Here is a 57,671-nt window from a genome sequence, read left to right as displayed (position 1 = left end):
CCGGTTGACCAAGGTGCCGGCAATGGAGGAACTCGAGGAATTCGCGCTGGACGGCGTGACCTACGAGGCTTTCAACACGTCTGGCGGGCTCGGCACACTGTGCGAGACGCTAGACGGCAAGGTGCGCACGCTGAACTACCGCACCATCCGCTATCCCGGCCATGCCACCATCATGAAGGCGCTGCTCAACGACCTTGACCTGCGCCATCGCCGAGACGTGCTGAAGGACATTCTGGAAAAGGCCCTGCCTTCGACTAACCAGGACGTCGTGGTCATCTTTGTCACCGTCACCGGCCACAAGGACGGACGCCTCGTGCAGGAGACCTACGCCAACAAGGTCTACAGCGAGGTCATTTCCGGCAGGCTCTACAGCGCCATCCAGATCACCACGGCGGCCAGCATCTGTGCGGTTCTCGACATGCTCGCCGACGGAAAGCTGCGCGACCGCGGTTTTGTCCGGCAGGAGGAGATCTCGCTCGACAGCTTCCTCGCCAACCGGTTCGGGCGATACTACGCCACCCAGCCGCGCCTGCGCGCCGCTGGCTGAAAGCTCTGGGGAGCGCCTAGTTGCGAGGGGGAAGGGAGTAAGGGCGCCCGAGAGCGCTCGGTCATTGCTTTCTACGCGATGACATCCCCTTCCCCCTTGCACGGTGGCCGCAAGCCGAAGACAGCAGACAGCCGGCCGTGCCTGGCCGATCCGGCAGGTAGGCCTTCGGACCGTAGTCCGATCAGCTACCGAAGCTGAGACGGGCGACGGCGAATGCGCCGAGATTGATCGTCCCGCCGGCGAACGGCGTGCCTTTGGACATGAAATCCAGGTCGCTGGCTGCCCCCTCGAAGCCCGCTTCGTCGAGGACGGCTAACGTTGCGCTGCCAGACGTGCCCTGCACCGACACATCGACGATGCCATCCGACGTGTTGGCAAGCCAGAGATGCGTGACGCCCGCATCCTTCCACGCCACGGCCCGGATGCGGTCAGTATCGCCCGACGAGACCTCGGTGCGCGGCCTGCCGGCGCCGGCGGCGATACCGGCAATCACGTGATACAATGGATAGACCTGTGGGGAGGCGGCTTCGTCGAACCAGGGCTGGGCGTGCGCCAACTTGCGATAGGCGATGCCGAACTCACCGGCGGGCGATGCGACAGTCGCAGCCTCGACACCCCCATTCGCTGCCTGCGACAAGAAGCCCAGATGCCACGCCGCGCCGAACAGGCCGCGATGCCTCGGCTCGACACGCGCCATGGTGACGCGGCCATTATCCGGGTTGGGCGTCACTCGCGAGCCATAGGGGTTAAAGCTGTTGCCGATGTGCGAAGGACCGATCCGGTAGGGCTCGCCGCCGGTGAGCTTTTTGGTGGAGTGAACAATATGGCCGATCGATTCGAGCGTCTCCATCACCGAACGGTCGTCGGCGGCATGCACCACGCTCGACGTGGCGTGGGTGATGAAATCGAAGACGCCGCGCGGCGGGCGCTTGCGGTTGAGTTCGGTGAAATTGGAGAGCATGCCGCCGCCGATGCGCGCGCCGGGAAATGCCGCGCGCGCGGCTGCAGCGACCGCCTCGAAGCTCGGAATGCCTGCCGGAAAGGGACGTCCCGGCGGATAGGAGACGAGGTCTGCCGCTGGCGTGACCACAACCGCCGCGGGGGACAGGCCGGCCTCGCGGATGGCAGCCGCCACCGGCGCCAATTCGACGGCCGGCTCCGGGTCTCCTCGAAGGATGATCTCAAGCGCCAGCTTCGCGCCGGTAACGTCGGCTAGCCTGCGGTAGTGCACCAGCGGCTCCTGCCATGCGGCCGAGCGTAGGTCGAGCCGGCAGTTGAGATGCGATACCGAGGCCTGCTTGACCAGCGCCGACGCGCTCGCCGCAAGCTCCGCATCTTCCGGCAGTACGCTGATGCCGATCTCCGGCATCGCGCCTGCCTCGTTGCCAAGGTTTACGGCCACAGGGCCGGCTTGGGCGGGTTTTGCCGGAAGCTTGCCGGAAAAGCGCAAGCTGACCGACTGGGAAACCTCCTCGCCCCCGGGGATCGTGTAAGGCCAGGGAAGAAAAAGCGGCCTGCTATAGGTCTTCAGCGAAGCGTCGGTCCAGTTGCGGTGATCTTCCGTCTCCCAGCTATCGCCCTCCATGCGGATCGTCGCCCTGACGCCCGGCAGCGGCGAATGCGTCATCGCGCGGACGAGCAGATAGGGCTGGTCCGGAACGATCTCCGCCGGCACCACCGCCTCCTCGATCGAACCGTCGACATGCTCGACGGTCATTGGCTCGCCGACGACGCCGCGCAGCGGATGCAGGATGACGAAACCGGTGCGGCAGGTGACGAAATCCTTTTCAGGCCGACCCTTGCCGACCAGGGTCAGCGAGCCGTCGGCCTCGCCGCGATAGGAGCCGTGCCAGACGAAGTCGCCATCGATGGTCGGGCAGCGTGCGTCGAATTCGAGCGAGAAACCGTTTTCACCTTGATCGAGCTTCAGATTGTCGATCTGCGGGATCGCGGTGCTCCAGTTGCGGTCGCGGATGAGGAACGAGATTGCGCGAATCACCTCGACCCCGCCGAGCCTGATCCACCGCAACTGGCCCGCATCAAACGTCGCGGTTACAGGTCCTGCCTTGAGTTCAAAAGTCTCCGGAAGAGGTTCGGTGGTTCCGTATAGAAGCACGTTGCGGTCGACCATGGTCCGAGCCCCCTCCCCGACGGCGCGTTCAGCGTGACGCCGCGCATAAAACAGCGTTGGAAAGCCGCCTGCAAGGCGTCGGAATGGAGAATGGCCGGTTGCGGCCGTTTTTCCAGCAGATGACGCGGCAAGGCCGCGAAGGATTTCAGCCCTCGCGGCCTTGTGGCCAATCAATCAGATCGGGCCTGCGGAAAAGACGATCAGCCGGCGGCAACGGCTTGCAGCGTCTCTACCACCGTATCGACATCCTCATCCTTCATGTCAGGATAGAGAGGCAGTGACAGGCAGCGGGCATAGTAGCGGTCGGCGCCCGGCAGTTCCGGTGAAGCGGAAGCTTCGACATAATAAGGCTGGCGGTGGATCGGGATATAGTGAACCTGCGTGCCGACGCCCTTCTCACGAAGCTTGTTCATAAACTTTGCGCGGCTTGTGCCAATGCCCTCGAAATCGACCAGCGCGACCATCAGATGCAGTGCGGAATTGCTGCCCTTCGGAGCCTCGACCAGACGCAGCGTGTCGCTGTTCAGCCTGGCGAAGGCTTCGCGATAGCGGGCAGTGAGCGCACGCCGGCGTTCGAGGAATTCAGGCAGGCGGCCGAGCTGGGAAAGGCCGAGCGCGGCCTGGAAGTCGGTCAGGCGGTAATTGAAGCCGAGCGTGCGCAGCTCGTGGTACCAAGGGTTGGTCGCACCGTCGGTGTCGAAGGCGAGCGCGGCATTGCCGAACCCTTCCCGCTCGCGCTCCAAGCCATGGTTGCGTTCCAGACGCAACTGGCGCGCCATCTTGTCGTCATTGGTGGTGATCGCGCCACCTTCGCCGGTGGTGATGGTCTTGACCGGGTGAAAGGAGAAGACGGCCATGTCGGAATAGGTGCAGTCGCCGACATTCCACGGCTGGTCGGCGGTGGATTCGGTGCCAAGCGCATGGCAGGCGTCCTCAACGATCTTCAGGCCGTGAGCGCGCGCTATCTTAGAGATCTCGGCCATCGGCACCGGGTTGCCGCCCATGTGGACGACGAACACCGCCTTCAGCCGCTTCGGATCGGCGCGGGAAATCGCTTCCTCCAGAGCGGCAGGCGTAATCAGCGCCGTATCGGGATCGACGTCAGCGAAAATTACGTCGGCGCCGACATAGCGCGGTCCGTTCGCGGTCGCGACGAAGGAGATCGAGGGGACGATGACTTGGTCGCCGGGCTTCAGGCCGAGCGCCATGCTTGCAAGATGCAGCGCAGCCGTACCGTTTGCGCAGGCAATGGCATGTTTTACGCCGATGAATTTCGCCAGCGCTTCCTCAAATACGCCGACGGCTGGGCCGGTGGTGAGGAAATCGCCCCGCAGGACATTGACGACCGCCTGGATGTCATCCTCGCTGATAGACTGCCGGCCATAAGGTAACATTCAAAAGACTCCGCCGTAGGTGGGGCAAACTGTTTTGTTGGCTTCAGAAGTGTCGAGAGGAATCGCCCCGACCAATCCGACAAGGAGATGAGCGTTTGGCCGGAATTGTGGCACGCCCCAAAAGCGGCCGGACTATTGCCGCACTATCGGCGCGCGTCAAGCTGCTCCGGGAGGCACAAAAGACGGTCATCGCGGGGAAGTTGCACGCCGGGGTTTCCAACTTTCATCTTCTGCAACGCAACATATTGACTTTGGCTGCCGCCCGCTGTTGAACGGCGCCATTCGTCTCTTCGGGTTTTGGGGCACCCTTAATCAACGTTCAGAATCGGAGCAAGCGGACTGCGAAAACGCCGACGCTTGCCGAACCAGCGAGATAGAGAATGCAACTTGTAGACCTGAATAGCCGGAACATCCTTGTGACCGGAGGTACCGGTTCTTTCGGCAGGGCCTTCATCAACAGGGTCCTCTCCACCAGCACCCCCGACCGGATCGTCGTTTATTCGCGTGACGAACTGAAGCAGTATGAGATGCAGCAGGCGCTGCGCCAGAAGTTCCCCGCCGAGAAGCTGCACTCGCTGCGCTTCTTCATCGGCGACGTCCGCGACCAGGACCGCCTGCGCATGGCCATGCGCAACATGGACTATGTCGTCCACGCAGCCGCGCTGAAGCAGGTGCCGGCCGCCGAATACAATCCGATGGAGTGCATCAAGACCAACATCATGGGCGCCGAGAATGTTATCGCCGCTGCCCTGGACAATGATGTGGAAAAGGTCGTCGCGCTCTCCACCGACAAGGCCTGCAACCCGATCAACCTCTACGGCGCTACCAAGCTGGCTTCCGACAAGTCGTTCGTGGCCGCCAACAACCTGGTCGGCCGCAACCGCCGGACCCGCTTCGCTGTCGTGCGCTACGGCAACGTCATCGGTTCGCGCGGCTCGGTCGTGCCGTTCTTCGCCGCGCTCGCCAAGCAGAACGCCGACATTCCGATCACCGACGAGCGCATGACCCGTTTCTGGATCACGCTGGAGCAGGGCGTCGACTTCGTGCTCTCCAGCTTCCCGATCATGCAGGGCGGCGAGATCTTCGTGCCGAAGATTCCGAGCGTGAACATCATGCAGCTCGCCAATGTGATCGCGCCGAACTGCAAGACCCACACCGTCGGCATCCGTCCGGGCGAGAAGCTGCACGAAGTGATGATCTCGGTCGACGACGCCTACATCACCGTCGACCTCGGCAGCCGATATGCGATCGAGCCGGCGTTCGACGATTTCGCGCGCAAGTCGCTGAAGGAGACAATGGGCGCGACCGCTGTGGCGGATCGCTTCACCTATTCCAGTGACACCAACCCCGACGTGCTGGACGACAACGGGCTGCGCAAACTGCTCGCCGAAGCCGGCTACTGATTCGCACAAAGCATCGCTTTTTCGAAGGCCGTCCGGTTTCCGGGCGGCCTTTTTGCTTGCCTGCGATGATTGGACGCAGAACGCCGGCGGGCATGAAAAAACCCAGCGGCACGATGCCGCCGGGTCATTTTTCAGTTCGGTTTTTCGGCTGGCTTTGAAAGCCTCAACCCAGAAGATCCCAGCTTACCGGCGTGCCCTTCTTGACCGGCTTGGAGACACGGCGGCCGAGCAGCGTATCGTAGAATTTCGGCGCCAGGCCAAGGCCCGGCCGGATGCTACGGATGTTGTCGGCGGAAATCTCGCCTCCGGCCTCGATGTCCTTGGTCACGTAAAGCGAGCGGCGGCGCGTGCGGCCCTTCTGCTCCGATTCCGTGGCGCCGTAGAAGATCGAGCCGAGTGCGGCCTGCGCGACCTTCACACCATCGACAAGCGCCGTGAACTCCTGCGGCTCCAGCGAGAAGGCCGAATCGACGCCGCCCTCGGCGCGCGACATGATGAAGTGCTTTTCGATCACCCCTGCCCCCAGCGCGGTGGCGGCAACGGCGGCGCCGATGCCCAGCGTATGGTCGGACAGCCCGGCCTCGCAGTCGAACAGCTTTGCCAGGTGCGGGATGGTCCGCAGGTTGGAGTTTTCCGGCGAGGCCGGATAGGAGCTGGTGCACTTCAACAGCACGAGATGTTTGCAGCCGGCGCCGCGCGCCGCCGTCACCGCGTCGTCGATCTCGGCGATGGTGGCCATGCCGGTGGAGATGATCATCGGCTTGCCGGTGGACGCCACCTTCTTGATCAGCGGGATGTCGACGCATTCGAACGACGCCACCTTGTAGCAGGGCACGTCCAGCGTCTCCAAGAAATCCACCGACGTGTCGTCGAAGGCCGAGCTGAAGGCCAGCATACCGTGGCTCTTGGCGCGGTCGAAGATCGGCTTGTGCCATTCCCAGGGAGTGTGGGCTTCCTTGTAGAGGTTGTAGAGGTCGCGGCCCGCCCACAGCGAGGACGGATTGTTGATGACGAACTCGCCCTCCTTGACGTCGAGCGTCATGGTGTCGGGCGTGTAGGTCTGCAGCTTCAGCGCATCGGCGCCCGACGCGGCCGCGGCATCGACGATCGCCAGCGCCTTGTCCAGCGAGGCGTTATGGTTGCCGGACATTTCGGCGATGATGAAGGGCGACTGGTCGTTCGCCCTTTCGGTACCGGCAAACAGAAGTTCTTTCAGACGGGCCATGATCTCTGTCTCTAATCGGGGGTTTTGGGGCGGAGGGAGACCGCCCATTCGGTCGGCGTCACCTATCGCAGGCTTTTTCGCGTGTCGCAAGAAAGTCGGCGAGCCCCTCGGCAAGGCCGTAACGCGGCCGCCAGCCGAGAACAGCAGCCGCGTGCGCAATGTCCATGCGATTCTTGCGCACCGGCGCCTCATGCGAATTCTCGGTGACGAGATTGCCGGCATTGCCGAAGACGGCATTCACAGTCTCGGCCATCTGCACCACGCTGTAGGCGTCGCCGCAGCCGATGTTGAAGGTGCCCCCGGCATTCTTGTCGTCAAGCGCGGCGAGCACCGCGCCCACCGCGTCACGCACGTAAAGCTGGTCGATGCTGATCAGCCGGTTGCCCTGCAGTGTCAGTGTGCGTTTTTCCGTGGCCTCGTTTATGAAGCGCATCAACGCTGGCGTGCCTTTCTCACCATGGCCGTAGACGGCGGCGAAGCGCAGGTTGGTGAGCACGACGCCGGCCGTAGGCGCGTAGAGGTTGGCGTATTGCTCGGCCATGAGCTTGGAGAGGCCGTAGGCGTTGAGCGTCAGCGGCACCTCGGTCTCGCGATAAGGCACCTCGTTTTTTGCCGAATAGACAGCGATGGTCGAAGCGATCACCACCTTGCCGACGCCGGCCGCCTTCGCAGCACGCATCAGGTTTTCCGTCGCCAGCACGTTCGGTTCCATGAATGGCGCCAACCGGTTGGGCTCGTCCTCGCGGGTCATTCGCCTCCCGGCCAGGTGCACGATGGCCTGGACCCCAGCAAACGCCGCCTTCAGGCTTTCCTCGGAATAGTCGGTCTTGAGCGCCGTCAGTCCGCCCCGGGCGGACTTGTCAGAATTAGCGCGGCCGAGAGCGACCACTTGGTGCCCGTCGCCGATCAGCGTCTCGACCAGATAGCGGCCGATGAAGCCGGACGCGCCCGTCACCGCAACCTTCATTGTCGCCTCCGATCATCTACCTGGACAGAAAGCCGCCCGGGCAGGCGCAACAACCGCCGAAGAAAGGCGATTTTTCGACCGCCTTAGCGTTTCCTGACGTAGTAGCCGACTACTTCCAGCCGTCCGTTCACCGGCACGACCGGCTGGCCTTGCTGGTAACGGTATTCGTGATAGAGCGCGTCTTCCGGAATCGGGAACTCGGTCTTGTCGAAAGGCTTTCCGGGCGGCATCTGCTGGAACATCAATTCGTAGACGGCGCCCGGATCGTTGCGGCCGTTCTGCCTGGCCACCGATTCGCCCGTCAGCCGCCGCACCGCCCCGTCGAGGAAATCGATGTCGCGCGCCGCCTTGATCAGCCGCCAGACATGGCAACCGTCGAGTCGCGGCGCGATCTCGACGATGCGCGGTCCCTCGGGCGTGACGATCATCTGGTAATAAAGCGTGCCGTCCTTGATGCCCAGCGCCCGAGTGACATCCTCGACGAGCTTGCCGGCCTCCTTGACGAAATGCTCCGGCACATGGACGATCGGGATCAGATGGCCGGTCGGGATGCCGAAATTGGCGCCGGTGTGGACGAGGCGTTCGGAGAGCTCGGAGACGACAAGCTCGCCGTCGCTGACAAGCACGTTGCAGGAGATCTCGACACCTTCGAGAAAGGCCTCGATGATGGCGCTCTTCGGCTCCTTGCAGGCGTCGATCGCGATCTCGATTGCTTCGGCAAGATGGGCCTTTTCGAACACTTTCTGGACGCCGCGCTGGCCCTGCGCGTCGGTCGGCTTGACCACGCAGGGGAACACCGACCAGTCGCTCGCCTGGTCCGCCGAGGTCACTTCCGCGAAGGCGACGGGGCTCAGATTGCGGCTGTTCAAGAATTCCCGCAGCAGCGGCTTCTTGTTGAAGATATCGACCAAGCCACTGTCGAAGAAATGTGGCAGGCCAAGCTTTTCCGATACCTCGGTGGCAGCAGTGATGGCAACGTCGGACGAGATCGAATAGACGATCTCCGCCTTCTTCTCGCGCGCCAGCGCGGAGACGGCGTCGACATCCCTGATGTCGAGCTTGACGAAGCTGTCCGCCAGCGTCTCGCCGGGGTCGCCGACCTGCCTGCCGGACACGGCGGTCACGTTCCAGCCGCGCTCCTTCAGGTAGCGGATCAGATCCGCCTGGCCGGCATTGGCGCCAAGCACGATGGCCGCGTTGTTCGTCATTTCTTTCGGTCCTTCAGCAAATGCTCGGCAAGCCGCCGGGCTCCCTGACCATCGACGGCATTCCTGCCGACCCGTGTCATTTGGGCACGGCGCGGTCGGTCTGCGATCAAAGAGACGACGCGGTCGCCGAGCAGTTCCGGGGTGAGATCGGAGACACGTCCGAGGAAGATCGCCGCGCCGAGCTTTTCCCAGGCATCGCACTGGCGAAGCTGGTTGTCGGCAAGCGCCGTCACCACCATTGGCAGCCCGCAGGCAGCCGCCTCGTAGATGCTGATGCCGCCGCCGAGGATCGCCAGGTCGCAACTGGCGAACAGGCCGGCGATATCCTTCGGCTCGACATGCAGCGTGACGCGATCCCCGGCATGTTCGTCGATCCAAGCCTGGATGACCGGGATATTGGGGTTGCGTGACCCCGACATGACGGCGAAGCGGATATTTTGCGCCGTCCGGCCGATCAGCGCCTTAAGCGTCAGCAGGACGGCGCCCTGATCATTGCCGCCGCCGAAGGAGACAAGGATCGTCCTGACCTCTCTGTCATCCGGCTGGAGTTCGAGCGGCGGGAATTCCGGCCGCAGCACCGAAAAGCTCGGGCCGAACAGCATTTCGGAGTGGGGATTGAGCAAATGGGGCCGCCAACGCTCCGCGGTTTCCGAAGGGCTGCCGTGGACGATCATGTCCGCCCAGAAGCGGTTCGGCTTGCTCGCATCGAAATGCTGCATCCAGATCAGCCCTTCGTCCCTGAGCACTTCCTGAAAGCGCTCGTCCGTCCGGTAGTCGTCGAGTACCGCGCGGCGCGCGCCATGCGAGCGTGCGATTTCGACGAAGTTCCGAGCGTCGCTCGTGCCGGATTGCCAATCCAGGACCGGCACCCAATCGTCGAACAGGACCTTGTCATTTTCGTTGCAGTAGTCGAGCGACGGCCCGACCATGACGCATGTCTGACCGGCGTCGCACAGCGCTCCGGCAAAAGTGCGCGAGCGCATCAGATGGCCGATGCCGATCGCCGGACTGACGTCGCAGCGGAATATGACCGAGGGCCGGTCCGTCACGCCGCCGCTCCCTTGCCGAGCGCGGAAAACATCATCTCGGCGCGCTTCCAGTCGTCCTCGTTGTCGATGTCGTGGACCCGCCAGTTGGGGATCATGACCGGCGCCGCCTGCGGGCCGAACATCGGCTCTTCGCTGAGGAAGGCGTCACGCCTGCCCCAATAAAACTGTCCGGCGTCGTGAAACACCTCTTCCAGGTCCTGGGTGCGGGTCAGGCGATGCTCCGGCTGGCACATCTCGACGCCGCCACCCGCGGCGCGCCTCAAGGCACGCTGGATCGGATAGGCATAGGCCGTCGCGGAGAATGCGAACTGACGCCCGTCGGCGGTCAGCCGCTGGAGCCCCTGACGGAGATCGTCCGGTTCAACAAAGGCGGCTGTCGCATAGATGCAGCAGACCGCTTCAACGAGGCCGAACGCGCGCTCGGCCTCGCTTATCGCATGCTGGATGACTTTTCGGGTGCCGGTGTGGTCGTCTGACAGTTCCGCCGGTCGCAGGAACGGCGCCTCGGCGCCAGCGGCCACGGCAACGTCGCGAATCTCCACATCGTCGGTCGAAACGAGGATGTGGTCGAAGACCCCGGAATCAGCCGCAGCCTTGATCGCCCATGCGATCATCGGCTTGCCGGCAAAAACCCTGACATTCTTGCGCGGCACCCGCTTGCTGCCGCCGCGCGCCGGAATGACAGCAACTCTCAAAGGCCAAGTCTCCTGCCTGCTGGACGCCCTGCTGGATCGAGCGCGGGAAGCCGTCGCGGACTGTCGTGAGCGCCGGGAAGCACCGGTCGCAACGGCGGCGCAGTCATAGTCCGGGCATGTTCGAGCCGTCAAGTTCCGCATCGAATGCTTGGCTAACGGTAGCCGCCAAGGGTCGAGACCCACTTTTCAGTATTCATCAGGACGAATGGTCCTGATCGCCACGTTTGACATTCGGCAGGATATGACTAAGCACTCGCCGTTGGGACGCGGGATCGTTATAATGGTTGGCAGTCGACCGAACCGCGCCTGTGGCCTGAAGCCTGCTGTCACAAGCGGGCAGCCGGAATCGAATATGTAGTCGTGAGACCTGAGATCGCAGCGACTGAAAGCAACCCAGCTCGATGGAAAGAGGGAGATCGGGCATACGCGAGACGCATGAAAGCGGCTTTGCGGCAGTTGCGCGCATCAGGCGGAGCACCCGATGGTAGCCATTGACGGCAAGGCCAAGCCCAGCAGGGTGCGGAGCGACTGGCACGCCCAGTTCATCGCAGCCAGGAACCGGATGCTGATCGAACTCGGCATCGAGAACCATGCACTGACGGTCTATGACGGATGGCGCTCGATGCATGAGCATGTCATCCAGCGGCTTGCAAAACGCGCGCATTCACGTCCCAGCATCCAGTCCGCAGTCCGTATCTCGCTCGGCCTCCTTCCGTTCGCGCGCACGCGCAAACTCTACAAGGCAAGCCTGGCGGCGATTCGCGCCCTGGACGCCAACGGCGATGGCCTGCCGGAATTGCTGACGGCAATGGCCGAGTTCGAGACCATTGCCCGCGCGGCGCCGTTTTCGGCCGGGAGCCGGATTCTGGAATTGCTTTCGTCGGAAGGAGGCCGAGCGCAACTGATCGTGGCCTCGGAGCAGGCACTGTCCAAACATCCAGACAGTCCCTTTCTCATCTACGTGCACAGCGCTTCCGTGGCGAAAAACGGCAATATCCCCGAGGCCCATGATTTCGTCATGGCGGCAATCCGACGCTGCCAGGAAGATGCCGCGTCCGGCCTGCTGACAGAGCGGAACAGACGGCGCTACAAGCAGTTGGACAAGGTGTGGCGGGTCATCGATACCATCTCGCGGGACGCAGCCACCTGGTCGGACGGCAGCGGCGGCGACACACCGGCCTGGGCAAAGTCCGAGGCTTCCCCAGCGGACCTACAGACATCCGATGGCGCATCGGCCGATCATGGCGACGACCAGCAACTGGTATTCTCGGAGCGATACCTCCAAGGCCGCCAGTACGACCGCTATCTCGACATCTGCAAGCGCAAATTCGACAAGGCAAAGCGGCTGCACGAAAAGTTCGGCGCCTTGCGGGACATGCTGCGCGAAGGATTGAGGCGGATCGCCGACTATCACGCGCCCTACAATCTTGCCTCGGCCTGCTTCGAGGAGATCGGACCTGAATGGCGGAAGCTGGCTGAACCCTCCTACATCGATAGCCGCAAAAGCTGGACGGCGATGCGGGCCACGGCAAAATTGCTCGCCGAAGCGCTGCAACTCGCCAGGCAATTGCGCCGAATTGAAGATGCCGCCCTGCTTGAAAGGTCCCTGCTCTACCTCGCAAACAAGCCAGCCGCCGCGACAGCCATATGGACTGCCTGCCATGCGCTCGTCGGCGAAAAATCCGACGCCTTTGTCGATGAGACGATTGCGATCATAACGAAGTCCCAACGCCACCCGGAAGGCGACGCGGATATCCGCGAATTCTTCATCTGGGCACGCAGGGTTCAGCGCTTCGATCTGGCGCATGCCATCTACGATCGGCTGCCGTCGTGGTGGAAAGCCTCGATCGGTGTCCCGCAATATGCGGCTATTCTTCAGCAAGAGGGACAATTCGCGCGTGCCGCGGAGCTGGTACGAACGGTGAATGCCAACATGTTACGGCAGCCGGGCACACTCGACGCCAACTACAGTTGGTCGCAAATCCGCCGCGCGGGCGAACTCGAATTCGCGGCCGAGACGGCGGAGCGCTACGGCAGCATTCCGCAACCCAGGTCCCCACAGGGGGTGATTTTCCTGGCGGCGCGCGGCCTCGTGCAGATGCGACTGTATCCGCTTGTCGTATTGATGGAGATGAAGAAGAGGGGCTGGGCGGTTGTCCCGCTTACGAAAGGCGCCCTTCCGCTCGAACCGACTGGGGTGGCCGAGATCGACCGTTTCCTGGGATGCATGACCCTGGAGGGGCAGATCGACCGCAAAGTTGCCGATCATTTTCCCGCGGTCTCTGGTTTCGAAGCCGACATCCTCCATGGAAAATTGCGCTGGAATGCGCTCGATCTCGACCATGTCCTTTGGGAAGACGCGGCAATCAACCGGCGCCGCTACACTGTCGACTACACCTGCCCCTCATTGCGCGGCGTTCTCGAGCGCCTTACTCGCTGGACCAAAACCTATTGCTCGGTGCTGGAGGCCGCCAAGGATACGCTGGTCGCGCATGGCACACGCTGCGGCTTCGTGGTCCTTCAACAATCGCGGCTGCCGGACGCCATCGTCCGGTTCCGATTGCAGGAGATTGCGGATCCTGACAATTTCTTCTGCGTGCATTCGTCCAACGGCTACGAAAATTATTTCGTGAACTTCAAGTCGGCCGTTTCGACCAGGACCGCGTTGCGCAATCTGACCCGTCACCCGCAGATGCGTACAGCAAGTTTCCCAGTCCCGGTCGAGTTTGAAGCATTTTACCACGCCAATAGGGCGCGTGCGCCCGAGATGCTGCGTTCCGTGCAGGACATCACGAGAATGCGCCGCTCGACGGCCGGGCTCGCCGAACGCCTGCCGGAGGCGGAAGCCTGCATGAAGCGTATCCTCTCGTGGCGGGAAGCCGGCGGCAAGGTCGCCTGCCTGTTCGGCAAGGTCGTTTGCGATTCAGGCGTCCCTTTTGACGGCGGGCCCGCCCATTCGAGCATGAAAGACTGGCTGAACCATTCAATCGAGTCGGTGCGCGGGAGCGGCACGCTGCTGCTCATCAAGCCCCATCCCCATGAGATGCGCAACGAGATCGGCGTTTTCCTGACGGAATGGTTTTCCGATCTCATTGAAGGGGACCTGCCCGACAACGTCATCCTTCTCGGCCATCGCTGGTTCGATCTGCACGATCTGGACGGACTGATCGACCTTGGCGTGATTTACAACGGCACCAGCGCGGCCGAACTGGGCGTGCTCGGCATTCCCTCGGTGCTCGCCAATCATTTCGCGCCGATCGACTATCCGATCGGCCACGCGGTACCGACGAGCAGGCCGCATTTCCGGGATCTGCTGCGCTTCGAACAAAGGGCGCTGGTCGCGCCGGATTTGAGGGAACGTGCTGCCGCATGGCTTACGCTGATGAGCAGCGGCGGCGCGTCTCGGGACTATCGATACCACGCCCGGCCGATCACCAACAAAATCGTGTATCCGCCTTGGTGGTTTCCGGAAGATATCGAGCGTTATGAATTGCAGGGCGACCGCAATGTGGAATTGCTCACCGAGGAGATCGTGGCGAAAGGCAGCGGCAATCCAGATCTGAAAGCGGCCGAGTAAGAGACGTTGGATTCAGGCGTGAATTCTGAGACCATTGGGCTGTCCGATTCGGCCGCTGAAATTACGGACGCTGAATCCGCGCGATCTGATCAAACCTCGTTTTCGCCACGCATGAGCGTCCGCGACCGTCCGACGATCGGACTTGCCTCGCGCCGTCTGACGCGGTTGTCCCGGATATCCGAATTCCTCGACGCCGACACCGTTCATCTCAAGCGTTTCAGTACCCCGCTCTGGCGCCGAAACGTGGAGACGTGCGACCAGATCGCCGGATGGGGCAGAAAGCCGACTTCCGTGAGGGCGCGGCGAGCCGCGGCCGCGGCAGGCCTGCCGTTCCTGTGCCTGGAGGACGGGTTCCTGCGCTCTGTCGGCTCAGGCCACAAGGAGCCGCCTCTGTCCGTCGTGGTCGACGACACCGGCATCTATTTCGATGCGTCCGGTCCTTCGGCACTGGAGCGGCTGATCGCGACGCCATTGTCCCAGGACCAGTCCGAACGGGCGCGAGGGCTGATAGCCGCCTGGCGGGAGGCCCGCGTCTCCAAATACAACAAGGCGCGCGATTATTCCGGCACGCTGCCGGAGCGCTTCGTGCTGGTGGTCGACCAGACTTTCAAGGACGATTCGATCCGCTACGGGCTTGCCGACATATCCAGCTTTCGCCGGATGCTCGACGCCGCGATCCGCGAGAACCCGGACAGCACGATCATGGTGAAGACTCATCCCGACGCCCTCACGCGCCGCCGGAAAGGGCATTTTGACCTGCAGGATATTGCACGGCTGCCACGCGTCCAGGTGTTGTCCGCCGACTGCCATGCCGCGTCGATCCTCGAAAAGGCGGAGGCCGTCTACACCGTAACCTCGCAGATGGGATTCGAGGCCCTTATCTGGGGTCGGCCCGTCCGCTGCTTCGGCGTCCCTTTCTATGCCGGCTGGGGTCTTACCAAGGACGAGGCGCCGACCCCGGAGCGACGCAACGGTGCAAGCCTCGAGCAGTTGGTGTATGCCGCTCTTATCGCCTATCCACGCTACATCGACCCGGAAGCCGGGAGACGCTGCGAGGTCGAGACCGTTCTCGACCATCTCGCGTTGCAGCGCCGGATGCGGTCGCGCTTTCCTCCAACCGTACATGCGTTTGGGTTCTCATACTGGAAGAGGCCGGCACTGCATGATTTCATCGCCGGATCGAAGCTTCATTTTTCCGACCGTGCGGCGTCGATCCCGCCCGGAGCGACCGTTGCCATCTGGGGAAACGTTCCCGACGAGGAATTGCCTGATGGCACACCGCTCATCCGTGTCGAGGATGGCTTCCTGCGTTCCATCGGTCTCGGCGCGGAGTTGCGGCGCCCGCTTTCGCTGGCGCTCGATCCTGTTGGAATCTACTACGATTCAAGCGTTGCCTCGACGCTTGAGACGATCCTCGCATCAACGCACTTCGACACCGCCCTGCTGCGAAGAGCCGCCGCGCTGCGCGATCGGCTCGTCGCCGAACAACTCAGCAAATACAATTTGCGCGCCGAGCGCTGGAAGAGGCCCGACACGCCGCGCCAGGTCGTCCTCGTACCAGGACAGGTCGAAAACGACGCCTCGATCCGCTTTGGCGCACCCGGCGTCCGGCGCAACATCGATCTTTTGCACGCCGTCCGCCGGATGCTGCCAGACGCCTATATCGTCTACAAACCACATCCCGACGTGGTGGCGGGTCTCCGCGATCCTGGCATCGACGAGGCGCGCGCGGCCGAAATCTCCAACGAAGTGGTGACCGACGCTTCGATCGTGCAGATGCTTTCGAGCGTCGATGAGGTGCATGTGCTGACCTCGCTCGCCGGTTTCGAAGCGCTTATCCGCGGCAAGCGGGTGACCTGTCACGGACAACCGTTCTTTTCAGGCTGGGGCCTGACGACCGACATGCTGCCGCTCGCCAGGCGCACACGCCGTCTTGCCCTCGACGAACTCGTGGCCGGCAGCCTGATCCTCTACCCGACCTATGTCAGCCGGACCACCGGCCGCTTCATCACCGCGGAGCAGGCTGTGGAGGATCTCGTCATGTGGCGGGAGAAAGGCGACATACACGAGACGCCCACCGCCAAGGCGTGGAGACTGGCCGTCAAAGTCGAAACGTTTGTGAAAACAGCCTTGTCGCGCTTCCGGTAACGACCAGCGAGATCGAGCGCGTCATTCCGCCATCACTTCGGTAGCCGCCGCTGCCCTCGGGTCGTGTTTGATCGTACCGGAGGATTCGTAATATTTGATCGCCTTATTAAGACTGGAGAATTCGAGGAGCCGGCCGTTTTCGAGCACGAGACCGTGCTGGCAGTATTCCTTCATGATCGAGGCGCTGTGCGAGATCAACAGGACAGTCGCATTCTTCAGCCTCTCCGTCAGCACGAGTTTGCTCTTGCGCTTGAATGAAGGATCGCCGACCGCGATGACCTCGTCGATCAGGTAATAGTCGAACTGGATGGCCATTGAGATGCCGAATGCCACGCGCGCCCTCATCCCGCTGGAATAAGTCTTGACCGGCTGCTTCATCGCATTGCCGATCTCGGCGAAATCCTCGACGAAATCCAGCAGTTCCGAATAGTTGCGGCCGTAGATGCGGGAAACGAAGGCAAGGTTTTCGCGGCCGGTCAACGACCCATGCAGGCCGCCGTTGAAGCCTAGCGGCCATGAGACGCGCGACGACCGCTCGACCGTGCCGGAATCCGGCATTTCGGCACCGGACAGCAGGCGCATCAGCGTCGACTTGCCCGCCCCGTTGCTGCCCATGATGGCCGTGTTCTTGCCTGGCAGGAAGTCGGCCGTGATGCCTTTGATCACGGTCTTGCGTCCCCTCCAGAAAGGATAGGATTTTACGACGTTGTTCAGTCGGATCATGAATTCACAGCTTCAGTTCGATCCTGTCGGACCAAGGCATCGACCAACGCAAGGAAACCGCGATCACACCGTGTGATCGCGGATTGCCTGGGCAATGAGGTATCCGATCAGCCAGATGACGCAGAGCGCGGCGAAGGCTATCAGCGTGTTCATCATACGCAGCGGATGGAGCGCTATCTCCGGAACATTCGGCTCGACAGCAATTGCGAAATAGCGATCCTGCCTGCGCGCCTCGGCCTGCGAGGTCTCCAGGGAGGCCAGCGCGGTCGTATAGGCCTTTTCCGCGAATTCCTGTTCAAGTGCCAGCGCGTTGTACTCGGTGAGCTTGGTCGTCAAGGTGCGACCGTCGCCACTTTTCGCAGCGCCACCGGATCCGATCACTTGGCGCTTAGCCTCCAATTGGGCGGTAAGCGCTTCGATCTGACGATCCAGAACCCGTACCGATGGCGAGTCGGCAGCGCCTGTCGAAAGCAGGGCCGCCCGGCGCGACTTGGCTTCGATGATCTGCTGTTCCAACCCCTGGATGAGGGCGAGTTCGAGTCCCGCCTGAGCCGCAGGGTCCGTGATCTGCGTGCTGTCTCGGAACGATGCCACCGCTTGCCGGGCCGCGACGAGCCGATTCTCGGTCCGGGTCACTTCATTCTGAGCGTTGGAAATCAACTGAAGCCTCGCCGTCGTCGACAGGTCGTTGACCAGTTCGGTCGAGACTTTCAGCACGGCATCGGCTATCGCCGCGGCATCTGGACCGTTGAAGGCGGTGACCTCGAAAGTTGTGATCGACGTGGTCGAGTTATAGCTCGCATCGACCATCCAGCGCCAGTAATTGATAAACTTTTCCAAGGGCATGTTCGGATCGATGCGGTACGCGAAGTCGATGTCCGGCTTGGAAAAGAACTGGCGGAGATCGATGCCGAGCTTCTGCTGGATATCGAGAATGACCTGCTTCGAGTGAATGTAGTCGATGACGATATAGGCGTCGCCCGCCTGCTCGGTCGCGCCTGGGATCGCACTGAGCCCAAGGTTTTCAAGAGTCGAGCGCTCAGTGCCGCGCACGGCAAAGCGCATCTCGGACCGATATTGGTCCGACGAGAGGAAAAGATAATAGAGCCCGATCAGCAAGACCGGCACGAGTACCACAGCGATGAAAGAAAACTGCGCCCCGCTGACCTTTTTGCGAAGGCGCGCCAGCAGTCCGAGAGGACTTGTTTCTTCCAGCGCAGGCACAAGCGGAGGGATGATCGGCGTCGGCAACACGGGCGCAGGCGCCTTGGCGACGTCAGGCGCGGGAGCCTTGGCGACAGCGGGCGCGGGCACCTTAGCAACGGCAGGCGCGGGAGCCTTGGCGACAGCGGGCGAAGCAGTCGTGGCGACGGCGGGTGCTGGCACCGCCGTGGGCCGCGTACGGTCCGCAGCCGGTGCTGGCGCCTTGCTGACTGCCGGCATTGCTGACGCCGTTGTCGAAGCTGATCTTATGGGGATTACGGAGGCCGACCGAAACGGAGCCGACTGAGTATCGGCCCCGACAGGCGTCACCGGCTCAGCGGCAATGCTCGGCGCCACCACTGAAGGCTTTGCTGCCACGATCTCCTTCAACGCGATTTTGGCGCGTTTCCATGTCACTTCAGCCTTCCTTACGGCGATTTCCGCGCGTCTGACCGATTTGGGATCGGATTTCCCACTTGTGGCTTTTATTTTCTCGGTGTCGGCGCGGGCCTTCTTCAACGCCATCCGGGTTTCTTCCACCGCACGCTCGGCCTTCGCCTCAGCCGCGGGATCGAATACACCCTCAGACGTTGGCTTCGAAGATATGCGTGACGTTCCGCTGTCCGGTACGACCACGTCAATTTTCGCAGGCGTGCGCAGCGTTGGAGCCGGTAGTCCCTGCGTCGTTTCTGATCGCGCTGGGGTCGCAACTGGCGCCGCCGGCATCCGAGCGGCAGCCCTGGCCGCGGCAACCTCGGCCGCGATACTTGCAAGCCGCGAAACGCTGGCGGCGGTCCGCGATGTGTCGGCCACGGCAGGCGGAACGGTCGCGGACGGCGTTGACGGCGCCTCACGCCTTTCGAGTGCTTTGGCTTGATCCATGGTTCTCTCCAAGACTGGCCTTGTCGGCGCCAGTGTCGGCCTCTCGACCGCCGTCGTACGTGCTGGTGGTGCCGCGACATCCCCCGATTGAGCAATCCCGGCAGCTGGCTGAGACTGCGGCCGTACGGAAAACGCCGTCGGCATAGGCGAGAACCTGTCTCCGGGAAGTGGCGATTTCGTGACCGCACCCTCTGGCAGCGGCCGCATCGGCACCGGCCGGTCTGCCGCCGGGCGAAGAATTTCGTTCGTCTGCAGGCTTTGTTCGACCCGAGGGGGAGCACTGGGAGAAGCTCCCGGTCGCGGCTCCGCCAAGCTGTTTGCGGGCGTCGGCATGGGATCGCGGACGACTGTCGGCGCCACGGGCCTCGGCGGAACAAGACCAAGCGCCTGCCTTTGCACTGGGATACCCTGAGGCTGGGACGGGACACCTTGCGGGGCTTGGGGACGCTCGATGGTCGGCGGCACCTGCGTTGGCGTCCTGACAGGCCATGCAGGCCGCGGCGGCGACGTCACCGGCGAGGCTGGCGAATCGGCCCGTCTTGCGGCGGGCGGAACGGCCGACGATCGCCCGGCAAACAGCTCCGATACCGGTTTCTGTAGGACAGGTTGCGGTGCGGGGGAGATCGGGTCGGGACCGACCAAGCCAACCGTCCCCAAGCGCGGACCTGCATCGACCGCCGGCGCGCGCGCCGGCGCGAACGCCTCGCCGAAATCTGGATCGAGCCGCAATGCTTCCACAATCGCGTTGATGGTGTCGTTCTCGTTCACGTGCCCACCCACCTGTTGGACTTCATATAGAATGCCGTTTGCACGGCAGCCCATGACTGCCGAGTTTGTCAAAATCCCGACAGTTAAAGCACAGAACCGATGCGACCGCCACTTTGGCGGTGCAACACGGCAAATCGTTCGGTCGACATATACGCCGAAACGCTAACGGAATCATCCCATCGCCCCGTCGTCAAACGCCATGCGTCACGGAGGCTTCGTCGATCCCAAATTGCCGCGGAACATCTCGAAAAAGCACGCTCGACTGCCCGCATCCGTCGAAATTGCGTGGCGTTCTTTGCATACACTCAAAATCGTTCGGTCAAAATGGCAGAAAAAGCCACAGTGTTTAATTGACAATCTGCTCGCACCTGACTGAAAGTGCAGGGATCGACGGCGGTTGCTTCTCGCCATGAGCGAGGCGGCGGGGAACTCGCAGTCCAAGAAAACAATAGAGGGTGAACAGGAGACTCGAAATGTTTCGTGAGAAGCGCGTGACCAGATCCGTTGCGAAAGCGCTGACGCTTTCCGCCGCACTGTGTCTTTCCTTTGCCGGTACTACTATTGCCCAGGAATCGACCGATCCGATCAAGCTGACGCTGCACGACTGGACGGGGCAGTTGATCACCACCGAGATCATGGGCGAGGTTTTGAAGAAGGCCGGCTACAGCGTCGAATATGTGCAGGCCGACTATCTCGCCCAGTTCGCCGGGCTGGAAACCGGCGACCTGCACGTCGCCATGGAAATGTGGGAAACGACCGGCCGCGATGCGATGGACGCCTCCACCGCCACCGGCAAGACCGAAGTTTTCGGCCCGACCGGCATGCAGGCTAAGGAAGAGTGGTGGTTTCCCGAATACATGAAGGAAAAATGCCCGGGTCTGCCCAACTGGGAAGCGCTCAAGGACGAAAAATGCGCCGAGGCCTTCTCGACAGCCGAGACCGCGCCAAAAGGCCGCTATCTCGGCGGGCCCGTGACCTGGGGCGGCTTCGACGACGAGCGAGTCGAAGCGCTTGGTCTGCCCTTCGAGGTGGTGCATGCGGGCACCGACGCGGCCCTCTTCGCCGAACTGGAATCGGCTTACCAGCGCAAGGCGCCGATCATGCTGTGGATTTACGCGCCTCACTGGGCGCCGGCCAAATACAAGGGCGAGTGGGTGGCTTTTCCGGAATATACCAAGGAGTGCTATTCAGACCCGAAATGGGGCTCCAATCCCGATATGGCCTATGACTGCGGCAAGCCGCACGGCGAGATCTGGAAGGTCGGCTGGGCCGGCGTGAAGGACAAGTGGCCGGGCGCTTACAAGGCGATCAAGGCGTTTTCGCTCAACAACGACGAGATGGGTCAGATGATCACCGAGGTCGACCTCAACGGCAAGAAGGTCGGCGAGGTCGTGACCGAATGGATGGGGCAGAATGAGCCTCGCTGGTCGGAGTGGATCAAGAAGTAGGATGACGGCGGGCAATCCCTCCCCCTTGAGGGGAGGGTGGCCGCCCGCAGGGCGGTCGGGTGGGGTCCTCGCCGATGAACAGCATCTATCCACGACCATGACGAACACACGGGTCACTCCCGAGCTTCGCGACAAGGCGCGATCGCTGAGACACAGCCTGACCAAGGCCGAGGTCTTGCTGTGGCTCGAGTTTCGCGCGTTGAAGCGCGACGGATTGCGCTTTCGCAAGCAGTCGCCGATCGGTCCATACATCGTCGATTTTGTCTGCTTCGGCTCGAAGCTGATCGTTGAGATCGATGGCGACTTGCACGAAACCTTGGAAGGAAAGCGCCACGACAGGAACCGGGATCAATATTTGCGTTCCCTTGGCTATGAGGTCGTTCGATTTGACCATCCGGACGTCATGGCCAGCGTCTGGCACATAGGCCAAGAAATAAGAAGGGCTGCACTTGGCCGAAACGACCCCACCCGGCCGCTTCGCGGCCACCCTCCCCTCAAGGGGGAGGGATGAGCGTGCCCAAACTTGTCTGCCGCAATGTCTGGAAGCTGTTCGGCTCCGGCGCGGTGGAGTTTTTCGCCGGCGGCCGCAAGAGCGCGTCGCCAGAGGAGATAGCGGCTGCGCGCCTCTTCGCGGCGGTGCGCGCCGTCGACCTCGAGGTCCATGAGGGCGAAATTTTTGTCATCATGGGCCTGTCCGGCTCGGGAAAATCGACCCTGGTGCGCTGCTTGTCGCGGCTGGTCGAGCCGACAGCCGGTGAAATCCTGTTCAACGGCGAGAACCTGCTCGCCGCCAGCGACAAGCGCATGGTGGAAATCCGCCGCCACCAGATGGGCATGGTTTTCCAGAATTTCGCCCTGCTGCCGCATCTCACCGTACTCGCCAATGTCGCCTTCCCACTGGAAGTCCAAGGCATGGAGAGAGCCGCGCGCGAGACCCGCGCGAAAAAAATGGTCGAACTGGTCGGGCTTTCCGGCAAGGAGGCGTTCTTTCCGCGCGAACTCTCCGGCGGCCAGCAGCAGCGCGTCGGCATCGCCCGCTCGCTCGCCGTCGAGCCGGAACTCTGGTTCCTCGACGAGCCGTTTTCCGCCCTCGACCCGCTGATCCGCCGCGAAATGCAGGACGAGTTCATGCGCCTGCAATCGGTGCTGAAGAAGACCATCGTCTTCATCACCCACGATTTCGACGAAGCGATTCGGCTGGCCGATCGCATCGCCATCATGAAGGACGGCGCGATCGTCCAGGCTGGCACGCCGGAGGATCTTGTGCTCAATCCGGCGACACCCTACGTCGCCGAATTCACCCGCAACGTGCCGCGCGCCAAGGTGGTCAAGGTCGGATCGGTGATGAAGCCGGCGCCCGCCGGCCTGAACGGCGCCGCCATTCCTGCCCGCGCGACCGTTGCGGAGGCAGCGCCGCGCTTCGGCGCCGGGGTCGACCTGCTTCGGGTCGAGGACGGCGAGGGCCGCACCGCTGGCGCGCTGCACCGTGCCGACGTCATCGACATCATGATGCGGGGGTGACAATGTTAGTGCTCCTTCGCACCCCCTTCTGTCCTGCCGGACATCTCCCCTTCAGGGGGGGAGATCTGCAGTTCCGCGCGCGCGCCGTCTCCTGGAACGTTGTTGATCGGCGAAACCTAAGCGGCGGGTCAATCTCCCCCCTTGAGGGGGAGATGTCCGGCAGGACAGAGGGGGGTGTGACGGAGCACCCACGGTCCCCGCGCAAATCAGCCGGTACGCCGCCATGAGCGCTCCCGGCATCGCTACCGCTCCTAGTGCTTCGCCGCGAATCGACGGCGGCATGCTGTCCCTTCCGTGGCTGGCGGCGCTCGCCGTCTTCGTCGCGTTCTGGCAGTTCGGCGAACCGATCGCGAAATGGGCGTTCGACTATCCGAAAGCCTGGCAGGTCCCGGCACAGCGCTGGATCGGCGACGCCATGAAGTGGCTGCTCAACGACGCGAGCTTCGGCCTGTTCAGTTTTACGGAACTGACGCGGTTCATCGCGGCGATCATCGACGTGCCCTACCGCGCGGTGCTCAGCCTGCTCGCCACCGGCTTCCTCTCCGGCCAGGGGTCGAGCGCCGTGCAGATCGTGCCGCCGCTGTCGTGGATCGCGGTGGTCGGCATCGTCGCCTTGATGGGTTTTTATGCCGGCGGGCGAAGACTGGCGCTGCTTGCCGGCGGCTGTTTTTTGTTCCTTGCCGTGTTCGGGCAATGGACGAGCGCCATGGTGACGCTGGCTTCCATCCTCGTCGCTGTGCCGATCGGCGTCGCGGGCGGGCTGGCGCTGGGACTCGCCGCCTATCGCTGGCCGCGTTTCGAGACGGCTCTGACGCCGCTCCTCGACCTGATGCAGACCATCCCCGTCTTCGCCTATCTCGTGCCGATCCTGTTCCTGTTCGGCTTCGGACCGACGGCGGCGATCGTCGCCACCCTGATCTACGCCATGCCCCCGATGACCCGCATAACGATGCTCGCGCTGCGATCGATCCCATCGGAAATCCACGATCTCGGCCGCATGATCGGCTGCACGCGCCGGCAGATGACGTGGCGGGTGCTGGTGCCCTCGGCCAAGGACAGCCTGATGGTCGGCGTCAACCAGGTGATCATGCTGTCGCTCAACATGGTCATCATCGCCTCGATGATCGGCGCCGGCGGGCTCGGCTTCGATGTGCTCGCCGCGTTGCGCCGCCTCGACATCGGCGCCGGCCTGGAAGCCGGCCTGGCGATCGTCGCGCTGGCGGTGGCGCTCGACCGGCTGAGCCAGGCCTTCGCAGCCAAGGCCGGAACGGCCGCGCATGCGGAACGTCCGGCAAACCTGGTGGCGCGCGCGCCCTATACAGTCGCCGCCCTGGCGCTCGTCGCCGTGACCTTCGTCATAGGGCTGGCGCTGCCCGCCGTGCAGACCTATCCGGAAGCCCTCCAGATTTCGACCGGCACCTTCTTCTCGCAGGTCGTCGGGTGGATCAACGTCAATTTCTTCGACGCCTTCGAGGCGCTGAAGAATGCCGTTCTGCTCAACATCCTCGTACCGTTCAAGCGGCTTCTGGCCGGCCTGCCCTGGCTCGGCGTGGTCGCCATGCTGGCCTTCGCAGGCTGGCGGCTGGGCGGCAAGCGCCTCGCCGCGCTGGTGGGTGCCCTCGCCTTCCTGATCGCCGCCACCGGGCAGTGGGAAAAGGCGATGGTCACCGTCTATCTCTGCGGCATCTCGGTCGTTATCGCATCGCTGATCGGCATCCCGATCGCCATCCTCGTCGCCGAGCGCGAGAAACTGTGGCAGTGGGTGCAGGCGATCATCGACACGCTGCAGACGCTGCCGTCCTTCGTCTATCTCATGCCGGCGGTGATGCTGTTCCGCGTCGGCGACTTCACGGCGATGATCGCCATCGTCGCCTACGCCATCGCGCCGGCCATCCGCTACACCGTGCTCGGCCTGCAAAAAGTCGATCCGAGGGTCATCGAGGCCGGCCGCGCCATGGGCTGCACGCCGTGGCAGCTTCTTACCAAGATCCGGCTGAAGCTGGCGCTGCCGGAAATCATGCTCGGCCTCAACCAGACGATCATGTTTGCGCTGTCGATGCTGGTGATCACCGCGCTGGTCGGCACCCGGGACCTCGGCCAAGAAGTCTACATCGCGCTCACCAAGGCGGATACCGGACGCGGCCTCGTGGCCGGGCTCGCCGTCGCCTTCATCGCCATCATAGCCGACCGCCTTATTGCCGCCGGCGCCACGCGGACTCGCGCCCGATTGGGCCTTGCCTGAGGCGCCGAACCAATGACCGACAACAAGAAGAATCCGAACGGGATGAAACACCTATGACTTTCCCCACGCAGGCCCAGATCGTCGTCATCGGCGGGGGCATCATCGGCTGCTCGACGACCTATCACCTCGCCCGCGACCACAAGGCCGACGTCGTGCTGCTGGAACAAGGCAAGCTGACCTCCGGCTCGACCTGGCATGCCGCCGGGCTGGTCGGCCAGTTGCGTTCGTCCGCCTCGATTACCCGGGTGCTGAAATATTCGGTCGATCTCTACAAGACCCTCAAGGACGAGACCGGGCTGGAAACCGGCTGGAAGATGACCGGCTGCCTGCGGCTGGCCACCAACCAGGACCGCTGGACGGAATTCCGCCGGCTGGCGACGACGGCAAAAAGCTTCGGCATGGACATGCACCTGCTTGATGCCGCCGAGGTCAAAAGGATGTGGCCTCTGATGGAGGTCTCGGACCTCGTCGGCGCCTCATGGCTGCCGACCGACGGCCAAGCCAGCCCCTCCGACATCACCCAGTCGCTCGCCAAGGGCGCGCGTATGCATGGCGCGAAACTGTTCGAGGAGGTGCGCGTCACCGGCTTCGACATCACCGACGGCCGCATTACCACCGTCAAGACCACGAAGGGCGACATAGCCTGCGAGAAGGTAGTGAACTGCGCCGGCCAGTGGGCGCGGCAGGTCGGCGCCATGGCCGGCATCGATGTGCCGCTGCAGCCGGTCAAGCACCAGTACATCATCACCGAGAAGATCGACGGGTTGGCCGCCGACGCGCCGACGATCCGAGACCCGGACCGCCGCACCTATTTCAAGGAAGAGGTCGGCGGACTCGTCATGGGCGGCTACGAGCCGAACCCACTGGCCTGGGACACCGGGCTCAGCGGCGGCGACGTGCCGGACGATTGGGAATTCCGGCTGTTCGACGACGATTTCGACCATTTCGAGCAGCATATGACGCAGGCGATCGCGCGCGTCCCGGCCCTGGAGCACATCGGCGTCAAGCAGATGATCAACGGGCCGGAAAGTTTTACGCCGGACGGCAATTTCATCCTCGGCTCAGCGCCGGAGTGCAAGAACATGTTCGTCGGCGCCGGCTTCAACGCCTTCGGCATCGCATCCGGCGGCGGCGCCGGCTGGGTGCTGGCGCAATGGGTTGTCGACGGCGAGGCGCCGCTCGACCTGTGGGTCGTCGATATCAGGCGCTTTTCCGGCCTGCATCGCGACCGGCGATGGGTCTGCGACCGCACGCTGGAGGCCTACGGAAAACACTACACGATCGGCTTCCCCCACGAGGAGTACCTTTCCGGCCGTCCGGCGATCGTCTCGCCGCTGTATGACCGGCTCAACTCACATGGCGCGGTATTCGGCTCGAAGCTCGGCTGGGAGCGCCCGAACTGGTTCGCGCCCGATGGTACCGAGCCGAAGGACATCTATTCCATGGGCCGGCAGAACTGGTTCGCTCCGGTCGGCGACGAGCACCGGCACGTGCGCGAGCATGTCGGCATTTTCGACCAGTCTTCCTTCGCCAAATATGAAGTGAGCGGCCCGGACGCTGCGCGCGCGCTGGACTGGATCTGCGCCAACGACGTGTCCAAGCCCGCCGGCCGGCTGACCTACACGCAACTGCTCAACACGCGCGGCGGCATAGAGGCCGATCTTACGGTCGCACGGCTCTCGGACGATCTTTTTTATGTCGTGACTGGAACCGGTTTCCGTACCCACGACCGCGCCTGGATCGCCGACCACATCCCCGACAATTTCGACGTATCGATCGAGGACATCACCGAGACATACGGTACGCTGTCGCTGATGGGGCCGAACGCCCGAAAAGTGCTGGCCGCCGTCACCGAGGCCGACGTCTCCAACGCCGCCTTCCCGTTCGGCCATGTGCGCGAGATCGGCATCGCCGGGGCAACGGTGCGGGCGCTGCGCGTGACCTATGTCGGCGAACTCGGCTGGGAACTGCACATCCCGATCGAAGCGACTGGAAAGGTGTTCGACGCGCTGATGGCGTCGGGCACGCCGCACGGCATCCGCCCCGTCGGATATCGCGCGCTCGAATCGCTGCGTCTGGAAAAGGGCTATCGAGCCTGGGGCTCCGACATCACGCCCAACGACACGCCGTTCGAGGCCGGGCTTGGCTGGGCTGTGAAACTGCGCAAGAACACCGACTTCGTCGGCCGCCGCGCGCTGGAGAAGATCAACGGCGCGCCGCTGAAGAAGCGTTTTGCCGGCTTCACCGTCGACGATCCGGACATCGTGCTGGTCGGGCGCGAGACCATCCTGCGCAACGGCGAACCGGTCGGCTATCTGTCGTCCGGCGGCTACGGCTACACGGTCGGCAAGAACATCGGCTACGGCTATGTGCGCAACGCCGACGGCGTCGACGACGATTTCCTTGGCTCCGGCGACTACGAACTGGTCGTGGCGATGGAAAAGACCCCTGCCCGCATCCACCTCGAGCCGCTCTACGACCCCAAGGGCGACAAGGTGAAGGGATGAAGCCGCCTCTTCGTCACCGTTTCAACCACCCCCACTCCGGCCCTTCGGGCCACCTCTCCCCCTGCCCGGGGGAGAGGAAGACCGGCCGCAAGGTTAGCGCCAATCGCCGACGCTGCCTTCCTCTCCCCCGGGCAGGGGGAGAGGTGGCCCGAAGGGCCGGAGTGGGGGTGCTTCCGATCACATGCTCTGGATATTCCCATGCCCTTCCGCGCTGACCGCCACGTAAAGATCCTCATCATCGGCGGCGGGGCGATCGGCACCTCGCTCGCCTACCACCTCGGCCGCGACGGCGCCAAGGACGTGCTGCTGGTCGAAAAGGCGCAGCTTACCCATGGCTGCACCTGGCACGCCGCCGGCCTCGTCGGCCAGTTGCGCGGCAAACGCAATCTCACGCGGCTCATGCAGAATTCGGTCGCGGTGTTCGACCGGCTCGAAGCCGAGACCGGCCAGCACATCGCCTGGAAGAAGGTCGGGTCGCTGCGGCTCGCCGGCAGCGCCGCGCGCTGGAGCGAGATCCGCCGGTCCATGGGCCAGGCAAAAAGTTTTGGCGTCGAATGCCACTCGCTCAGCGCCGACGAGGCGGCAAAGCATTTCCCCTTCATCGTCAAGGACGGCATCGAAGGCGCCGCCTTCATCCCCGGCGACGGCTATATCGACCCCTATTCGCTGACGATGGCCTATGCCAAGGGCGCGCGGCAGAACGGCGTGCGCATCGAAGAAGGCGTCTGCGTCGAAGAGATCGTCGTCGAGGGCCGCCGCGCCGTCGGCGTCTCGACCAATGGCGGCACCATCTCCTGCGACATCCTCGTCAACTGCGCCGGCCTGTGGGCGAAGCGGGTGGGCAAGATGGCCGGCGTGCCGCTGGCGGCAGGCATCGTCGAGCACCAGTATTTCCTGACCGAAAAGAAGCTGACGCTCGATCCCGGCCTGACCACGCTGCGCGACCCCGACAACAATTTCTACCTGAAGCCCGACACCGGCTCCTTCGCCATCGGCGGCTGGGAAGACGGCTCGGTCGGTTTCCATCGGGGCATGCCGCCGCTGGATTTCGGCCGCGAATTGTTCGCGCCCAACATGGAGCGGCTGGAGCTGTTCGCCCTGCCCGCCGCCGAGCGCCTGCCGGTGCTGAACGAGATCGGCATCCAGACCGTTATCAACGGGCCGATCCCGGTCTCCTACGATGGCGAGCCGATCATGGGGCTCGCGCCGGAACTCGACAATTTCTACGTCGCCTGCGGTTTTACCGCCGGCATCGCGGCGTCGGGCGGTGCCGGGCTGGCGCTGTCCAACATGATCCTGCACGGCGACGCCGGCATGGACCTCTGGCCCTTCGACGTCAGGCGCTTCGGCGCCGTGCAGGCGCAGGGCCGCTATCTCGAGGAACGCGCGATCGAGGCGTACGGCGCCTACTACAAAATCCACTGGCCGGCCGAAGAGGCGCATGCCGGGCGCGGCCTGCGCCGCTCGCCGCTGCACGAGACGCTGCGCCAGCGCGGGGCGGTGTTCGGTTCGAAATTCGGCTGGGAGCGGCCGAACTGGTTCGCGCTGCCCGGCAGCGAGGCCGTCGAACTGGGCAGTTTCGAGGGCAAGCCCGGCTGGTTCGACGCGGTCGGCGCGGAGGTGCGCGCCATCCGCGAGCGGGCGGCCCTGATCGACCAGACTTCGTTCTCGAAATTCGAGATTTCCGGCAAGGGCGCGCTGAAGGCCATGCAGCACATCGCCGCCAACGATCTTGGCGGCGCGCCGGGCAAGGCCGTCTACACCCAGCTCTGCAACGAGCGCGGCGGCATCGAGGCCGACGTCACCATCATTCACATACGTGACGACCTGCTTTATCTGGTCACCGGTTCGGGTTTCGGCATCCGCGACGGCCACTGGGTGCGCACGCACCTGCCGGAGGGCATCGGCTTCCGCGATGTGACCGGCCAGTACGCCACGATCAATTTGTGCGGCCCCCTGTCGCGAAAAATCCTGCAATCGGTCAGCGACGATGACCTCTCCAACGAGGCGCATCCGTTCCTGGCGGCGCGCTGGATCGAGGTCGGCAACGCCCGCGCGCTGGCGGTGCGCATCGGCTATGTCGGCGAGCTCGGCTACGAACTTTACGTACCGCAGGAATTTGCCTGCCATGTCAATGAGACCCTGCTCGGCGCCAGCGAGCCGTTCGAAATATCCAATGTCGGCTACCGGGCGATCGACGCGGCACGCATGGAAAAGGGCTATCTCTACTGGTCGGGCGACATCACGCCCGACTACAACCCCTACGAGGCGGGGCTGGGCTTTGCCGTGGCGCTTGACAAGGGCGACTTCATCGGCCGCGCGGCGCTGGCGAAGATCAAAGCCGAAGGCGTCAAGCGCAAGCTCTGTTCCTTCACCATCGACGGTTTCGCGCCACTGCATGGCGGCGAATCGATCCTGCTCGGCGGCAAGGTCGTCGGCTCGACCTCGTCGACCGGCTACGGCTACACGCTCGGCAAGACCATCGCCTTCGGCTATCTGCCGGCGGAATTTTCCGGCGAAAGCGCCTTCACGATAGAGGCGTTCGGCAAACCCTATGCCGCGACGCGCGGCCCGCGCGTGCTCTACGACCCGAAAATGGAGAGGCTTAAGGCATGAGCGACGATCTCTCGATCGCCCGCGCGGCACTCCAAGGCATCCTGCCGCTCGCAAACTATCGCGGCGAGATCGTCCGCCTCGGCGGCCTCACCAACCTCGTCTTCCGCGCCGGCGATTTTTGCCTGCGCATTCCCGGCAAGGGAACGGAGGAATACATCAACCGCGCCAACGAGGCCGTCGCGGCGCGCGAGGCGGCCAGGGCCGGCGTCAGCCCGGAGGTCATCCACTCCGACGACAAGTCCGGCGTGATGGTGACACGTTTCATCGACGGCGCCGTCACCATGTCGCCTGAAAAATTCAAGTCGCGCGCGGGCGCTCCGGCACGCGCCGGCGAGGCGTTCCGAAAGCTGCATGCGTCCGGCGCAGTGTTCCCGTTCCGCTTCGAACTGTTTTCGATGATCGACGACTACCTGAAAATCCTGTCGACCAAGGATGTCGTGCTGCCTGACGGCTATCATGACGTGGTGCGCGAGGCCGGGACGGTGCGCGCCGCGCTCGCCGCCCGGCCGTTACCGCTGACGGCCTGCCATTGCGATCCGCTCTGCGAAAACTTTCTGGATACCGGTTCGCGCATGTGGATCGTCGATTGGGAGTATTCCGGCATGAACGATCCGATGTGGGATCTCGGCGACCTCTCCGTAGAGGGCGGTTTCAACGAGGCACAGGACGAGGAGATGATTTCCGCTTATTTCGGCGGAGTCCCCTCCCGCGCCGAGCGCGGCCGCGTCGTCATCTACAAGGCGATGTGCGACCTGTTGTGGACGCTGTGGGGCCTGATCCAGCTTGCCAACAACAATCCGGTGAACGATTTTCGCGCCTATGCGGACGGCCGCTTCTCCCGCTGCAAGGCGCTGATGGGCACTGCGGATTTTGGCCGCCATGTTGCCGCCGTAAGAGGTTGAGAACCATATTCTCGCCCGCCCGGCGCCCGGCCCTTTCTCGTAAGCAAGCATCAAGGCAAGGCTGTTAGCCTGCTCCCACGGCCAACAGGAATTTTTCCATGACGGTTCTGGTCACGGGCGGCGCCGGTTATATCGGCAGCCACATGGTCTGGAAACTTCTCGACGAAGGCGAGGACGTGGTCGTCGTCGACCGGCTGTCGACCGGCTTCGAATGGGCGATCCCGGCGGAGGCCGAGCTGGTCGTCGGCGACATCGCCGATCAAGACCTCGTCGAATCGACGATGAAACGCCGCGACGTCGACGCCGTCATCCATTTCGCCGGATCGATCATCGTGCCGGAATCGGTCGCCGATCCGCTCGGCTACTATCTCAACAACACGGTGAAGTCGCGCGCCCTGATCGAAAGCGCCGTGCGCGCCGGCGTGCCGCATTTCATCTTCTCCTCGACCGCCGCTGTCTATGGCAGCAATGACGGCGCGCCGGTTGTCGAGGAAGCGCCGACGCTGCCGGAATCGCCCTACGGCACCTCGAAACTGATGACCGAGCTGATGCTGCGCGACGCCGCCGCCGCGCACCCGTTTGCCTATACCGCGCTTCGCTATTTCAACGTCTGCGGCGCCGACCCCAAGGGGCGCACCGGGCAATCGACGCGCGGCGCAACGCACTTGATCAAGGTCGCCTGCGAGACGGCGACGGCCAAGCGGCCGTTCATGGAGATCTTCGGCACCGACTATCCGACACCGGACGGCACCTGCATCCGCGACTACATCCATGTCTGGGATCTGGCCGAGGCGCATCTGCTGGCGTTACGGCGCCTGCGCGCCGGTGGAACCAGCCTGATCGCCAATTGCGGCTATGGCACGGGCTATTCCGTCCTGCAGGTGATCGACGCCGTGCGCCGTGTCGTCGGCCACGATCTGGACGTCCGCATCAGCGGCCGCCGCCCCGGCGATCCCGCCTCCATCGTCGCCAATTCCGAGCGGGCGCAGCGCGAATTCGGTTGGCGGCCCAAACTCGACGACCTCGACACGATCGTCACGCATGCGCTGCGCTGGGAGGAGGCGCTGAAAAGACGCAATAGCTGAAAGCGTCGCTTTCCGGTATTGGCTCGGCCTGGATCGTCACCGCTCGGCAGCAGCGGAAGCGGCGCCGACAGGAGAACGGCAGCGTGAAAATTCTCGTTACCGGCGTCGCCGGTTTCATCGGCGCGGCAACCGCGCAAGCCCTGCTCGATCGCGGCGACGAGGTCGTCGGCTTCGACAATGTCAATGATTATTACGACGTCAGGCTCAAGCAGGCGCGGCTGGCGCGGCTGGCGGGGCGCAGCGGCTTTACCTTCATCAAGGCCGATCTTGCCGATCGGCAGGCGATGGCGGCCATATTCGCCGATCACGCGCCGCAGCGCGTCGTCCACCTGGCCGCGCAGGCCGGCGTCCGCTACGGACTCACCCATCCGCACGCCTACGCCGATTCCAATCTCATCGGCTTCCTCAACATATTGGAAGGCTGCCGGCACGGCGGCGTCGAGCATCTGGTCTTCGCCTCGTCCAGTTCCGTCTATGGCGCCAACACCAGCCTTCCCTATCGCGTCGAGGACAACGTCGACCATCCGCTCAGCCTCTATGCCGCGAGCAAGAAGGCCAACGAGCTGATGGCGCATTCCTATGCGCATCTCTACCGCCTGCCGGTCACCGGGCTGCGTTTCTTCACCGTCTACGGGCCATGGGGCCGGCCGGACATGGCGCCGTTCATGTTCACGAAGAAGATCATCACCGGCGTGCCTATCGACGTCTACAATTTCGGCCAGCACGCGCGCGACTTCACCTATATCGACGATATCGTCGAGGGGGTCGTTCGCACGCTGGATTCGGTCGCGCGGCCGAATCCCGAATGGAGCGGGGCCGAGCCCGACCCGAGCACGTCGGCGGCGCCCTACCGCATCTACAATATCGGCAACAACGACCCGGTCGAACTGATGGATTTCATCCGCTGCATCGAAGAGGCGACCGGCCGCAGGGCGGTCATGAACATGCTGCCGATGCAGCCCGGCGACGTGCCTCGCACCTTCGCCGATGTCGAAGCGCTGGCGGTGGCGACAGGTTTCCGCCCGAAAACCCCAATCGATGTGGGCATTGGGCGCTTCGTCGAATGGTACAAGGAATTTTACGGCGTCGCCTGAGCGGCACCGGAGATTGCGGCATTTACGGATCGACTGACGGCGCGGGTCGCGATGCCACGCCATCGGTCTGAGTTGACTGATTATTTCCTTGCGAGCAGGTCGCGGATTTCGGTCAGAAGCTGCACGTCGGCGGGCGGCGGGGCCGCCGGTGCGGCCTCCTTCTGCTTTTCGAGCCTCCTGCGCATCGTGTTCACACCCTTGACCATTAGGAAGATGATAAAGGCGAGGATCAGGAAGTTAATCACCACGGTGATGAAGTTGCCATAGGCGAAGACCGGGCCCTGCTTCTTGGCTTCTTCCAGTGACGTTGCCGTTACCGCGTCAGAAAGCGGGTAAAAATAGTTGGAGAAGTCCGCACTTCCGGCCATACCGACGATTGGCATGACGATATCGCCGACCAGCGAGTTGACAATCCCCGTGAACGCCGCGCCGATGATGATACCGACGGCGAGGTCTATGACATTGCCCTTGGAAATAAACTCCTGGAATTCCTTGATCATAGCACCCTCCATGAGTGGCCGGCCGTCCCGAATCCCGCCGGTACAATCAACAATAACAAAAAAGTGCGATTGCAGAACCCGTTATCCCGCCCTCACGAAGTGACGAAATGTGGCCCGAGCGGCAGGCGATGGCGCCAAGCCCCCTGCAAAAAAGGGGGACGTCCGCTTGACAAGCCGATTCCGATTTCGTCCGCAACACGTTGAAATTGTTCATGCTGCCGATAGAAAAAGAATTTGTCGGCAGTTTTTTCGGCGGATTTTTCCCCACCCTCTCCGGCTCCGTTATCCTTATCGCCATCGCTCTCGCGGGAGACCTGGTGCGCACCGGGTATCAGGGGAGAGCGACGGCGCCGGGATGGCCGCGTAACGGTGCGCGGCCTGGCGAGAGCCTTTACGCCCGGGGCCCAGATCGCGACGACGCGCCCCGGATCGAGTGGGCGGTATCAGCGGTCGGGCAAGCACGCCGGCGGGGCGCGAGGTTCGCGCCGCGTAAAAATACTTTGAGAGGCTCGGCCCTGCGCCCCGCTTCCCACCTTCGATCAATGGCCAGGGCGGAATACCGCAGCGTGGCGACGATGAAGGTTGGGCATCGCTCAAACCACGCCCAAAGCCGCGGTTGATTTTGCTGCGATAATGATGATCCCATGCCGGTCAGGAGGTCCGCGTGCAGGGTTGGTTCGTCGTCATCATCGCGATCGCTTATGTGACGCTGCTTTTCGTGATCGCCAGCCTTGGCGACCGCTGGGCTCGCACGGTAGGCGCCAGCCGGCTTCGCCCCTATATCTACGCGCTGAGTCTCGCCATCTACTGCACGTCGTGGACTTTCTTCGGTTCGGTTGGGCTCGCCACCGAGCGCGGGCTGGAATTCTTGGCGATTTATATCGGCCCGGTTCTGGTCTTCGTGTTCGGCTATCCGCTGCTCAGCCGCATCGTCCGGCTCGCCAAGGCAGAAAAGATCACCTCGATCGCCGACTTCCTTGGAGCCCGCTACGGCAAGAGCTTTTCGGTGGCCTCCATCGCCACGCTGATAGCGACGGTGGGCGCGGTGCCCTACATCGCGCTCCAGCTAAAGGCGATTTCGGGCTCCGTCAGCCTGATGATCGAGCACTATACCGGTGCCCCGCCCTCCTTCGACCCGTTCCTCAGCGACATATCGCTGGTCGTGGCGCTGCTGCTGGCGCTGTTTGCCGTGCTGTTCGGCACGCGGCACGCCGATGCCACCGAACATCAGGACGGACTGATCCTCGCCGTCGCGGTCGAATCCGTGGTCAAGCTGGCGGCATTCCTGGCGATTGGCCTGCTCGTCGTCTTCGTGCTGTTCGACGGTCCCGGCGACCTCATCGGCAAACTCTCCGAGAACGAAGATGTCGGCGCGGCGATGGGCTACCGCACGTCGCTCGGCACCTGGCTGGTCATGACCGTCATCAGCGGTTTCGCCATCGTCATGCTGCCCCGGCAGTTCTACGTGATGATTGTCGAGAACCGTGGCGGCGGCGAATTGCGGCGCGCCACCTGGATCTTTCCGCTCTATCTCGTCCTGATCAATCTGTTCGTGCTGCCGATCGCCTTCGTCGGCGTGACCAATGTCGGTCCCGCGACCAGCAGCGATCTCTATGTCCTGTCTCTGCCGCTTCTGACCGGGCACGACACGCTCGCGATGATCGCCTTCATCGGCGGACTTTCCGCCGCGACGGCCATGGTGATCGTCGAGACCGTGGCGCTTTCGATCATGATCTCCAACGATCTGATCATTCCGCTGTTCGTGCGCAGGTTGCTTAAGTCGGAGGCCAGCGAGGCGGGCGACTGGTCGGCGCTCATCCTCAACATCAGGCGCGCTGCGATCTTCATCATCCTGTTTGTCGCCTTCCTCTATTATCGCGAAAGCACCGGCAACGCCCGGCTGGCCTCCATCGGCCTGATGTCGTTCGCGGCAATCGCCCAGTTCGCGCCGGCCTTCATCGGCGGGCTGGTGTGGCGGCGAGCCAATGCGCGCGGTGCGGCCCTAGGCATGACGGCCGGCCTTGCAATGTGGTGCTACACGCTGCTGTTTCCATCGCTCGCCTCGCCCGACCTGGCGATCCTGACTGAAGGCCCGCTCGGCATCGAGGCGCTGCGTCCGCAGGCCCTGTTCGGAACGGTTGCAGAGCCATTGAACCATGGCGTGCTGTGGAGCCTGTCGATCAACCTGCTTTTCTATGTGCTTGGCTCGCTGTCTCGGGCATCGATCCCGCTCGAACGCATCCAGGCGGCGGTCTTCGTGCCGCGAGACGCGAGCCCGATGCCCAGCCTGCGCCGTTTCCGCACGGCGATCACCGTCAACGATTTGAAGGACACTATCGCAAAATATCTCGGCGTCGAGCGCACCGAGCGGTCGTTCCAGAATTTCGAGGTCGCCGGTGGCGCGCCGCTCGACGGCAACGAACAGGCGAGCATGGCGGTCGTGCGTTTCTCGGAGCAGTTGCTGGCCACGGCGGTCGGTTCGTCCTCGGCGAGGCTGATCCTGTCGCTGCTGTTCCAGCGCCAGGACAAATCCTCGCGTGACGCCTTCCGGCTGCTCGATGACGCGACCGAGGCGCTGCAGCACAATCGCGACCTGCTGCAGATCGCGCTCGATCAAATGGAACAGGGCATCACCGTCTTCGACCAGGATTTCCGCCTCACCTGCTGGAACCGGCAGTACCGGGCGCTCTTTTCGCTGCCCGAAGAAATGGGCCGTGTCGGTGTATCGTTGGACGAGGTGCTTCGCCTCCTGGCCGCGCGTGGCGAGATCCCGCCGGATGCCACGGTCGCCATCCTCAACCGCTTCACCAGCTTCGGCAGCCCCTGGCAACTCGAACTGAAGCACAGCGGGCGCATCATCGAACTCAGGTCCAATCCAATGCCGGACGGCGGCATCGTGGCCACCTATGCGGATATCACCGCCCGCGTCGCCGCGGACGATGCGCTGAAGCGCGCCAATGAGTCGCTGGAACAGCGCGTGCGCCTGCGCACCGTCGAACTGACGCGCGTCAACGAGGAACTGGCGCAGGCCCAGATGCTGGCCGAGGAAGCCAATCTCGGCAAGACCCGCTTCCTGGCCGGCGCCGGCCACGACATCCTCCAGCCCCTCAACGCCGCGCGGCTCTATTGCGCCTCGCTGATCGAACGCGCAGGCAGAGGCGCAGCAGCCGAGGCGGCGCGCAACATCGAATCCTCGCTGGAATCGGTCGAGACCATTTTGGGCGCGGTGCTCGACATTTCGCGTCTTGATGCCGGTGCTATGAAGCCGGTCGAGACCGTGTTCAGGCTGGACGGGCTGTTGCGTCAGATCGCCACCGATTTCCAACCGATGGCCCGCGAAAAGCGCCTGGAACTCGTCATCGTGCCGTCATCGCTGACCGTCGAGACCGACCGCAATCTGCTGCGACGGCTGATCCAGAACCTGGTGTCCAACGCCATCAAATACACGCGCGCCGGCACAGTGCTGGTCGGGGTCCGGCGGCGGGGCGATCTTGCCGAGATCCAGATCTTCGACACCGGCATCGGCATTCCCATCGACAAGCTGAACAGCGTCTTCGGCGAATTCACCCGACTGGACGAGGGTGCGCGCGAGGCGCAGGGGCTCGGCCTCGGCCTCTCCATCGTCGACCGCATCGCCCGCGTCCTGCGGCTGGAAATCCAGATCGATTCGGGACGCGGCAAGGGCACACGCTTTTCCGTCATCCTGCCGGTGTCGGCGGCCTCCGAGCCGATCCCCCTGAAAGAGGCGAGGCCGCGTCCCGCCGCTTCCGGCGCTCTCGGCGGATTGTCCGTGCTGTGCGTCGACAATGACGCGCGTATTCTCGAAGGCATGCGGCTGCTGCTCGAGGGCTGGGGCTGCCACGTCGAGACGGCGACCGGCTCGGAGAACATTCTTGGCGCCTCATGGCGGCCAGGCCGGATCGACCTCATCCTCGCCGACTATCACCTCGACGGCGAAACCGGGCTCGACCTCATCCGTAGACTGCGCGACCGCTGGGGCGAGAGGACACCCGCGATCCTGGTGACCGCCGACCGATCGAACGAGGTCCGGGCGGCCGCCGACGCACTGGAAGTTCCGGTGATCAACAAGCCGGTGAAACCCGCCGCCCTGCGGTCTCTGATGACCCGCGTCCGGCGCATGGCGCCGGCGGCGGAATAGGAGCGGGCGCTCTCAAAGCCTGTGTCTGCTGAAATAAATGCTCAACTGATCGACGGCAGCGGATCGGACCCAATGCGCGACAGCATGATCACCGCCTGCGTGCGGTTGTCGACGCCGAGTTTTTGTAGCACCGCCGAGACATGCGCCTTGATCGTTGCTTCGGAGACGCCGAGTTCGTAGGCGATCTGCTTGTTGAGCAGCCCGTCGGCGAGCATGCCCAGCACCCGCGTCTGCTGCGGCGTCAGCGATTGCAGTTTTCGGATCAGCTCCGAAATCTCCGGGTCCTGCTCGGTGCCGAGATCAACGCCGACGGGTGCTGCGATATCCCCCGCCAGCACGGCCGTCACGGCGGCGCGGATGTCCTCCATGCTCGCCGACTTCGAGATAAAGCCCGACGCGCCGAGTTCGAGCGAACGGCGGATGGTCTCGGCGTCATCATGCGCCGAAACGACGACCACCGGCACCGACGCATGGATGCCGCGCAGCGAGATCAGGCCGGACAGCCCGGACGCTCCGGGCATGGAAAGATCGAGCAGCAACAGGTCGAGATCGTCATTGCGGCTCATCAGCGACTTCGTCGTCTCGAAATCGCCGGCCTCGAGAATTTCGGCGACGCCGTCCAGACCCGTAAGCGCCTGCTTCAGCGCACCACGAAACAGCGGGTGATCATCCGCAATCACGAACCTGTAGCCAGCCGGCAAATGTCCCTCCCGACCCCGCTTGCGCCTTTTTCTGATTGGAGCGGAATGCGTGCCGCAATTATGCGGCTGCGGTCCGCCATTTCAAGCGGTAAAGGGCCCGGATACACTGCTTATGGCCGGCTGCCCGACCCCAAAGCAGCGAATGTTCGGTTTGTCACGTCTTGTCCGGGCCCGCCGAACCGCCCTGGCTCATCGGTTCCTTGTCGAAACCCTGCACCGTGTCCCGGAAGCTGCGCAGGAAACGCTCCATATAGCCAAGACCCTTCTGGAATTCCTCCTCGCTCGGAAGTGTGGATTCCAACCTTGAGGCCAGCGAATTCTCCAGCTTGGCCACCCGCTCGTCGAGCACCTTCATGTCCTGCTGCAGCCGGTCGATCTCGTCCTGGTAGGCGGTACGCTCGTCGGCCGCCAGCTTGCAGACCAGCGACGCACCGTCCTGCGCGCAGGTCGACATCTCGCCGGTCTTGCGGTCCATGCGGACAAAACCGTCCCCGGATTTTTCGAGCACGTAGCGGTCGTCTTGCGCGAAGGCCCCGGACGATAGGACCACCGCCGCAAGTGATATGGTCATGAGGGGAAGCAGGCGCATGGCGTCCTCCATGGGATTCTGTAGTGGAAAACCTGCCACGACTTTATGCCGGAATTGCGAAGCCCCTTCATCCCGGCTTTTCGGGCGTGCCAGTTCGGCCTATAGCGCGGTAATGCACAAGACCGTCTACAAGATTTGTCCGCAAGCGCTGTGGCGGGAGGCCGAAGGCCAAGGTGTTTTCACCGGCGCGCCGGTGGATCTTGCTGACGGCTTCATCCATTTCTCGACCGCCGCCCAGGCGCCCGAAACGGCGCGGCGGCATTTCGCCGGCCAGGACGATCTCCTCCTCGTCGCGGTCGATGCCGAAAAACTCGGCGAGGCGCTTAAGTTTGAAGTGTCGCGCGGCGGCGAGCTCTTTCCGCATCTCTACGCCCCGCTCGACCTCGGCGCCGTGCGGTGGGTCAAGCCGCTGCCGCTCGGCGCGGACGGCCATGTCTTCCCGGATTTCGAAGCGTGACGGGGTTGTTCGAGCGGGCCGGCCGGCAGCTTCTGTTCGGCCTAGATCCCGAGACCGCGCATGGCCTGTCGATCAGGGCACTGAAATGCGGCATGCCGCTGGCCCGGCCCGCGCCGCGCGACGCGCGCCTTGCTATCCGCGTGGCGGGGCTGGATTTCCCCAATCCGCTCGGCATGGCGGCCGGCTACGACAAGAACGGCGAGGTTCCCGACGGCATCCTGTCGCTCGGCTTCGGCTTTGCGGAGATCGGTTCGGTCACCCCGCTGCCGCAGTCCGGCAATCCAAAACCCCGCATTTTCCGGCTGGTGCGCGACAGCGCCGTCATCAACCGGCTCGGCTTCAACAATGAAGGGCACAACGCCTGCGCGGCGCGGCTGATCGCTCGCCGCGGCAAGGCCGGCATCGTCGGCGTCAACATCGGCGCCAACAAGGACAGTCTGGATCGCATCGCCGACTACGAGGCTGGCATCAGGCGTTTCGCGCCGCTCTGCTCCTATCTCACGGTCAACATCTCGTCGCCCAACACGCCCGGGCTGCGTAACATGCAGGCCCGCAGGGAATTGGCCGAACTGCTCGGCCGGGTCGTCGCGGCGCGGCAAGGGCTCGCCGACCCGCAGCACCGGGCACGGCCGATCTTCCTGAAGATCGCCCCGGATCTGGTCGATACCGAGTTCCAGGACGTGGCCGCCGAAGTGCTCGCGCATCCGATCGACGGCGTGATCGTATCCAACACGACGCTTTCCCGTGCAGGGCTCGCCGATGCCGTGCAGGCGAAACAGACAGGCGGGCTTTCCGGAAAACCGCTGTTCGAGCGCTCCACCATCGTACTTGCGAAAATGCGCCGGCTGCTCGGGCCGAAAACCGCGATCATCGGCGTCGGCGGCGTGGATTCCGCTGAGACCGCGTTGGAGAAGATCAAGGCCGGCGCGGACCTCGTCCAACTCTATACCGGCCTGATTTATGGCGGCCCCGCCCTGCCCGGCCGCATCCTGCATGACATGCTCCAACTGCTTCAGCGGGAGGGAGTAACGAACATAGCGGCGTTGCGCGACACACGGACCGAACACTGGGCAACACGGCCGCTCTGACAACCATCACGGCTTCGTTCGCAAGCTTCGATGTCAATAGGGAAGACGGCCAGGTCTCGCCCTTGACCCTAAACCCGTGAGGCCGGCAGATGATTTGCGAAATGGCGGCCGCACGATAGGTTTCCCGGACATGAGCCTCCACATCGTCAGCCATCCCGACTACGACGCCAATTTCCCCGCCGACCATCGCTTCCCGATGGGAAAATACAGGGCGCTGGTCGAACGGCTCGAGGCGACCGGACTGCTGGCGCGCTCGGTGCATGTCGAGCCGCCATTCGCCGAAATGACCGCGCTGAAGCGGGCGCACGATCCCTCCTATGTCGATCAGGTGATGGCATACCAGGTGCCGGAACGGATCGAGCGGGAGATCGGCTTTCCAGTCGGCGAGCGTGTGTCGCGCCGCGCCCGGCGCGCGGCGGGCGGCACGATGCTGGCCGCGCGGCTGGCGCTGGCCCATGGCATCGCCTGCAACGCCGCCGGCGGCAGCCATCACGCACGCCACGCGCATGGCGCCGGCTTCTGCACCTTGAACGACGTAGCGATCGCTGCACTCGACCTGCTTGCCGAGCGCCCGGCAGCGCGGGTCCTCGTCGTCGACCTCGACGTGCATCAGGGCGACGGCACCGCCGACATTCTTGGCAGGGAACCACGCGCCTTCACCTTCTCGATGCATGCCGAGAAGAACTATCCCGTGCGCAAGGTGGCCTCCGACCTTGATATCGCCCTCCCCGACGGCACGGGTGATGCTCAATATACCCAACACCTGTCGAGCGCCTTGTCGCTGCTGTCCCAAAAGGGCCGATGGGACATCGTCTTCTACAATGCGGGCGTCGATCCGCATGTGGAGGACAGGCTCGGCCGGCTGGCGCTTTCCGACGAAGGACTTCGCGCCCGCGACCGCATGGTGATCGGCCATTTCCGCGCGCTCGGCGTGCCGGTCTGTGGCGTGATCGGCGGCGGCTATTCGCGTGACATAGCCGCACTCGCCGCGCGCCACTCCATCCTGTTCGAGGTGGCGTCGGAATTCGCCTGAGGCCCTTCGACCCTACCGCCGACCCTCGCGGCGGCGTCGCCTGACAGACGCCGCCGAAGCGGTCCGGCAGCTTTGCATATCCCGGTCAGATCACGACGAATTCCGCTGCCGTAAGCAGCGGTGATCCCGTCAACATCGCGAACTTGACGTTGCCGAACGAATTGCCCGAGCCGTCGGCATCGTAGTAGAGCCCGCCCGTGTCGGAGTTGTAGATGATCCGGTCGTTGGCGTCCTTCACTCCGGTTGCGATATCCTTGAAGTAGCCTGAGAGCAAAGCGCCGGTGGACGCGAAGGCCGTGAACACAGCGTTGTCGAGCTGGATCGTATCGTCGGCCACGTTGTAATCGGCAATGGTGTCGACATTCGTCGCCGCATCGAGCGCCGAATTGAAGACGAAAACGTCCTTGTCCGCCCCGCCGGTAAGAGAGTCGTTGCCGCCATAGCTCTTGAACACGTCGGCACCGGCACCGCCGTTGAGCACGTTCCCGGCATTGTCGCCTAGCAGGGAATCGTCGAAGCTCGAACCGGTCAGGTTTTCAATCGACGAATAGCTGTCTCCCTTGGCCTCACCGCTGTTGATCGCGGGGTTGGCGAGGCTGGCGACGACGCCTGAAGTGGCGCCGGCATAGGAGGCGGTGTCACTGCCGGTGCCGCCGATCAGGGTGTCCGCTCCGGTCCCGCCGATCAGCACGTCGTTGGCGTCATCGCCATAGAGCGTATCGTTGCCGCCATACCCCTTGATCGTGTCCACTCCATTGCGGCCGCGGATGACGTTGACGGCGTTGTCGCCGTTCACCGCATCGTTGAAGGCGGAGCCGACAAGATTTTCGATCGAGGCATAGGTATCGCCGGCCGCCTCGCCACTGTTGATCGACGGGTTGGCGAGGCTGGCGACCACCGCGCCTGTGGCGTTGGCGTAGGACGCCGTGTCGATGCCGTCGCCGCCGTCGAGATGGTCGGCGCCAACTCCGCCCTTAAGCGTATCGTTGCCGACATCGCCGCTCAACCTGTTGGCGAGAGCGTCCCCGCGGAGATCGTCGTCATATTTGGTGCCGGCCAGGTTTTCGATGGAGTCATAAAAGTCGCCAGCCGCGTCACCCGTATTGGACGCGGCATTTTCCAGCCACGCGAGCACACTGGCAAGCGCCGTTGAATAGCTCGCCGTATCGAGGCCGCTGCCGCCGAACAGGTCGTCGGCGCCGCCATCCCCGATCAGTGTATCGTCCCCGTCCAGCCCTTGCAGAACATTGGCGGCGTCGTTGCCGGTCATCACATTGGCAAGTCCGTTGCCGTCCAACTCGAAGGCAATCGACCCCGAGACGGTCATATTCTCCACATTGTCGGTCAGAGCATAGAAATCGGCTATGAAACTCGGGTTGTGACGGGCGGTGACAAAGACCGTGTCGATGCCGTCGTTCGGGTTCTCGACCACCACGTCATAAGGGGTCGACGTTGCCGTCGCGAGGTCGTCCAGATAGTACTTGTCGTCACCTGCGCCGCCGAACAGGGTATCGAGGCCGGTATAGCCGGCAAGCTTGTCGTTGCCTGAATTGCCGTGAAGCTCGTTCGCGCCCGTGTTGCCGTAAAGCGTATTGTTGCCCACGTTGCCGAAGAGGTTGAAGTTCAGGCTGCCGGTAATTTCCGCGGACTCGACATTGCTGGGAAGCACATAGGAGTCCGACCAGCCATCGATGTGAATAGGGGTGAGAATGACGTGGTCATTTCCCTCGTTCGCGTTCTCGGAAACCAGATCGTAGGCACCCCCCGGCCGGTCGTTCAGGTTGTATCTGTCGTTGCCAGCGCCACCGAGCAGGAAATCCTGGCCGTTGCCGCCATCCAGCGTGTCGTTGCCGCCTTCGCCGAATAGCCAGTTGTCGCCGATGTCATCGAAGAGCGTGTTGTCGGAACCGTTGCCGTGCAGGCTGAAGCCCGACGCGTTGGCGCCGATGATCGCGCCGACCTCGACGTTCGCGGTCATGGTGTAGGAGCGGACCGTGGCGCTCACATCCCTTACGAGGACGGTGTCCTTGCCGCCGTTGCCGGAGGAGACGTATTCGACGACCGTGTCGTAGGCGCCGTTCGTCACGTCGAACAAATTGTAGACGTCGTTGCCGTTCCCGCCTTTCAACGTATCGATGCCGGCACCGCCTTCCAATGTGTCATTGCCGTTGCCGCCATCCAGCATGTCGTTGCCGCCCAGGCCGCTGAGCGTGTTGGAGCCGATGTCGTCGAACATCTGGTTGGCCTGATCGTTGCCGGTCAGGGTGAAACCGTTGGAAGTCGGATCGACAAGCGCGCCGTTCTCGACGCCGACCTGAAAATTGTAGTGGTCGGGTCCGCCGGCCACCCGCTTCACCCAGACGGTATCGATGCCGCCTGCCGGATCGGTTACCTCGGCGACGTTGTCATACGCCCCGCCATTGACGTCGTAGAGCAGATAAAGATCGTTTCCCGTGCCGCCGGAAAGATAGTCGAAGCCGCCTCGCCCGTTCAGGGTGTCGTCGCCGCCATTGCCGCTCAGTTGATTCAGGGCATCGTTGCCGGAGATGGTGTCGTTGCCGGATCCGCCGCTGCCGTTCTCGATCAGGACCCCGTTGGCGATGGTGAAGCCGCCATGATAGCGCGTGTTGGTGGCGGGATCGGTAACACTGTTGAGCGCACCGCCGCCAATGTCGGAATTGTCCAGGGTCGCCGCGCGCAGGTCGATCGTTGCATTGCCGCCGCCGCCATAAGCGATGGTGTCGGTCCCGGCGGTATCCCAGATGCAGGTCCAGTACGTTCCCGCGCCATTGGTGTCGGGCAGCCAGTAGGTGTCGCCGCCGGTATTGTGGATGGTTGCACCGTAGAGATACTGGATCGCCGCAATGTCGAAGGCCATCGGGCCAGAGTAATAGCCGTAGCTGGAATCGCCGGCCACCTGCTCGAAGCGGTTATAGGACATGACCGTGTAGACGGTCTGGTTCAGATTGTTGTCGCCGAGGTCGCCGAATGCCGCGCCGGGGGTCACGCCGGGAAAGACGCCCGAGCCGCCGCCCGTGTCGTGCGGATGCGCAAGGCCGAGCGCATGGCCGAGTTCGTGGACGAAGGTGGAATAGCCCTGCCCGCCGACCACCAGCCCGGCTGTGTTATAGCCGAGCGTGCCGCCCTGAGACTGGAGCGAGTAGGCTTCGTAGTTGTAGCGTCCCTGCTCCTGGTTGCTGACGGCGAGTTGCGGCGTATCGTGATCGGCAAGGGTTATGGTGCCCGCTGCCGGCGAAAAGGTCGAGTTCGGTACCGAATGCTCGACCATGTTGGCCTGGGATTCGTCGAAGACTTCCTGGAAGGTCAGATTGGCTACATTGGCCCAGGACTGCAGCGCGACGCGGTAGGCGTTCTTCTCGGCGTCGGCCCAGGCCGTGACATCATTGTCGAAGAAATAGGTGATGACGTTGCCGTTGCCGCTGGTGAGAATGTTCTGCCAGTGCTGACCATCCCACACCAAGGCATTCAAATATTCGTTCGTCGGCCTGGACTTGTCATTGACGACATATGAGGTCATCGGATTCACCGTGATGAAGCTGTGAAAACTTCCCTAGGCCGATCGACCGCCCCGGTCAGGTCGGCCCGGGCTTGCTGCTTGCCCGTTCCTTCCCGGGCACTCCCCGAGCATTTGTGGCACACTCCCCGCGCGATTTCCTCATGCGAACATACTACGCCGATGGTACAGTCGCGCGGACGGGATGACGAACCGGGCGTTGGGCTGGCATGTCGACATCGCTTGTGCTTTTTTCGGAATTGGTCAGCGGTATCTACGATGCGGCGCTCGACGCATCGCTATGGCGACAGGCCCTGAGCAATCTTGTTGCCGCGTTCGACGGCGAATGCGCCGCCTTGCTGGTTCATTCGCGACAGTCGAGCCAGGCCCTTCATGCAAGCGTCGGACAGGATCACGCTTCCGTGGACAGCTACAATGCCTACTACGGCCGGATGGACCCGTTTGCTTCCGCCATCGAACAGATGCCGGCGGGAAACGTCTTCCGCTACGGGGACATCGTGGCGCCTGCCGAGCAGCGCCGCTCCGAGTTCTTTTGCGACTGGGCGGTGCCGAACAACATTGGCGACGGCGTCTTCGCAAGCCTCGTTCGCGACGAGGACAGGATCGCGTGGCTCGGCATCGGGTGGCGATCTCGCCTGGCGCCCGCGGCAGACGACGAGAAGGCGCGTCTCATGCGTTTGCTTGTGCCGCATCTGCAGCAGGCGCTGCGCGTGCAATCGAGCATGGGCGCGGTTGCGTCCCAGCAGCGCGGCACGTTGCGATCGCTGAACCGCATGGCGCACGGGCTGGTGCTTTTCGCCGAAAACGGCGCGATGCTGTTTGCCAACCGGGCCATGGAGCGCATTGCCTCCACCGAGGATGGCCTGGCGCTCGGAGCGGGCCTGTTGTACGCGATGCGCCGGGACGAAAATGCCGCCTTGCAGCATCTGATCAACCGTGCCGCCGCCAGGACCGCAAGCGGCCCCAGAAAAAGCGGTTCGCTGACGGTGACGCGTCCGTCGGCACGACGGCCTTTCGTGGTTCATGTGGTGCCCACCGAAACCGGCGCGGAGGAGTTTCCAACCGTAGGGGCGATGGCCGTGATCGTCGACGTTGAACGCCAGCCGCGGGACCTGGCTTCCATGTTGCGCAACATCTACGGACTGACGCGGACCGAGTCGACCGTGGCGTGCGAGGTGATGCGCGGCGAGGGCCTCCAATCCGTGGCCGACACCATGTCGATCACGCTTTCGACGGTACGCATCCATCTGCAGCGCATTTTCGAGAAGACGCACACGCACCGTCAAGCCGAACTTGCGCGGCTGCTGCTTACGGTCGAAGCCGCCGTCCAGCCGTATGAGGGCTTTCCATAAACCTGCTGACGGAAGCCAACGGCGGTGGAATTCGCCCGAGGTCCCTTCGCTTACCGCCGATAGCTCAGCAGGCGAAGGATGATGAAGGCTGGAATGACAATCGCCGCGCCGAGGGCAAGATAGCCTACGAAGCGGTCGACGGTGGCGAAGCCCATGCTCCAGATACGCATCAGCGTATCCTCGATCCATTGCAGCACGTCAAAGGGCGACCAGCCGAAGGCGCTCATCACGACCCCTACCAGGAACGAGACGACGAGCAGTTTCAAGAACACGCGCAACGGCGAGTCGCCGAGAAATCTTGTCAGGCCGGACACGATTCGCCTCCTTGCATCTTCGCCGCATAGGCGCTCGCGCCGCCGGCATCAAGGTCAAACATCCTTGGCTGAGGCACGAAAGGCGATTGCCGCCATGCCGACCCGCGTGTTATCGAAGCTGCTGCGCGGGTATGATGTAATGGTAGCTTGTCAGCTTCCCAAGCTGATCGCGCGGGTTCGATTCCCGCTACCCGCTCCACGTTGACTTCTCAACAAATAGTTGATTATCGCTTTAAGTCTCATTTCCTAAATTTTTTCAGGCGTTTGAGACTGATTGAGCGTCTCATTTTGTCTCTCCACGGACGTTCGATCTCGAACCATATCGTTCGGATGCCGCGTTTTTTGACGTTGTTCGGCAACTCTTGGAAACGGGATACCGTCAGGCGCGACTACGACTACCGGCGGTCGCTCGGCGAGCTTCGCCAGCGTGTCCGCGGCATCTACGAGATACCCGGCTGCGGTTACGGCGAGGACCGACGCTGCGCGTGAAGACCGTCTCCGATCAGGACTGGGTCATCACGCTGGATGTCGCGGCGGACGAGTATTTCGCGTAGAAGCAGGTCAAGCGCGCGCTCGTTCGCTACACGATCAAGGTCGCGCGCACGGACGTCGATCCGCAGCACAATCCCTTCGGCCAGGTCCTCAACTGCCATAGCGACCTGCCACAGCGCATCGAACCTCCTGATGCCGCCGCTTCCGCTCCGCCGTCGAGGGGCCTGTTCGACGATCCACGGGAGATCCACAATGAGACGTATTTTTGTCCCTCTCGCCCTGGCTCTCGCGGCGTCGGTCGCAATGCCGGCGCAGGCGCTGGATATCCCGCGCTCGGAGCGGCTGCCGCTGGCCGTGCCGCTCCGCGTCGATCGGGAGCGAGTGATCTTCATCGACCGCAATGTCCGCGTCGACATCCCGCCTTCGGTAGGCAAGCGTCTGAAGGCGCAGAGTGCTGCCGGCGCGATCTATCTGCGCGCCGGTGAGCCGATCGAGCCGACCAGCTCCAGTTGCAGGATGCCGACACCGGCGCACTGATCCTGGTGGACATCGTCGCCGAGCGGCGAAGCCGGACCAGCCGCCGCTGGAGCCGGTGCGGATTGTCGAGGGAGAAACCACGCCGATCCGTTATGGCGATCTCGGCGCGGCAACCGATCGCGAAAGCGCCAGGGCCGACACGGCGTCGCCAGCCCCAGCGCGAGAAACCCCTGTTCCCGTCGTGCTGACGCTACGCATCGCAGACCCTTTACGCCCCGCTCAGGACCGTCGAGCCGGTCGCCAGCGTCGCGCGCGTGAACATCAAGCGCAACCTTGAGCTTGATGCGCTTCTGCCGACACTACCGATACGCGCGAGTCCGCTCGCAAGCTGGTGTCTGGACGAGTTCTGGGTGACGGCCGTGCGTCTCAAAAACAGTTCGAAGCGCTGACTGGTGCTCGACCCGAGAGATTTGCAGGGCGATTTCGCGACGGCGACCGTCCAGCAGGATGCGCTCGGTACCAGCGGGACGCCGAACGATACCTCCGTCGTCTATCTGGTGACCAGGGGGCGTAGCCTTGCCGAATCCCTGTTGCCGGTGGTCGGCCAGATCGACATGAGGCCGAGCCGCTTTCCGGCTTCGGGCAGCAAGCGTGGAGGCAATCATGAGAAGTGACAGTCTCCTCAAATGGCTTATGATCCCGATGGCGCTGCTGCTGGTCTTTGTCGGGATCAGGCTGTTCTCGGACGGCGAAGAGCAGTCCACTGGAGATGGTGGCCCCCAACTCACGTAGGAGCAAGCGCGTGCGCTCGGCATTGAGGGCGACACGCCACGCGACACCGTCGCACGCTCGTCGGTCTGGTCAGGCAGTTGAGGCAGGAGCTTCAGACGGCGCTCTCGGACAATCGCACGCAAAGGGCGGAGAACGAGCGACTGCGCGCCCGCGAGGGCTTCATCGATCGACGCATCGAAAGCGCGCTGAGCAACGAGCGTAACCAACTTCGGCAGGAACGCGAACAGGTCTCCGGCGAGCGCAATCGGACGCAATCGCTGTTGCAGGACTTGCAGCGGCGGATCGAAGGATTCGGCTCGACCGAACTGCCGGTCGGGGTCGGGCTGGAGACCGACGACAGCGGCACGCAATGGATCGAACCGGACGACGCAAGACGCGAGCGCAGGAGCGGCACGTCGGGCGATGTCTTCCGCTTCCCGACCAGCTTCGGGCTTGGGGAGAACGACAACGACGGGGATGAAGAGAAGGCTGCGGCGACCGAAACTCCGACCTCGCGCCCAGTCTACACAGTCCCCATCAACTTCACTTTGATGGGCTCGATCTCCATGACGGCGCTGATCGGCCGTGTACCGATCGACTGGACCGTGAACGATCCATACCCCTTCAAGGTTCTGATCGGACCTGACAACCTGACCGCCAATGGAATCGACGTTCCGGAGGTGGCCTGCGCCATCGTCAGTGGGACGGCGTCAGGCGACTGGACGTTGTCCTGCGTGCGCGGTCAGATCCGCAGCACGGCCTTCGTGTTCAACGACGGCACGATCCGCACCGTGCCGGAAGGCAGCGGTCGCGGCGGGAGCCGGCAGCAGTCAGGCGGCGGCAGCACCGAAGGAGGCATCGGATGGATCAGCGACGCCTACGCATTCCCTGCGTCAGCGGCGAGCGCCGCCGCAACGCCCAGCAATGTCTGGGCACGCAGGCGCTTCTCACGGTCGCCGGTGCGGTTGCAGCGGTGCTTGCGAATTCCAACAGCAATACGAGTGTCGTGGCCGGCAGCGGAAGCTCGGTCGGCAATGTCGGCACCGGTAACGAGGCGGTGAAGCGACAAGGATTTGCTTGTAGCCGCTTTCACAGCGCTCAGGATGGCACAGGATCAGCGGATAACGCGGCACATCGGCAAGCGGCACCTTGTCGAATGACAGGAGCGGAAGATGACGCGCGATGGCGATGACGGGGCTCCGACCAGACTTCCTCTTTGGCGATGCCCGCGACAGCTTCGCCGGCCGCCAGCAGTTCGCCCGCCGCCATCTCAGTGATATTGACGACCGTGAGCGGCTCCTCTTCCCGGCACAGCGACAGAAGCCTCGTGATGTGCGGCTGGGCAAGGTTGTCGGCAAGACCGACCCGCAGTCGGCCATGATTGCTGACTGCGACTGCCCGGGCGTATATCCTGGCCTCCTCCTAGAGACTGAGGATGCGGCGGGCTTCCTTGCGGAATGCATCGCCAGCCTCCGTCAACCTGATCCGTCCCTTCTTACGTTGCAGCAATTCGACGCCAACGTCGTTTTCCAGCTTCCCGATCGCACGCGACATGGGCGATGGCTCGATGTGCAGCCTTGTCGAGGCTCGCTTGAAACTGAGTTCCTCAGGCACGGTAATAAAGTATCTCAGGTAACGCAGCCTCATCAGGGACTTCCTCGCGTCTGATGACATCATCCTCCGCCCGAACGCCGCAGAATTCCCCTCACTCCTCCTGAACTCAACCTCTCCACTTTTGATCCCAATGAGGGACCAATCAGTGCCAATTTCCGCAACAGAGTAAGCGTCGGATGACGGCCCTTGCTCAGATGGCAGCCTTCCAATTCCAGGGCAGCAGCTCGTCGATGCAGCGGGCCGGATGGTCGCCGATGCGCTCGATGACATCGGCGAGGTAGGCCTCGACGTTTACGCCGGTGAGCTTGGCGGTCTCGATGATGGTGTACATGAGCGCCGCGCGCTCGCCGCCGGTGTCGGAGCCTGCGAAGAGCCAGTTCTTGCGCCCGACGGCGAGCGGGCGGATGGCGCGTTCGGCGGCGTTGTTGGTCATCTCGAGCCGGCCGTCGGTGGAATAGCGGGTAAGCGCCTGCCAGCGTCTGAAGCTGTAGCGGAAGGCCTTGGCGAGTTCGCTCGCGCGGCTGAACCGCGTCAGGCCCGTCTCCAGGAAGGCCTTCAGCTCGGCGAGCACGGGAACCGATCGGACCTGGCGTTCGGCCAGACGTTGCTCGGGCCGGCGGCCGTTGATCTCGGCCTCGACGGCGAAGAGGGCTGCGATACGCTCCAGCGCTTCCTTGCCCAGCGCCGATCCCACGGCGTGGTCGTAGATCTCGCGCCGGGCGTGGGCCCAGCACGCCGTCTCGATCAGCCGCGGGGAGCCGGTCTCGGTGTCGGAGCCTGCGAAGAGCCGGCCGAAGCCCGCGTAGCCGTCGGCGTGTAGATAACCGCGGCAGGCGCCGACAGCTGCGCGGCCCGCTCGCCCTTGCGATCGGGCGAGTAGCGGTAGTAGGCGATCGGCGGCTCGGGTGAACCCCACGGGCGTTCGCCGCGCGCACCAGCACCCAGAGTCGTCCCTCCTTGGTCTGACCGCGGCCCGGATCGAGCACCTTCACCGGTGTGTCGTCGGCGTGGAGCACGGAGCCCGCTCGCGCGCGGGCGCCGACAGCCTCTCCCAGACAGCTCAGGAGGAAGGCGGCGTGACCGACCGTATCGGCCAGGATGGGGCGGTCCAGCTCCACGCCTTCGCGGGCGTAGATGGCGCTCTGGCGATGCAGCGGGAGGTGATCGCAGTACTTGGCGACCAGCACGTGGGCCATCAGCTTGGGGGCCATCCGTCCCCGCTCGACCGGCAGCGAGGGCATGGGCGGCTCGACGATCGTCTCGCAGGCCCGGCAGCTCAGCTTGGGCCTGATGTGGACGATCACCTTGAAGTGCGAGGGCACGTGCTCCAGCACCTCGCGCACGTCCTCGCCGATCTTGCGCATATCCACACCCCCGCAGGTCGGGCATCCGGCCGCCTTCACCGCCATGAGCACCCTGCGCAGCGCCCGCTCGTCGACGGAGGCGTCCACCCGCACCCGCACGCCGTTCGGCAGGGCAATCTCGATGGCCCCGCGACGCCCCGGCGCCTTCGCCTCGACAGGCGCCGTGCTCGGCGCTTCGTCGACGCCGATCGGGATCAGGTCCAATGGCGCAGGCAACGCCTCAGGCGCTAACTGCCGACGCCAGGTGAACAGCAGGTTCGCGTTCACGTCGTGCCGACGCGCGACCTGCGATACCGACGCGCCCGCCTCGTCGCACTCGGCCACCATCCCCCGCTTCTGCTCATCGCTGAACATCCGCCGCCGGCGCCGGTCTCCTCAACAAGTCGTTCCTCAGCCGCGGCGCCCATGACGACCGTGTCCATTACCCTGATTAGTGGACACTATCGCAGCGCCCCGGCCTGGTTCCCTACCCGATCCAGCCTGTCCGCCGAAAGGCGGTCATCATCGGACGCTTACGGGGAGCCTGCACGACGACGTGGAGCTTTTGTTCACGGAGCAATTGGCGCGCGGCTTCGCCGATGTCGCCGTCTCCAAAGCGTCGAGCGTCGATGGCGATCACGGCCGCATCGAGACGCGCGAGGTGTAAGCCGTCGAGGACCTTGCCTGGCTCAAAGAGCGCCATCCCGACTGGAAGGGCCTGCGCCGCGTCGTCACGGTCGTCGCGCGGCGCCAGAGCGCCAAGGGCGAGGAGCGCGAGCGACGCTTCTACATCTCCTCGCTTCCCGCCGAGGCGGACAAGCTCGGTGCCGCCATCCGCCCCCATTGGAGCGTCGAGAACGGCCTGCACTAAGTGCTCGACGTCCAGTTCCGCGAGGACGACTGCCGCATCCGCAAGAAAAACGCTCCCGCCAACTCCTCTCCCGTCAGGCGCGCCGCCCTCAATGCCCTGCGCGGAGCGCCCAGCAAGGACAGCCTCAAATCCAAGCGCCTCATCGCCGGTTAGGACGACAACTACCTCGCCAAAATCCTCGCAGCCCTATGATCTCAACTCATTCGATTCCCTTGACCAAAGACGCCGCCGAGCTTGTGGGCAATTGAAAGGGCCACCACACGGTTATCGGGATCGACCGCTTCCTGTTGGCGCCGCGCCAGCGCGGCCTCATAACGCGCTTGCTCACGCGCCAACTCCATCTGCCACCCCCTTTCGCCGGTCTCAATCGGGGGGCCTCGATCGCCTGGAGTGCGGCCTCAACGCCAGTGGCTGGAGCAGCCGAACGACGTCCGCACCAACGGCAAGATCGGTCCGCAGCGAGCCGAAAAAGATGCAAGGGTCAGTGCCTTGGTTCAGCTGAGCGCCGCGGCAGTGATAGCGCCACATGCATCGTTTTCGACATGGTCCGCCACGAGTTCCACGTTCTGTATGGTGCGAAACCTCTCAATCCGGAAGCGGATCTGGTACTGCTCCATCCAGCCGCTGAACAGATCGCGGAATGCCACCTCGAGATGGGCCTTTTGCTCGGGGGTGATCTTGACTCCTTCGATGCCGAAAGGTCTCTCTGCCGTTCCCAACTCGCTGTTGACCTCAACAAAAAGCGCAAGCAACTGATCAGCGTCGGGAAAGGCAAAGGGCGGCCTCTTCCCCTCCATGATCCAGAAGGCCCGCTCGGCAGGCGTCATGACCCGCCCGGCGGCGGTGGCATCCTCCTTAGTCGGGTACGGACCTTGATAGTGTCCGTCTGTCTCGTAGTAAAACCAACCGTACATATCGAACCGCTCTCTTCAGTTATTCAGATGAGACGATAGCATGCCCTGAAGCTGAACCTAATATTGTTGGTGTTTGGGGCAAGCCAACGCAGTCGGAGCATCGTGCCGTTTGCGACGACCGAACCAGCGACATTAAGGCCGGCCGTTGCCGCAACCAGCGCGCCCCAGGCCTGCTCCGGTTGGGTGAACAATGTCGCCACCGGGAGCGAGAGGTCAACTTGGCAGTTACCAGCAGCCGTCGCCTGTGCGGTGATACCACCGCCGATCTCGATGAGTTCGTCGTCGAGATAGAACCATTCGAGCGGTCTGGCGCTGCTGGCTATGACGTTCGTAGCGTTGACCCGTGCTGGAGAGTATCTCTGCCGTTTGCCGACAAGAATGATGGTAGAGCCGACAATCCACGGACTTTCGTTACCTTCCTTAGACAGGTTGATCGCGCGGATGCGGTTGTTGCTGTAGTTGTTGCCGACAATTCCCTGCAACGTATCGCTGCCCACTAGTTTCGCATTGATGATTTCGATGTCAGAGTTCTGCGAACCGAAGCTGAACGCGCGCGAAGTGGCCGGCGCGTCGAAACCCACGTCGTGGAAGGTGATGTCAGAAAAGGTCACGCCTCGGAGGCGCGTCGAGGTGTCGCGGATGGCGTGCTCCTCGCTGTTGGAAAGCACCATGTTGGAGAAGCGGCCGCCAATAAAGAGCCCTTCGGTAAGTTTGATCAGATTCTGAGGCGTTCTGGCGCCGCCCTTTGCATTTCCGCCTCCTACGATGCCGGAAACGTTGAAATCGCGGCCACCCGTGAGTTCGAGGATCTCGGTGGCCGAAAGCGTTGAGACGGAATCTGTTATCGAGCCATGTAGGCCGAGGTGACCGTAGAAGATGCGGCAACCGATGTCGAGAACGATATCGTTGATCTTCAGGTTCGCGATCTTGTTGGCGTTTGCCCCAATATTGGCGACAGCGGCATAGCTCATCGAGTGGAAGCGCGTGTTGGAAATCGCAATGCCGCGAAAGCCCATGTGGTCGTCGAAAACGTCTACGCCGGAGACATCGCTCGGCTTATAGTCACCGAGGCTCGGCCAGTCGAGGCCGATCCCAAAGTGGCACGATGCAAAGTGGTTGTTGTGCGCAGCCAAGCCGCGGCCCTTGTGATAGATACCTTGGTAAAACCCAGCGATCCGGCAGCGGCCGATCGTCACGTCGACGTCGGTCGTCTCGCCGATACCCTTATCGTTGTGCAGGCCGTTCTTGTGGTTGGCCCAGTTTTCTGAGTTCGGCCGTGCTGACATTAAAGACATGTGAAACATCTTGAACTCTTGAGATGAGTTGCGGATTACCGGCTCGCCCCCGCTTTCCCGGCACATGATTGTGGAGTCCCAGAAACTTCTGCCGTTGAACGAGATACCGGCGATCTCATTAGGGATTTTGAGCTGCGAAATACTGTAAATGCCGCGCTCCCACGTCAGCGCGCGGGATCGAAGTGGGTAATACTCCATCCAGTGTATAGCGTCCTGAAGGGCTGCGGTGTCGTCGGCAATGCCATCACCCTTTGCTTTGAATGCATCGCGCACGCCGGGTTCATCGCCTTTTAGGCGACGGTACCAAGCGCCAAGGGAGAGCGGCGTCTCCGGATCCTTTACGACCATATGTTCGTTTGGATCGAACAACGCTACCGAGGTGCTATCCACCTCTTTCCAGTCGAAGCCGGTATTGTCCGGAAGGAACGCTAGCTTGGTGACATTGCTATTCAACGTTCTAAGTGTCTTGATGTCGGGCAGGCGCCGGATATCGACGCTCGCGGCGGCCGCCTGGGCCGCTTTCACTGCTTGCTGAGCCTGGTCAACGGCGGCTTCGGCATCCAGCCGGTTGACCAGCTTGCCGTCCGTGCTCCAACCGAGATAGCTTTTTCCATCGGATGGGGGCATTTCTACCGAGGGCTGGTCGAAGCCGACCAGCAGGGCCCGCCCGAGGTCGCGCCGCAGTTCCTGTTCCGTTGCAGCGAACTTTGAAAGTTCTATATCCAGCGCTGTGATATCGAGTTGCTTTCCGATCCGCACCGCGGCAGATCGTTCGGCAAGTCGCATTCCGGCAACGACAAAGTATGCGTTGACAGGCAGGGGTTGGGCAAAGGTGACGGTGAAGAAGTCGAACGCCTCATCGTTGACCTTCTTAACGGTCGCTGGCCGATTCGTAAACGCAAGCTCACCACCGAACCGTACGAAGGTCTTCACGTCTTCGACGTCAAAGATTCTGAAATTGAACGGCCCGTACGTAATCCCGCCGTCGCCCGCCAGAATAGCACTCTGCCTTAGCTCGCGCTGAAGCGGAAAGGCGGCCGCCATGCTATCGCCTCGACTGTTGAGAAGAGAAAGGTAAGCCGGCTTATGATTGTTCAAGTGAGCGGCGCTGGTGTCTCCAGCGATAAGCGCGCCGACGCGCAAGAAGGAACGGCGGTCCATGCGAACTCCTAGCAGGTTGTTGAAGAAGTATCCCGTTTGGCTTTGAGGATGGCTTCGTCGCTGTTGTGATAGGTGAAGGTGATTTCGATCGAACCGTCGTCGAGCAATTCGGCGGAACCGTCCCCGGTGACTTCGTCCCCCTCGTCGGAGCCGGCCCATGTGAAGAAGACCATGGACGGGCCGTATCCGAGATCGAGACTGGCCTCCAGGGCGCCAAAGGCGATCTCGCCGTGATTGTCGGCGCCGATGGTGATCACGGCAGGCCCAGCGAGATCGAGAGAGACGCGATCCCACAGGTCGGCCTCGACGATCCGCCAGCGGCCGATCAGTTGGCAGCCTGCTGGCGCCGTCATGGCGACACCGCCAACAGCTTCGGCAACCGCACTAGATTGTAGGCGGCAGCGCTGAAGGTGAAGGCCCATCCGACACGGTCACAGCCTCTGAACTTGGTCGTCTGCTGCCCGGCGACCGTCTTGATCCAGCCGAACGCCTCTTCGATCCGCTTGCGGATGCGCTGGCTGACGACATAGCCGCCATGTCGTGTGGTGCGCCCGTCGATCGCCGAACGGCGGCCGTTTGTGTTCTGCGCCACGTGCGGCGTTACCTTCATCGAACGCAACTCGTTGGCGAAGTCTTCAGCGTCGTAGGCTTTGTCGCCGCCAAGCGTTATTGCCTGCGGCCGGTCGGCGTGCGGCTCGATCATGTGAAGTGCCGCCACCCGTTCGGCATGCCCGTCGGCGAATGTCAGGCAGGCATCGACCAGCAAGCCATGCCGGTTCTCCATCAGCCCGTGCCCCATGAGGCACAGCTTCGCCTCCTTGCCTTGCCCCTTGCGGTAGAGCCTGGCATCGGGATCGGTGGTCGAGGCATGCGTGTCGTTCGACCGCTTCTGGCCGCGGAAATTCACTTCAGCGCTACGCCCGCCGCCCTCTGCCAGCGGTGCGCTCGAGCGATTCCCTGAGTTGTCGCCAGAAGTCGCGTTCTCCGACTTGACGCTCTTCATCGAGGCCCATGCCTCTATCAACGTACCATCGACCGAGAAGTGATCCGCGGACAGAAGCTTCTTCACTTTGGGCCGTGCGAGCACCGCAGCCAGGAACATCGCCGCGATATCACCCTCAAGCAGCCGGTCGCGGTTCTTCGAGAACACCGAATGGTCCCCTGCCGCATCGTCGACACCGATGCCGACGAACCTGCGGAACAGAAGGTCGTATTCCAGCCGTTCCATCAAAAGCCGTTCAGAGCGGATCGAATGGAACGCCTGCGGCAACATCGCCCTCAGCAGCTTCTCCGGCGGGGTCGACGGCCGTCCGATCGGCGAGCACAGAGCAGCGAACTCCCGCTCCAGCGTCGAAAGCGCCTCGTTCGCGATCGTCCAGATCGCCCGCAGCGGATGATCGCGCCGAACCCGCGGCTCGAGATCGACATAGCTGAGGAGTTCACCACTTCGTTCGTCTCCACCGCGCAACCCATCACTGTTGATTTCCGCGAAGAACTGACCCGGGGTTTCCACTGAGAACTGACCCGGGTGGATGATGGGTCTGGGTCAGGTCGGGGTCAAGTTTTTGGTTTTCTCCTTCGCGGGTTTGACGGGTTTTGCCGAACTGTTCCTGAAGCGGAAGCTGTCGTTTCCGGTCTCCAGGATATGGCAATGGTGAGTTAGGCGATCG

General features: G+C 63.2%; 45 protein-coding genes, 1 tRNA gene and 3 pseudogenes (1 of these 49 running past the window's edge). 25 read left to right on the top strand and 24 right to left on the bottom strand.

Going from position 1 to position 57,671, the window contains the following annotated elements:
• Window positions 1-547, top strand: the end of a protein-coding gene (locus ABMA59_RS30645) for a saccharopine dehydrogenase family protein (protein ID WP_349009172.1). 554 nt of this gene lie to the left of the window's left edge; 547 of the gene's 1,101 nt are visible here — the last part of the coding sequence; its start codon lies beyond the left edge, outside the window; it ends in the stop codon at window positions 545-547.
• Window positions 548-728: 181 nt separating this feature from the next.
• Here ABMA59_RS30645 and ABMA59_RS30640 read toward each other — a convergent pair whose 3' ends face one another.
• Both ABMA59_RS30640 and pseC read right to left on the bottom strand, forming a co-directional pair.
• Window positions 729-2,678: a D-apionate lactonase family protein gene (locus ABMA59_RS30640; RefSeq protein WP_349009171.1), complete on the bottom strand. Its 1,950-nt coding sequence runs from the start codon at window positions 2,676-2,678 to the stop codon at window positions 729-731.
• Window positions 2,679-2,878: 200 nt separating this feature from the next.
• A complete protein-coding gene (gene pseC / locus ABMA59_RS30635) occupies window positions 2,879-4,072 on the bottom strand; it encodes a UDP-4-amino-4,6-dideoxy-N-acetyl-beta-L-altrosamine transaminase (protein WP_349009170.1) in 1,194 nt (397 codons plus the stop codon).
• A gap of 380 nt (window positions 4,073-4,452) precedes the next feature.
• On the opposite strand from pseC, the gene pseB reads away from it, so the two are divergent.
• Window positions 4,453-5,475, top strand: coding sequence for a UDP-N-acetylglucosamine 4,6-dehydratase (inverting) (pseB, locus tag ABMA59_RS30630; protein WP_349009169.1), 1,023 nt, complete (start codon window positions 4,453-4,455; stop codon window positions 5,473-5,475).
• 163 nt (window positions 5,476-5,638) lie between these two features.
• On the opposite strand, the gene pseI is transcribed toward pseB, so the two are convergent.
• From pseI to pseF, 5 genes are all read right to left on the bottom strand, one after another.
• Window positions 5,639-6,700, bottom strand: coding sequence for a pseudaminic acid synthase (gene pseI, locus ABMA59_RS30625; RefSeq protein ID WP_308060088.1), 1,062 nt, complete (start codon window positions 6,698-6,700; stop codon window positions 5,639-5,641).
• Between the two features lie 58 nt (window positions 6,701-6,758).
• A complete protein-coding gene (locus ABMA59_RS30620; protein WP_349009168.1) occupies window positions 6,759-7,667 on the bottom strand; it encodes an NAD-dependent epimerase/dehydratase family protein in 909 nt (302 codons plus the stop codon).
• Window positions 7,668-7,750: 83 nt separating this feature from the next.
• Complete coding sequence (locus tag ABMA59_RS30615; protein WP_349009167.1) at window positions 7,751-8,875, bottom strand: ATP-grasp domain-containing protein; 1,125 nt, start codon at window positions 8,873-8,875, stop codon at window positions 7,751-7,753.
• Window positions 8,872-9,924, bottom strand: a complete 1,053-nt coding sequence (locus ABMA59_RS30610) for a PseG/SpsG family protein (protein ID WP_349009166.1) — start codon at window positions 9,922-9,924, stop codon at window positions 8,872-8,874. The genes ABMA59_RS30615 and ABMA59_RS30610 overlap by 4 nt, the downstream gene beginning before the upstream one ends.
• Window positions 9,921-10,619, bottom strand: coding sequence for a pseudaminic acid cytidylyltransferase (gene pseF / locus ABMA59_RS30605; RefSeq protein ID WP_349009165.1), 699 nt, complete (start codon window positions 10,617-10,619; stop codon window positions 9,921-9,923). The genes ABMA59_RS30610 and pseF overlap by 4 nt, the downstream gene beginning before the upstream one ends.
• Before the next feature lie 481 nt (window positions 10,620-11,100).
• Between pseF and ABMA59_RS30600 the strand changes: the two genes are divergently transcribed.
• Entirely contained in the window at window positions 11,101-14,196 is a 3,096-nt protein-coding gene (locus ABMA59_RS30600) for a hypothetical protein (RefSeq protein WP_349009164.1), read from the top strand.
• A gap of 111 nt (window positions 14,197-14,307) precedes the next feature.
• The gene (locus tag ABMA59_RS30595; RefSeq protein ID WP_349009163.1) at window positions 14,308-16,344 is read left to right on the top strand and encodes a capsular polysaccharide biosynthesis protein; all 2,037 of its coding nucleotides are present in this window, start codon (window positions 14,308-14,310) and stop codon (window positions 16,342-16,344) included.
• A 21-nt stretch (window positions 16,345-16,365) separates the two neighbouring features.
• Here ABMA59_RS30595 and ABMA59_RS30590 read toward each other — a convergent pair whose 3' ends face one another.
• Both ABMA59_RS30590 and ABMA59_RS30585 read right to left on the bottom strand, forming a co-directional pair.
• On the bottom strand, window positions 16,366-17,067 hold the full coding sequence (locus ABMA59_RS30590; RefSeq protein ID WP_349009162.1) for an ABC transporter ATP-binding protein: 702 nt from the start codon (window positions 17,065-17,067) through the stop codon (window positions 16,366-16,368).
• Window positions 17,068-17,130: 63 nt separating this feature from the next.
• Entirely contained in the window at window positions 17,131-18,996 is a 1,866-nt protein-coding gene (locus tag ABMA59_RS30585; protein ID WP_349009161.1) for a KpsE/RkpR family capsule polysaccharide export protein, read from the bottom strand.
• Between the two features lie 1,397 nt (window positions 18,997-20,393).
• Between ABMA59_RS30585 and ABMA59_RS30580 the strand changes: the two genes are divergently transcribed.
• From ABMA59_RS30580 to ABMA59_RS30540, 9 genes are all read left to right on the top strand, one after another.
• The gene (locus ABMA59_RS30580) at window positions 20,394-21,368 is read left to right on the top strand and encodes an ABC transporter substrate-binding protein (protein WP_349009160.1); all 975 of its coding nucleotides are present in this window, start codon (window positions 20,394-20,396) and stop codon (window positions 21,366-21,368) included.
• A 1-nt stretch (window position 21,369) separates the two neighbouring features.
• Window positions 21,370-21,879: an endonuclease domain-containing protein gene (locus ABMA59_RS30575; RefSeq protein WP_349009159.1), complete on the top strand. Its 510-nt coding sequence runs from the start codon at window positions 21,370-21,372 to the stop codon at window positions 21,877-21,879.
• Window positions 21,876-22,889 (top strand): quaternary amine ABC transporter ATP-binding protein, encoded by a 1,014-nt coding sequence (locus tag ABMA59_RS30570; protein WP_349009158.1) that lies wholly within the window; start codon window positions 21,876-21,878, stop codon window positions 22,887-22,889. The genes ABMA59_RS30575 and ABMA59_RS30570 overlap by 4 nt, the downstream gene beginning before the upstream one ends.
• 280 nt (window positions 22,890-23,169) lie before the next feature.
• Window positions 23,170-25,131: an ABC transporter permease gene (locus ABMA59_RS30565; protein WP_349009157.1), complete on the top strand. Its 1,962-nt coding sequence runs from the start codon at window positions 23,170-23,172 to the stop codon at window positions 25,129-25,131.
• A 53-nt stretch (window positions 25,132-25,184) separates the two neighbouring features.
• A complete protein-coding gene (locus tag ABMA59_RS30560) occupies window positions 25,185-27,638 on the top strand; it encodes a GcvT family protein (RefSeq protein WP_349009156.1) in 2,454 nt (817 codons plus the stop codon).
• A 198-nt stretch (window positions 27,639-27,836) separates the two neighbouring features.
• Window positions 27,837-30,254: a GcvT family protein gene (locus ABMA59_RS30555; protein ID WP_349009155.1), complete on the top strand. Its 2,418-nt coding sequence runs from the start codon at window positions 27,837-27,839 to the stop codon at window positions 30,252-30,254.
• Window positions 30,251-31,156, top strand: coding sequence for a phosphotransferase (locus ABMA59_RS30550; protein WP_349009154.1), 906 nt, complete (start codon window positions 30,251-30,253; stop codon window positions 31,154-31,156). Before ABMA59_RS30555 ends, ABMA59_RS30550 begins: the two co-directional genes overlap by 4 nt.
• A gap of 98 nt (window positions 31,157-31,254) precedes the next feature.
• On the top strand, window positions 31,255-32,241 hold the full coding sequence (gene galE / locus ABMA59_RS30545) for a UDP-glucose 4-epimerase GalE (RefSeq protein WP_349009153.1): 987 nt from the start codon (window positions 31,255-31,257) through the stop codon (window positions 32,239-32,241).
• A gap of 83 nt (window positions 32,242-32,324) precedes the next feature.
• Complete coding sequence (locus ABMA59_RS30540; protein ID WP_349009152.1) at window positions 32,325-33,335, top strand: NAD-dependent epimerase; 1,011 nt, start codon at window positions 32,325-32,327, stop codon at window positions 33,333-33,335.
• Between the two features lie 80 nt (window positions 33,336-33,415).
• Here the strand turns inward: ABMA59_RS30540 and mscL are convergent, their stop codons facing one another.
• A complete protein-coding gene (gene mscL, locus ABMA59_RS30535) occupies window positions 33,416-33,835 on the bottom strand; it encodes a large conductance mechanosensitive channel protein MscL (protein WP_349009151.1) in 420 nt (139 codons plus the stop codon).
• A gap of 664 nt (window positions 33,836-34,499) precedes the next feature.
• Between mscL and ABMA59_RS30530 the strand changes: the two genes are divergently transcribed.
• Window positions 34,500-37,994 (top strand): hybrid sensor histidine kinase/response regulator, encoded by a 3,495-nt coding sequence (locus ABMA59_RS30530; protein ID WP_349009150.1) that lies wholly within the window; start codon window positions 34,500-34,502, stop codon window positions 37,992-37,994.
• Window positions 37,995-38,035: 41 nt separating this feature from the next.
• Here ABMA59_RS30530 and ABMA59_RS30525 read toward each other — a convergent pair whose 3' ends face one another.
• Both ABMA59_RS30525 and ABMA59_RS30520 read right to left on the bottom strand, forming a co-directional pair.
• Complete coding sequence (locus ABMA59_RS30525; protein ID WP_349009149.1) at window positions 38,036-38,695, bottom strand: response regulator; 660 nt, start codon at window positions 38,693-38,695, stop codon at window positions 38,036-38,038.
• A 154-nt stretch (window positions 38,696-38,849) separates the two neighbouring features.
• Window positions 38,850-39,284: a hypothetical protein gene (locus ABMA59_RS30520; protein ID WP_349009148.1), complete on the bottom strand. Its 435-nt coding sequence runs from the start codon at window positions 39,282-39,284 to the stop codon at window positions 38,850-38,852.
• A gap of 112 nt (window positions 39,285-39,396) precedes the next feature.
• Between ABMA59_RS30520 and ABMA59_RS30515 the strand changes: the two genes are divergently transcribed.
• From ABMA59_RS30515 to ABMA59_RS30505, 3 genes are all read left to right on the top strand, one after another.
• The gene (locus tag ABMA59_RS30515; protein WP_349009147.1) at window positions 39,397-39,741 is read left to right on the top strand and encodes a DUF952 domain-containing protein; all 345 of its coding nucleotides are present in this window, start codon (window positions 39,397-39,399) and stop codon (window positions 39,739-39,741) included.
• On the top strand, window positions 39,738-40,829 hold the full coding sequence (locus tag ABMA59_RS30510; RefSeq protein WP_349009146.1) for a quinone-dependent dihydroorotate dehydrogenase: 1,092 nt from the start codon (window positions 39,738-39,740) through the stop codon (window positions 40,827-40,829). Before ABMA59_RS30515 ends, ABMA59_RS30510 begins: the two co-directional genes overlap by 4 nt.
• Window positions 40,830-40,959: 130 nt before the next feature.
• Window positions 40,960-41,862, top strand: coding sequence for a histone deacetylase family protein (locus tag ABMA59_RS30505; protein ID WP_349009145.1), 903 nt, complete (start codon window positions 40,960-40,962; stop codon window positions 41,860-41,862).
• A gap of 85 nt (window positions 41,863-41,947) precedes the next feature.
• Here ABMA59_RS30505 and ABMA59_RS30500 read toward each other — a convergent pair whose 3' ends face one another.
• Complete coding sequence (locus tag ABMA59_RS30500; RefSeq protein WP_349009144.1) at window positions 41,948-45,400, bottom strand: matrixin family metalloprotease; 3,453 nt, start codon at window positions 45,398-45,400, stop codon at window positions 41,948-41,950.
• 494 nt (window positions 45,401-45,894) lie between these two features.
• Between ABMA59_RS30500 and ABMA59_RS30495 the strand changes: the two genes are divergently transcribed.
• On the top strand, window positions 45,895-46,749 hold the full coding sequence (locus ABMA59_RS30495; protein WP_349009143.1) for a helix-turn-helix transcriptional regulator: 855 nt from the start codon (window positions 45,895-45,897) through the stop codon (window positions 46,747-46,749).
• 50 nt (window positions 46,750-46,799) lie between these two features.
• Here the strand turns inward: ABMA59_RS30495 and ABMA59_RS30490 are convergent, their stop codons facing one another.
• Window positions 46,800-47,063: a DUF6460 domain-containing protein gene (locus ABMA59_RS30490; RefSeq protein ID WP_349009142.1), complete on the bottom strand. Its 264-nt coding sequence runs from the start codon at window positions 47,061-47,063 to the stop codon at window positions 46,800-46,802.
• A 125-nt stretch (window positions 47,064-47,188) separates the two neighbouring features.
• On the opposite strand from ABMA59_RS30490, the gene ABMA59_RS30485 reads away from it, so the two are divergent.
• From ABMA59_RS30485 to ABMA59_RS30470, 6 genes and pseudogenes are all read left to right on the top strand, one after another.
• Window positions 47,189-47,262 (top strand) — tRNA-Gly (locus tag ABMA59_RS30485).
• Window positions 47,263-47,393: 131 nt separating this feature from the next.
• On the top strand, window positions 47,394-47,552 hold the full coding sequence (locus tag ABMA59_RS37345) for a DUF2895 family protein (RefSeq protein WP_425476010.1): 159 nt from the start codon (window positions 47,394-47,396) through the stop codon (window positions 47,550-47,552).
• Between the two features lie 255 nt (window positions 47,553-47,807).
• Entirely contained in the window at window positions 47,808-48,092 is a 285-nt protein-coding gene (locus ABMA59_RS37340; protein WP_425476009.1) for a DUF3438 family protein, read from the top strand.
• 200 nt (window positions 48,093-48,292) lie between these two features.
• Window positions 48,293-48,706 (top strand): annotated as a pseudogene (locus tag ABMA59_RS37335) (TIGR03749 family integrating conjugative element protein); the annotation flags it as partial.
• The gene (locus ABMA59_RS37330; RefSeq protein WP_425476008.1) at window positions 48,696-48,824 is read left to right on the top strand and encodes a hypothetical protein; all 129 of its coding nucleotides are present in this window, start codon (window positions 48,696-48,698) and stop codon (window positions 48,822-48,824) included. The pseudogene ABMA59_RS37335 and the gene ABMA59_RS37330, both read left to right, overlap by 11 nt.
• Before the next feature lie 62 nt (window positions 48,825-48,886).
• Window positions 48,887-49,864 (top strand): annotated as a pseudogene (locus tag ABMA59_RS30470) (TIGR03752 family integrating conjugative element protein); the annotation flags it as partial.
• Window positions 49,865-50,225: 361 nt separating this feature from the next.
• On the opposite strand, the gene ABMA59_RS30465 reads toward ABMA59_RS30470, so the two are convergent.
• From ABMA59_RS30465 to ABMA59_RS30450, 4 genes and pseudogenes are all read right to left on the bottom strand, one after another.
• A complete protein-coding gene (locus ABMA59_RS30465) occupies window positions 50,226-50,450 on the bottom strand; it encodes a LysR family transcriptional regulator (protein WP_349009141.1) in 225 nt (74 codons plus the stop codon).
• A 157-nt stretch (window positions 50,451-50,607) separates the two neighbouring features.
• The gene (gene tnpC / locus ABMA59_RS30460) at window positions 50,608-51,333 is read right to left on the bottom strand and encodes an IS66 family transposase (protein ID WP_349009140.1); all 726 of its coding nucleotides are present in this window, start codon (window positions 51,331-51,333) and stop codon (window positions 50,608-50,610) included.
• 64 nt (window positions 51,334-51,397) lie between these two features.
• Window positions 51,398-52,108: pseudogene (gene tnpA, locus ABMA59_RS37325) on the bottom strand (IS66-like element accessory protein TnpA); the annotation flags it as partial.
• A gap of 139 nt (window positions 52,109-52,247) precedes the next feature.
• Complete coding sequence (locus ABMA59_RS30450; protein WP_349009139.1) at window positions 52,248-52,628, bottom strand: hypothetical protein; 381 nt, start codon at window positions 52,626-52,628, stop codon at window positions 52,248-52,250.
• Window positions 52,629-52,631: 3 nt separating this feature from the next.
• On the opposite strand from ABMA59_RS30450, the gene ABMA59_RS30445 reads away from it, so the two are divergent.
• Entirely contained in the window at window positions 52,632-52,784 is a 153-nt protein-coding gene (locus tag ABMA59_RS30445) for a hypothetical protein (RefSeq protein ID WP_349009138.1), read from the top strand.
• A gap of 41 nt (window positions 52,785-52,825) precedes the next feature.
• On the opposite strand, the gene ABMA59_RS30440 is transcribed toward ABMA59_RS30445, so the two are convergent.
• The 6 genes from ABMA59_RS30440 to ABMA59_RS30415 form a co-directional block, all read right to left on the bottom strand.
• Window positions 52,826-52,972: a hypothetical protein gene (locus ABMA59_RS30440; RefSeq protein ID WP_349009137.1), complete on the bottom strand. Its 147-nt coding sequence runs from the start codon at window positions 52,970-52,972 to the stop codon at window positions 52,826-52,828.
• A gap of 153 nt (window positions 52,973-53,125) precedes the next feature.
• Window positions 53,126-53,545, bottom strand: coding sequence for a hypothetical protein (locus ABMA59_RS30435; protein WP_349009136.1), 420 nt, complete (start codon window positions 53,543-53,545; stop codon window positions 53,126-53,128).
• 23 nt (window positions 53,546-53,568) lie between these two features.
• Window positions 53,569-56,001, bottom strand: a complete 2,433-nt coding sequence (locus tag ABMA59_RS30430) for a pectate lyase family protein (protein WP_349009135.1) — start codon at window positions 55,999-56,001, stop codon at window positions 53,569-53,571.
• A gap of 8 nt (window positions 56,002-56,009) precedes the next feature.
• Window positions 56,010-56,354, bottom strand: a complete 345-nt coding sequence (locus ABMA59_RS30425; RefSeq protein ID WP_349009134.1) for a hypothetical protein — start codon at window positions 56,352-56,354, stop codon at window positions 56,010-56,012.
• A complete protein-coding gene (locus ABMA59_RS30420; protein WP_349009184.1) occupies window positions 56,351-57,469 on the bottom strand; it encodes an IS5 family transposase in 1,119 nt (372 codons plus the stop codon). The genes ABMA59_RS30425 and ABMA59_RS30420 overlap by 4 nt, the downstream gene beginning before the upstream one ends.
• Window positions 57,470-57,547: 78 nt before the next feature.
• A partial coding sequence (locus ABMA59_RS30415) for an ATP-binding protein (RefSeq protein ID WP_349007100.1) occupies window positions 57,548-57,671 on the bottom strand: 124 nt, incomplete at its 5' end.

This window comes from Mesorhizobium yinganensis, from assembly GCF_040081985.1.
Taxonomy (GTDB): Bacteria; Pseudomonadota; Alphaproteobacteria; order Rhizobiales; family Rhizobiaceae; genus Kumtagia; species Kumtagia yinganensis.
Note: the sequence above shows the minus strand (reverse complement) of the source record. Positions and strands in the feature narration are given on the sequence as shown.

Bases quoted from the DNA above. Each gene is read 5' to 3' on its own strand.
- ABMA59_RS30640 (WP_349009171.1), bottom strand. From the start codon at position 2,678: ATGGTCGACCGCAACGTGCTTCTATACGGAACCACCGAACCTCTTCCG.
- ABMA59_RS30615 (WP_349009167.1), bottom strand. From the start codon at position 8,875: ATGACGAACAACGCGGCCATCGTGCTTGGCGCCAATGCCGGCCAGGCG.
- ABMA59_RS30560 (WP_349009156.1), top strand. From the start codon at position 25,185: ATGACTTTCCCCACGCAGGCCCAGATCGTCGTCATCGGCGGGGGCATC.
- pseI (WP_308060088.1), bottom strand. From the start codon at position 6,700: ATGGCCCGTCTGAAAGAACTTCTGTTTGCCGGTACCGAAAGGGCGAAC.
- mscL (WP_349009151.1), bottom strand. From the start codon at position 33,835: ATGATCAAGGAATTCCAGGAGTTTATTTCCAAGGGCAATGTCATAGAC.
- ABMA59_RS30440 (WP_349009137.1), bottom strand. From the start codon at position 52,972: ATGGAGTTGGCGCGTGAGCAAGCGCGTTATGAGGCCGCGCTGGCGCGG.
- pseC (WP_349009170.1), bottom strand. From the start codon at position 4,072: ATGTTACCTTATGGCCGGCAGTCTATCAGCGAGGATGACATCCAGGCG.
- ABMA59_RS30465 (WP_349009141.1), bottom strand. From the start codon at position 50,450: ATGAGGCTGCGTTACCTGAGATACTTTATTACCGTGCCTGAGGAACTC.
- ABMA59_RS30515 (WP_349009147.1), top strand. From the start codon at position 39,397: ATGCACAAGACCGTCTACAAGATTTGTCCGCAAGCGCTGTGGCGGGAG.
- ABMA59_RS30595 (WP_349009163.1), top strand. From the start codon at position 14,308: ATGAGCGTCCGCGACCGTCCGACGATCGGACTTGCCTCGCGCCGTCTG.
- ABMA59_RS37340 (WP_425476009.1), top strand. From the start codon at position 47,808: ATGAGACGTATTTTTGTCCCTCTCGCCCTGGCTCTCGCGGCGTCGGTC.
- ABMA59_RS37330 (WP_425476008.1), top strand. From the start codon at position 48,696: ATGAGAAGTGACAGTCTCCTCAAATGGCTTATGATCCCGATGGCGCTG.
- ABMA59_RS30575 (WP_349009159.1), top strand. From the start codon at position 21,370: ATGACGGCGGGCAATCCCTCCCCCTTGAGGGGAGGGTGGCCGCCCGCA.
- ABMA59_RS30585 (WP_349009161.1), bottom strand. From the start codon at position 18,996: ATGCCGGCGGCGCCAGTTGCGACCCCAGCGCGATCAGAAACGACGCAG.
- ABMA59_RS30435 (WP_349009136.1), bottom strand. From the start codon at position 53,545: ATGTACGGTTGGTTTTACTACGAGACAGACGGACACTATCAAGGTCCG.
- ABMA59_RS37345 (WP_425476010.1), top strand. From the start codon at position 47,394: ATGCCGCGTTTTTTGACGTTGTTCGGCAACTCTTGGAAACGGGATACC.
- ABMA59_RS30505 (WP_349009145.1), top strand. From the start codon at position 40,960: ATGAGCCTCCACATCGTCAGCCATCCCGACTACGACGCCAATTTCCCC.
- ABMA59_RS30600 (WP_349009164.1), top strand. From the start codon at position 11,101: ATGGTAGCCATTGACGGCAAGGCCAAGCCCAGCAGGGTGCGGAGCGAC.
- ABMA59_RS30580 (WP_349009160.1), top strand. From the start codon at position 20,394: ATGTTTCGTGAGAAGCGCGTGACCAGATCCGTTGCGAAAGCGCTGACG.
- ABMA59_RS30520 (WP_349009148.1), bottom strand. From the start codon at position 39,284: ATGCGCCTGCTTCCCCTCATGACCATATCACTTGCGGCGGTGGTCCTA.
- ABMA59_RS30500 (WP_349009144.1), bottom strand. From the start codon at position 45,400: ATGACCTCATATGTCGTCAATGACAAGTCCAGGCCGACGAACGAATAT.
- ABMA59_RS30565 (WP_349009157.1), top strand. From the start codon at position 23,170: ATGCTGTCCCTTCCGTGGCTGGCGGCGCTCGCCGTCTTCGTCGCGTTC.
- ABMA59_RS30555 (WP_349009155.1), top strand. From the start codon at position 27,837: ATGCCCTTCCGCGCTGACCGCCACGTAAAGATCCTCATCATCGGCGGC.
- galE (WP_349009153.1), top strand. From the start codon at position 31,255: ATGACGGTTCTGGTCACGGGCGGCGCCGGTTATATCGGCAGCCACATG.
- ABMA59_RS30430 (WP_349009135.1), bottom strand. From the start codon at position 56,001: ATGGACCGCCGTTCCTTCTTGCGCGTCGGCGCGCTTATCGCTGGAGAC.
- ABMA59_RS30590 (WP_349009162.1), bottom strand. From the start codon at position 17,067: ATGATCCGACTGAACAACGTCGTAAAATCCTATCCTTTCTGGAGGGGA.
- ABMA59_RS30425 (WP_349009134.1), bottom strand. From the start codon at position 56,354: ATGACGGCGCCAGCAGGCTGCCAACTGATCGGCCGCTGGCGGATCGTC.
- pseB (WP_349009169.1), top strand. From the start codon at position 4,453: ATGCAACTTGTAGACCTGAATAGCCGGAACATCCTTGTGACCGGAGGT.
- ABMA59_RS30550 (WP_349009154.1), top strand. From the start codon at position 30,251: ATGAGCGACGATCTCTCGATCGCCCGCGCGGCACTCCAAGGCATCCTG.
- ABMA59_RS30570 (WP_349009158.1), top strand. From the start codon at position 21,876: ATGAGCGTGCCCAAACTTGTCTGCCGCAATGTCTGGAAGCTGTTCGGC.
- ABMA59_RS30620 (WP_349009168.1), bottom strand. From the start codon at position 7,667: ATGAAGGTTGCGGTGACGGGCGCGTCCGGCTTCATCGGCCGCTATCTG.